Raw genomic sequence first — 57671 nt, 5'->3', positions numbered from 1 at the left:
TTAGTACGCCGGGAGTGTCCGGGGGCCGAGGTCGTCGCGGGCGGGCGGTGGTGCGAGTCGTACGGTGGCGCCCAGGACGCTCAGGCCCCGCGGGGCCACGACCACGGGCTCCAGGGTGACGGCGACGACCTCGGGGTGGTCGTCGACCAGCCGGGACACGCGCAGCAGCAGTTCCTCGAGGGCGGGCGTGTCGACGGGGGTGGACCCGCGCCAGCCGAACAGGAGCGGTGCCGTCCGGATGGACCGCACCAGCGAGGTCGCCTCCCGGTCGGTCACCGGGACCAGCCGGTGCGCCATGTCGTCGAGCAGCTGCGAGGCGGCCCCGGCCAGCCCGAAGGACACCACGGCTCCGACCGCCGGATCGATGACGGCCCGTACGAGGGTGTCCACGCCCCGTGGTGCCATCGCCTGAACCACCGGGCGCAGCTCTTCCGGCTTCCCGAACAGCTCGGTCAACTCGGCGTACGCCCGCAGCAGTTGCTCCTCGTCCGCCAGGTCGAGCCGTACGCCGCCCAGGTCCGCGCGGTGGCGCAGATGCGGGGCGGTGGCCTTGAGGGCGACCGGGTAGCCGAGGGTGCGGGCGGCTTCGGCGGCGGTGTCGGGGGTGAGCGCCGGGATCGCCGAGCGCACCTGGATGCCGTACCGCGCCAGCAGCTCACACGTCTCCTCGGCGCCGGGTGTCAGCCCCTGCCCGCGCGTGAGCAGCCCCTCGATCAGGGCGGCGGCCCCCTTCTCGTCGATGTCCTCGAACTCGGGCACCTTCCCGGGATCGATCACTTCCCGCCGCCACTGCGCATACTTCACGGCTTCGGCGAGGGCCCGGACGGCGCGCTCGGGGGCGGGGTAGGCGGGGATGAGAGCGGTGCCTTCCGGTACCGGCACCACGGTGGGCAGCACCGCACCCGCTCCCGCACCCGCGGTGGGCAGTCGTTGCGCAAGGCGATGGGGGTCCCGCCGCTCGAGCGAAGCCGGTGCCGTACTGACCGCAGCCGACAACGCCTCAGCAAGCCCCCCAAGCTCCACATGCACCACAAGCACCGTCTTCCCAGGCACACCCGCCGAAGCCGAGCGCAACGCCTCCGCCAACTCAGCGTCCCCCCGCACCCCCTCCCCGATCGCCGGAATCGCCGTCACGACCACCGCGTCGCACGACTCGTCCGCCAGCGCCTCGGACAGCGCCCGGTGGAAGTCTTCCGCCGTCGCCCCGGTCGTCAGATCCACCGGACGCGACGGCCGCAACCCCTCCGCCAGGCATTGGTCGTACGTCAGCAGCCCCAGCGACTCGGAGTTCCCGAGGATCGTCACCCGGGGCCCGGCGGGCAACGGCTGACGCGCGAGCAGCAGCCCCGCGTCCACCAGTTCCGTGATCGTGTCGACCCGGATCACCCCGGCCTGCCGCAGCAGCGCGGACACCGTCGCGCGCGGCAACCGCGTCGCCCGTACCGCGTGCCCCTGCGGCGCGGACCCCGCGCCCTGCACCACGACCATCGGCTTCGCCGCGGCCGTACGCCGGGCGAGGCGGGTGAACTTGCGCGGGTTACCGATGGACTCCAGGTACATGAGGACGACGTCGGTGTCGGGGTCGTCGTACCAGTACTGGATGACGTCGTTGCCGGACACGTCGGCCCGGTTGCCTGACGACACGAACGTGGACACACCCGTGACCCCAGTGACTCCTGCCCCGCGCCGGTGCAGCCGGGACAGCAGCGCGATGCCGATGGCGCCGGACTGGGCGAACAGCCCGATCCTCCCCGGGCGCGGCATCTCCGGTGCGAGCGAGGCGTTGAGCCGCACCTCAGAGGAGGTGTTGATGATCCCGAAGGCGTTCGGCCCGATGATTCGCATGCCGTACGTGCGCGCGTGCCGGACGAGTTCGCGCTGCCGCTCGCGCCCGTCGGGACCGCTCTCCGCGTAGCCGGCGGAGACCACCACGAGCCCTTGCACCCCGTGCTCGCCGCACTCGGTGACCACCTGGGGCACCTGCTCGGCGGGGACGGCGACCACCACGAGGTCGACATGGCCGCCGATTTCGCGCACCGAGCGGTACGCCGGCACTCCGTCTACGTCCTTCAGCTCCTCGGGGAAGGCCCTGTTGACCGCGTACAGGCTGCCGGTGAACCCGGCGTCCCTGATGTTGCCGAGGAGGCCGCGGCCGATCCCGCCGGGCGTGCGGCCGACGCCGACGACTGCGACGGAGCCGGGCGCGAGGAGCCGTCGTACGGACCGCGCCTCCGCGCGCTGCTCCCGCGCGCGCTGCACTGCAAGGGACCGGTCGGTGGGTTCGAGGTCGAATTCCAGGCGTACGACGCCGTCCTCGAAGCTGCGCTTCTGGGTGTACCCGGCGTCCGTGAACACCTTGATCATCTTGGTGTTGGCGGGCAGCACCTCGGCGGCGAACCGGCGGATGCCGCGCTCGCGGGCGACGGCCGCGATGTGTTCCAGGAGGGCGGAGGCGACCCCGCGGCCCTGCTGGGCGTCCTGCACGAGGAAGGCGACCTCGGCCTCGTCGGCGGGGGCGGAGGCGGGTGCTCCGCCGGCGCCGATGCGGTCGTAGCGTACGGTGGCGATGAACTCGCCGCCGATGGTGGCCGCGAGCCCCACCCGGTCCACGAAGTCGTGGTGCGTGAAGCGGTGGACGTCCTTGGCGGACAGACGTGGGTACGCCGCGAAGAAGCGGTAGTACTTCGACTCGTCCGAGACCTGCTCGTAGAAGCTGACCAGGCGGTCGGCGTCGTCGACGGTGATCGGCCGGATGCGTGCGGTGCCACCGTCGCGCAGCACCACGTCCGCCTCCCAGTGGGCGGGGTACTCGTGCCGGTCCTGCCGGTCCGCCGGGGTCTGCATGGGCCCCAGAGTACGGCTCGCCAATGACAACGGCGCGAGGCAGTCTGTGGGGAACGGAGTCGGACCGAGGCCGCGGTCCGACTCCACGCCTGGGCGGGACGCAGGACCGCTCCGGGCATGCTTCACCATATGGGAAACTGGTCTAGACAACCCTGAACACTGAAGGGCAGCATCACATGGCTGAGCGCCGCGTCAACGTCGGCTGGGCCGAGGGTCTCCACGCCCGCCCCGCTTCCATCTTCGTCCGAGCCGCCACGGCCGCAGGCGTCCCCGTGACGATCGCCAAGGCCGACGGCAACCCCGTCAACGCGGCCTCCATGCTGGCCGTCCTCGGCCTGGGCGCCCAGGGCGGCGAGGAGATCGTCCTCGCCTCCGACGCCGAAGGCGCGGACGTCGCCCTGGACCGGCTGGCCAAGCTGGTCGCCGAGGGCCTCGAGGAACTGCCCGAGACCGTCTGAACCGTACCGGATTCATACCGGACCGGTACCGGGAAGCCGCGTCGCCCAGCAGGGGTGGCGCGGCTTCCGCGTTTCCGCGGCACATCTGGTGAATTCACCGCGGGACAGACTCAGGACGCACGAATGAGGCGTGCGCCATGAATTCACGGCGCACGCGAGAAAGGTCAGCGGAAATTCACGCCACCCGAATATCCCCTCTTTGTATACGGCGCCCGTGTTAATGCCGCAGGCTCGACATGTTTACGGGGTGTTGCGAGTTCCTCACACGCTCCGCGCCGGGCGCGAATCGCAGCCGGTGCGCGGTCGTCGCGCGCTCGGTGTGCAGCGCCGTGATCGCCCGCGCGCGCTCGCCGTCGCCGCGCGCCACGGCGTCCACGATGGCACCGTGCTCCGCCCAGGACTCCGCGGGGTCGGCGGGCGCCTCGATCGCGTACATCCATGCGATCTTGTGCCGCAACTGGGTGAGCATCGAGGTCAGGGCATGGCTGCCGGAGGCCTGCGCGAGCGTCTCGTGGAACCAGCCGCCCAGCGAGCGCAGGTCCTCGCTGTTGCCCCGCCTGGCCCGCTCCTGGCCCAGCCTGACCAGGCCGCGCAGCACCTTGAGATGCGCCTCGGTACGCCGCTGAGCGGCCCGGGAGGCGCCGAGCGGCTCCAGGAGCATGCGCATCTCCAGCAGGTCGGCGGCCTCCTGCTCGGTCGGTTCGGCGACGCACGCGCCCGCGTGCCGCCGGGTCACCACGAAGCCCTCGGCCTCCAGGGTGCGCAGAGCCTCGCGGACGGGGACGCGCGAGACGCCGTAGCGGCGGGCCAGCAGTTCCTCGGTGAGCCGGCTGCCGCGCTCGTAGACACCTGCGACGATGTCGTCCCGGATCGCCGTGCATACCGAGTGCGCCGGAATACGCATGACCGACCTCCGCCTTAATCCCCGTGAAACGTCGACGATTGACGTGTGTTCTGTGACTCTATTGCAATGAGCCGGAATTTCCGATGGCGGGCCGGAATCCATGGATATTTTTTGGACAGCGGGGGGTCCGAAACGACGAAAGCCCCGGCTCGAGGGAGCCGGGGCCTCGCTGTCGCGCCTTGGGTCGTCAGACGTTCACGCCGTGCTTGCGGAGATAGGCGACGGGGTCGATGTCCGAGCCGTACTCCGGGGTCGTACGGGCCTCGAAGTGGAGGTGCGGCCCGGTCACGTTGCCGGTCGCGCCGGACAGGCCGATCTGCTGGCCGGGGACGACCGTCTGTCCCACCGAGACACCGATCGACGACAGGTGGCCGTACTGGGTGTACATCCCGTCGGCCATCCTGATCACGATCTGGTTGCCGTACGCCCCGCCCCAGCCGGTCGACACGACCGTGCCCGAGCCGACCGCGTGGACGGTGGTGCCGGAGGAGGCGTGGAAGTCGATGCCGGTGTGGGCGCCGGAGGACCACAGGGAGCCGCCGGTCTTGTAGCCGGTGGAGACGTACGAGTTCGCTATCGGCACGACGAAGGCGTTGAGGCGCTTGCGCTCGGCCTCGCGGGCGGCGCGCTCCTTGGCCGCGCGCTCCTTCTTGGCCTCCTGCGCGGCCGCCTTGCGCGCGGCCTGCTCGGCCGCCTTCTCCTCGGCGGCCTGCTTCTGGGCTGCGGCCTGGGCGTCGATCTGCTGGGCGACCGAGTCGCCGAGGGTGACGACGGGGATGAGGCCCGTCTGCTCGGCCGGGGTCTCGGCGGCGAGCGCCGGGGTGGCCGCGAGGGTGCCCATGACGCCGGTGGTGGCGAGGGCCGCGACGCCCGCCGCGCGAGCGGTGGTGCGACGTGTCCGGGTGGGACGGCGGTGCTTCCCGGTGGCGCGGGTGAACGCCATGGAGTGGCTGGTCCTTTCCTTCCTTCTCGCCTACCGGGTTAGCTGACGGGTTCGGAGCAGGAAGGTCTCCTACGGACCCCCTCGCTCGGCGCGGGCGTCCGATTCACCCCAGGGACGTGTGGGTCCCCGGCTCCCCTGGCTCGCGCCGTAGGGGGACTCGGCGATGACTGTCCGGTGCCGCGGGCGCGGCGCACTGCCTGACGAACAGCCCGGACGACGCTAAGCGGGACAAGTTTCAATCCCCAAACCGATCCGGGCTTTTGTAGCGCATCCCACAGGGCAGACAGGCAACCTCCGCCCCAATTCGGACATCTGGGGGAAATGAGAAAGGGCCCTGACAACCCGTCGGTCGTCAGAGCCCCACGCGCGCGTGCACCACACGGGCTCTACGCGTGCTCTACTCGGCGGAGACGACGCTCACTTCGCCGATGCCGAGAGCCTCCACGGGCTCCTTGATCTGCGCCGCGTCGCCGACCAGGACCGTGACCAGCCGTTCCACCGGGAAGGCGTTGACCACGGCGGCGGTGGCCTCCACGGTGCCGGTGGCTGCGAGCTGCTGGTACAGCGTCGCCTGGTAGTCGTCGGGCAGGTACTGCTCGACCTGGTCGGCGAGCGTGCTGGCCACGGCCGCCGCCGTCTCGTACTTGAGCGGCGCCACGCCGACCAGGTTCTGCACGGCGACGTCGCGCTCCGCGTCGGTGAGTCCTTCCGCGGCGAGCGTGCGCAGCACGGTCCACAGGTCCGCCAGCGCCGGGCCGGTGTTCGGGGTGTCCACGGAGCCGCTGATGGCGAGCATCGAGGCGCCTGTGCCGTCCGGGGCGGACCGCAGGACCTGGCCGAACGCGCGCACACCGTAGGTGTAGCCCTTCTCCTCGCGCAGGACGCGGTCCAGGCGGGAGGTGAGGGTGCCGCCGAGGCAGTACGTGCCGAGCACCTGCGCGGGCCACACGCGGTCGTGCCGGTCGGAGCCGACGCGGCCGATGAGCAGCTGGGTCTGGACAGCGCCGGGGCGGTCCACGATGACGACCCGGCCGGTGTCGTCGGCGCTCACCGGCGGCACGGGGCGCGGCTGAGCCTGGGAGCCGGTCCAGTCGCCCAGGGTCTCGCCGAGCAGCTCGTCCAGGTCGATGCCGGTGAGGTCGCCGACGACCACGGCGGTGGCCGTGGCGGGCCTGACGTGCCGGTCGTAGAAGGCGCTTACGGCCACCGCGTCGATCTTCTCGACCGTGTCCTCGGTGCCCTGGCGCGGGCGGGACATGCGCGCGGTCGCCGGGAACAGCTCCTTGGAGAGCTCCTTGGCAGCGCGGCGGGAGGGGTTGGCCAGCTCGTGCGGGATCTCGTCGAGGCGGTTGCGGACCAGCCGCTCGACCTCGCTGTCCGCGAACGCCGGCGCCCTGAGGGCGTCGGCGAGCAGCCCGAGCGCCTTGCCGAGGCGGGAGGCGGGTACCTCCAGGCTCAGCCTGACGCCGGGGTGGTCGGCATGCGCGTCGAGGGTGGCGCCGCAGCGCTCCAGCTCGGCGGCGAACTCCTCGGCGGAGTGCTTGTCGGTGCCCTCGGAGAAGGCCCGCGCCATGATCGTGGCGACGCCGTCGAAGCCGGCCGGCTCGGCGTCCAGGGGCGCGTCGAGGAGCACCTCGACGGCCACGACCTGCTGGCCGGGGCGGTGGCAGCGCAGCACGGTCAGGCCGTTGTCCAGCGTGCCTCGCTCGGGGGCCGGGAAGGCCCACGGCTTCGCCTCGCCCGCGCGGGGCTGGGGGTGGAACTCCATCGCGGCGAGCTCGGTCACTTGGCCGCCTCCTCGTTGTCGTCCTGGTCTGCGGTGGCGCCGGCTTCGACGGTGGCCTCGGACTCCGGGTCCTCGGGGATGCCCGGGTCCTCGGTGTGCTCCGCGGACTCGGCCGACAGCGGCTCGTACACGAGCACCGCGCGGTTGTCGGGGCGCAGCCGGGCCTGGGCGACCTCCTTGACCTCCTCCGGGGTCACCGCGAGGACGCGCTGCACGGCGGTGAGGGCGAGCTGCGGGTCGCCGAACAGGACGGCGTACCGGCACAGTTCGTCGGCGCGGCCCGCGACCGTGCCGAGCCGGTCCAGCCACTCGCGCTCCAACTGGGCCTGGGCGCGCTCCATTTCCTCGGACGTGGGGCCCTCCTCGGCGAAGCGGGCGAGCTCCTCGTCGATCGCGGTCTCGATGACCGGCACCTCGACATCGCCGGAGGTCTTCACGTCCAGCCAGCCCAGGGAGGGCGCCCCGGCCAGCCGCAGCAGGCCGAACCCGGCCGCGACCGCCGTACGGTCGCGCCGTACGAGCCGGTTGTAGAGCCGGGAGGACTCGCCGCCGCCCAGGACGGTGAGCGCCACGTCGACCGCGTCCGCCTCGCGCGTGCCGTCCTCGGGGAGCCGGTAGGCGGCCATCAGGGCGCGGGCCGGGACCTCCTCGACGACGACCTCGCGCAGCTGCTCGCCGATGACGTCCGGCAGCGAGCCGTCACGCGGCGTGGGCTTGCCGTCGTGGGCGGGGATCGAGCCGAAGTACTTCTCGACCCAGGCGAGGGTCTGCTGCGGGTCGATGTCACCGACCACGGAGAGCACGGCGTTGTTCGGCGCGTAGTACGTGCGGAAGAACGCGCGCGCGTCCTCCAGGGTGGCCGCGTCGAGGTCCGCCATCGAGCCGATCGGCGTGTGGTGGTACGGGTGGCCCTCCGGGTAGGCGAGGGCGGTCAGCTTCTCGAACGCGGTGCCGTAGGGCACGTTGTCGTAGCGTTGGCGGCGCTCGTTCTTGACGACGTCGCGCTGGTTCTCCATGGACTCGTCGTCGAGCGCGGCCAGCAGGGAGCCCATCCGGTCGGCCTCCAGCCACAGGGCGAGCTCCAACTGGTGGGCGGGCATGGTCTCGAAGTAGTTGGTGCGCTCGAAGCTGGTGGTGCCGTTCAGCGAGCCGCCGGCGCCCTGCACGAGCTCGAAGTGACCGTTGCCCGTCACCTGTCCGGAGCCCTGGAACATCAGGTGCTCGAAGAGGTGAGCCAGGCCGGTACGCCCCTTGACTTCGTGGCGGGAGCCGACGTCGTACCAGAGGCAGACCGCCGCGACCGGGGTCAGATGGTCCTCGGAGAGCACCACGCGCAGACCGTTGGCCAGGCGGTGCTCGGTCGCTGTCAGGCCCCCGGAGCCTGCCTCGGCTGTGGCCGTGTGACCCATGGGCATGTACGTCCCTTCGATCGCGGATGCGGTCGTGAAAACCGCGGTTTTCCTGCCAGTCCTGCCACTGTATGCAAGCGTGCGCACCATGCGCGAAGTTCCCGCGGGACATACGCCCACAGCGGATCGCGTAGCCTGCGGGATCGTGCCGCGGAGCGGCACCGGGCGGACCCGGACACCGGGGCCCGGCCCGGGTTGTCAGTGCCGCGGTCCACAATGGTCCACGTCAGATCGCGTTGAACGCCTCAACAAGAGCGCCCCTTAGGCGGGCGACCCGAAAACAGGAGGAGCCGGCAGCGATGGCCCGCCGCAGCACGAAGACCCCGCCGCCCGACGACTCGTTCGAGGAGAAGATCCTCGACATCGACGTCGTGGACGAGATGCAGGGTTCGTACCTCGAGTACGCGTATTCGGTCATCTACTCCCGTGCCCTGCCGGACGCCCGAGACGGCCTCAAGCCGGTGCACCGCCGCATCGTCTACCAGATGAACGAGATGGGCCTGCGCCCCGAGCGCGGCTATGTGAAGTGCGCCCGCGTCGTCGGCGACGTCATGGGCAAGCTCCACCCGCACGGCGACGCGTCGATCTACGACGCCCTGGTGCGCATGGCCCAGCCGTTCTCGATGCGCGTCCCGCTGGTCGACGGCCACGGCAACTTCGGTTCGCTGGGCAACGACGACCCGCCGGCCGCCATGCGGTACACCGAGTGCCGGATGGCCGAGGCGACGAGCCTGATGACCGAGTCGATCGACGAGGACACGGTCGACTTCGCGCCCAACTACGACGGCCAGGAGCAGGAGCCGGTCGCCCTGCCCGCCGCCTTCCCGAACCTGCTGGTCAACGGCACCTCGGGCATCGCGGTCGGCATGGCCACCAACATGCCGCCGCATAACCTGGGCGAGGTCGTCGCGGCCGCCCGCCATCTGATCCGCCATCCGAACGCGGACCTGGACACGCTGATGAAGTTCGTCCCGGGTCCGGACCTGCCCACCGGCGGCCGCATCGTCGGCCTGTCCGGGATCCGCGACGCCTACGCGACGGGCCGCGGCACGTTCAGGATCCGCGCGACGGTGGCCGTGGACACCGTGACCGCGCGCCGCAAGGGCCTCGTCGTCACCGAGCTGCCGTTCGCGGTCGGCCCGGAGAAGGTCATCACCAAGATCAAGGACCTGGTCGGCTCGAAGAAGCTCCAGGGCATCGCGGACGTCAAGGACCTCACGGACCGTGAGCACGGGCTGCGCCTGGTCATCGAGATCAAGAACGGCTTCGTGCCGGAGGCGGTCCTGGAGCAGCTCTACAAGCTGACGCCGATGGAGGAGTCCTTCGGCATCAACAACGTGGCCCTGGTCGACGGCCAGCCGCTCACGCTGGGCCTCAAGGAGCTCCTGGAGGTCTACCTCGACCACCGCTTCGAGGTCGTGCGCCGACGCTCGGAGTTCCGCCGCGCCAAGCGGCGCGACCGACTGCACCTGGTGGAGGGCCTGCTCACCGCCCTGGTCGACATCGACGAGGTCATCCGGCTCATCCGCTCCAGCGACAACTCCGCGGAGGCGAAGCAGCGCCTGATCGAGCGCTTCTCGCTGAGCGACATCCAGACGCAGTACATCCTGGACACCCCCCTGCGCCGTCTGACGAAGTTCGACCGCATCGAGCTGGAGGCGGAGAAGGACCGGCTCAACACCGAGATCGCGGAGCTGACCCGGATCCTGGAGTCCGACACCGAACTGCGCAAGCTGGTCTCCGCCGAACTGGCCGCGGTGGCCAAGAAGTTCGGCACCGAGCGGCGCACCGTCCTGCTGGAGGCGGGGGGCGCCCCGGCGGCGGCCGTGCCGCTCCAGGTGGCGGACGACCCGGTCCGGGTGCTGCTGTCGTCGACGGGTCTGCTGGCGCGTACGGCGAACGGCGAGCCCTTCCCGGAGGACGGCGACGCCAAGCGCGCCAAGCACGACGTGATCGTCTCGGCGGTCCCGGGGACGGTGCGCGGCGAGGTGGGCGTGGTGACGTCCGCCGGCCGGCTGCTGCGGGTGAACGTGGTCGACCTCCCGCAACTGCCGGAGACGGCGGCGGCGCCGAACCTCGCCGGCGGCGCTCCGCTGTCCGAGTTCGTCTCCCTGGACGACGACGAGAGCGTGGTGTGCCTGACCACGCTCGACGAGTCGTCCCCGGGCCTGGCGCTCGGCACGGAACAGGGCGTCGTCAAGCGCGTGGTGCCCGACTACCCGTCCAACAAGGAGGAGTTGGAGGTCATCACCCTCAAGGACGGTGACCGCATCGTCGGCGCGGTGGAGCTGCGCACCGGCGAGGAGGACCTGGTGTTCATCACGGACGACGCGCAACTGCTGCGCTACCAGGCCTCCCAGGTCCGTCCCCAGGGCCGCCCGGCCGGCGGTATGGCGGGCGTCAAGCTCACCGAGGGCGCCAAGGTGATCTCCTTCACCGCCGTCGATCCGGCCGTGGACGCGGTGGTCTTCACGGTGGCGGGCTCGCGCGGCACGCTGGACGACTCCGTTCAGACGACGGCCAAGCTGACCCCGTTCGACCAGTACCCGCGCAAGGGCCGTGCCACCGGCGGAGTGCGCTGCCAGCGGTTCCTGAAGGGCGAGGACTGCCTGGCCCTGGCCTGGACGGGCCCGACCCCGGCCCGGGCGGCACAGAAGAACGGCGCCCCGGCCGAACTCCCCGAGATCGACCCGCGCCGCGACGGTTCGGGCGTGTCCCTGCCGAAGACGGTGTCGGTGGTGGCGGGTCCGGTGTTCTAACCGAGGGCCACGTACGACTCCTCGTCCCCTGGATCCCGTACGTAGCGCAGGACGCCCCACATGCCGTGCTCGTCGGCGTGTGGGGCGTCGTTCTCACACGCATGGAGTTCCTTGCCGAGGGTGTCGGTGTCGATGCCGGAGCCGATGAGGACGAGTTGGGTGAGACGGGGGCCGGCAGGCAGCCAGGGCTGCGGGTAGAACCGCAGGAACGGTCCGACGGCGTGGACGGCGTACCGGTTCACGGTGTCGTGGGACCCGAAGTCGACGTACCCCTTGATCCGGTAGAGCCCCTCGGGCCGGCTGTCGAGAAACGCCATCAACCGGCGTGGATCGAGGGGGACTCCGGAGACGAACGAGAGGCTGTCGTAGGCGGCGTGCAGGTGCCCGTCGTGGCCGCCGCTCGCGCTGTGGTCGTGCAGATCGTCGAAGGACAGCTGCCCGACGCGCTCCTCGGCGGGCCGGCAGTCGAAGAGCAGCTCGGGGTCGATACGGCCGTAGGTGCTGGGCACGACGGCGGCACGGCCGGCGAGTGAACCGACGAACGCAAGAACGCGCTCGCCGTCGCCGGCCCGGTCGAGCTTGTTGACCACGACGAGGTCGGCGAGGGCGAGGTGGCGGTCGATCTCGGGGTGCCGGGCGCGGGTGGCGTGGAACTCGGCGGCGTCGACGACCTCGACGAGCCCGCCGTACACGATCCCGGGGTGCTCGCTGGCGAGCAGCATCCGGACGAGTTCCTGCGGTTCGGCGAGCCCGCTGGCCTCGATGACGATGACGTCGATGCCGGTGTCGGGCGAGGCGAGCCGCTCCAGATAGGAGTCCAGTTCACTCACGTCGACGGCACAGCACAGGCATCCGTTGCCGAGCGAGACGGTCGAGTCGCCGAGCGCCCCCGCCACGGCCATGGCGTCGATCTCGACGGCGCCGAAGTCGTTGACGATCGCGCCGATACGGCTGCCTCCGCTGCGGTGGAGGAGGTGATTGAGGAGGGTGGTCTTCCCGGAGCCCAGGAATCCGGCGAGTACGACGACCGGGATCTGCTGCGGACTGCCGTGGTGCCCCAACGTGCGACCTCTCTGACGCGGAAGCGTGCACCGGCTCACGACCCGGCGCACACGCGAGGATGTAATGCCACCCCAGGATACGAGCGGGAAGAAACCTCGCGAAGTGAACGATTGTTAGCAGCACTTGCTGGGCAGACGATGGGCAGAGCGCCGGAGCGTGCGACCCTCGCTTCCTTCCGTGCGCCGCCTCTCCGCCTCCCGCCGATCAGAGCCGCTCGGCACTCTGGGAGACGGCAAGGGCCGCCCACCGCTCGCCGGTACCTTTCAGTCGACCCGCACCCCGACGACCGGCGGACGGCCGCCCGATTCGGGGGTTGACATGGCCACACGGAAGAACGCTGCAGGGAGGCTTGGCTCCGTCACAGCCGGTCTCCTGCTCGCCACCGCCACGTTGACGCTGGCCGCACGTCAGCGCCGTCTGGAGGCGGAGCGCCTGCAGACCAGGCGACTGGAACTCGAGGAATTGGCCTCCCGGCGCAGTGCCCTGGCGCATCAGCAGCGCATGCACTGGGAATTGCTGGCCAGGGCGATCGACGACCCGTCCCTGGCAGCAGTGATCGACACCTACGACACGAGCATCCCGGCCGAGAAGCGGCGTCAGTTCTTCTACGCCAATGCCTGGTACGTCAACCTCTATCACCTCCACAAAGCGGGCCTTCTGGACGAGAAGGAGTTGTTCGGGCGGCTGCGCGAGATCTTCCAGAACCCTGTGATGCGGGAGTACTGGGAGGCCTCGAAGGGTCAGCGTGCAACCCTGAAGCAGTCGGCCGACGAGGCGAGGATCGGCCGTATGGTCGACGGTCTCATCCAGGACCTCGACGAAGCCGACACGGACGAGTGGTGGGTTGTCGGCAACCCACCGAGATGATCACTCCGCTTGAGTGACTTTTGGCCATCCAGCAACATCCGGCTCTTGAACCCCGCTATTTTTCTGGGTTGTAGTGTGCCCAAAACTAAGGACCGGTACCCCTTGAAGATCGTGCGCCGCATCGGTGTGCCTCCGAGCGTCCGTGGCAGTACCTCTGGAGCCAACTGCCCCGACGTGTTCGAACTGAGCGACGGCAACTTCGCCGTCATCGGCACCGAGGCCACCGAGGCGCTGGAGCGAGAGCTGCCCGCCGATGCCTCCCGCGCCGACTACGAACGCATCGTCATCGTGAGCCGGGAGACCTTGATCCGAGCCAAGGCGGACATCCCCGACGCCTGACCCTCCCCCGTCCCCCTCCACGCCCCGACCGCACACGACCGTCGAGCAGGTCGGGCCACCCGTTCGACGAGCAACCCGGCACCCCGTCACTGCTCGATCAGCCACCGATGAGGCCTGGTGTCAGAACGACGCCAGGCCACACGTATGTCTCACGCCCCTGCAGGCACCGCCACCGGCGCCTCCGGCCCCACATACCGTGCCACCGGTCGGATGATCTTCGAGTCCGAAGCCTGTTCCAGGATGTTCGCGCTCCAGCCCACCACGCGCGCCGCCGCGAACGTGGGGGTGAACATCTCGCGGGGCAGGCCGCAGAGTTCCATGACCACGCCCGCGTAGAACTCGACGTTGGTGTGGAGTTCGCGGCCGGGCTTCAGCTCCGCGAGAATCGCCTCGACGTGTCGCTCGACCTCGACGGCGAAGTCGACCCGCGGACCCCCGAAGCCCTGCGCGATCTCGCGGAGCATCCGCGAACGGGGATCCTCCGTCCGGTAGATCGCATGGCCGAAGCCCATGATGCGCTCACCGGAGAGGACCCGTTCCCGGATCCAGCCGTCGATCCGGTCCGGCGTCCCGATCGCGTCCAAGGTGTCCAGGGCACGGCTCGGCGCCCCGCCGTGCAGCGGCCCGGACAGCGCACCCACGGCCCCCACCAGACACGCCGCCACATCGGCGCCCGTCGACGCGATGACCCGAGCGGTGAAGGTTGATGCATTGAATCCATGGTCAATGGTTGAGATCAGGTATTGCTCGACCGCCCGCGCCCTCAATGGATCCGGTTCCGACCCCGTCAACATGTAGAGGTAGTTGGCCGCGTAGGAGAGATCCTCCCGCGGCTCCACCGGGTCGAGCCCCTGCCCCAGCCGGTACAGCGCGGTGAGCAGCGTCGGTACGGCGGCGCACGCGGCCAGGGTGTCCTCGCGACGCCGGTCCGCGTCGACGTCGTACACCGGCCGGAAGCCCTTGGCCGCGCCCAGCAGCGACAGTGCCGTGCGCATCCCGGCCAGTGGCCCCGAGGTGCGGCTCGCCGCGGCGAGGGCGGGCAGGGCGGCCCGGACCTCCTCGGGCAGCCGGCGCAGCGCCGCGGTGCGGGCGGTGAAGGCGGAACGCTGCCCCGCGTCCGGCAGTTCGCCGTGGACGAGAAGGTGCCAGACGTCCTCGAAGCCGCGGGTCCGCGCGAGTTCGACGGCGGAGTACTGGCGGTAGTGATAGAAGCCCTCGAGCCCTCGGACGTCACCGATCTCGGTGTCGGTGACGACGACGCCCGCGAGTCCGCGTGGTACGTCGACAAGGGTGGCCGCGGCCCTGTTGATGGACATGTTGTTCCTCCCTGGACTTGATTCGACTGTCCATGCTTGACTGATTTCCTGTCAATATTGATCCAGTCAATACATCAGTTCATGCTCCCGGGAGGCGGCTACGGTGACCCCCATGCGCGATCAAGAACCCGCTCCCGGCGGCCCCGAGCGGAGGCTGAGCACCAAGGAGACGGCGGAACTGCTGGGTGTGAAACCGGAGACCGTCTACGCGTATGTGAGCCGCGGCCAGCTCAGCAGCAGGCGCGAACCCGGCGGCCGCGGCAGTACGTTCGACGCCGCCGAGGTGGAGTCCCTGGCACGGCGCAACAGACGTGACAGCGCGGGGAGTTCGGCCTCCGGCGGTGAACTGTCCGTGCGCACCCACCTCACGCTGATCGAGAACGACCGGTACTTCTTCCGCGGCGTCGACGCCACCGAACTCGCCGCGCGCCACTCCTACGAAGAGGTCGCCGAGTGGCTGTGGACCGGACGGCTCACCCCCGGCGTCACCTTCACCGCACCCGAGACCACTGTCGCAGTGGCCCGCCGCGCGGTGAACGCCCTGCCGGAACACACCTCGCCCACCGACCGGCTGCGGGTCGCGGCGGTCGCCGCCGCCGCCGAGGATCCGCTGCGCTTCGACCTGTCAGAAGAAGCCGTGCTCGGCACCGCGCGCATCATCATCCCCACACTCGTCGACGCGCTGCCGACCCAGCCGTTCGGCCACCAGGACAACGGCACGCTGGCCCACCGTCTGTGGGGCCGGTTGACCGGCCGCGAAGCCGACGAGGCGTCACTGCGCGCCCTGGACACGGCACTCGCCCTGCTCGTCGACCACGACCTGGCCGCCTCGACACTGGCGGTCCGCGTCGCCGCCTCGGCCCGCGCCCACGCCTACGCCGCCGTTTCGGCCGGACTCGGTGTCATCGAGGGCCCGTTGCACGGCGCGGCCAGCGGACTCGCCCACCGCCTGCTGCTCGACGTGCTGGACGAGGGCAACGCGGTCCCGGTGATCGCGGCGGAACTCCGCGCGGGCCGCCGCATCCCCGGCCTCGGCCACCGGCTCTACCTGGGCGAGGACCCACGCGCGCGTGCGCTGTTCGCCCTCCTTGAGCAGATCCCACGCGCGGAGTCCGCCCTGCTCGCGGCCCGCGACGTCGTCGCCACCACCGCCCGCCACACCCCGCTGCACGCCAACGTCGACCTGGCCCTCGCCGTCCTCACCGTCTCCTGCGGAATGCCCTCGACGGCGGGCGAGACGATCTTCGCCGTCGCCAGGACGGCAGGCTGGATCGCGCACGCGCTGGAGGAGTACGGGGAGCGTCCCCTGCGCATGCGTCCCAGCGGTCACTATGTCGGCCCGCGCCCGCCTCAGCCCCTGCCGGAGTAGAACACGAGCGAGGCTGGAAGTCGCCCCGAGGGAAGTCAGGTTAGGCTCACCTCCGTGAGTAGGTGTGCGCCCGTCTCCCGGAGCCTCGACGAGCCCGTTTCCGGAACGGCGGCCACGGCGACGACGTGGCTGCTCCTGGAACAGCCCGGCCCTTGGGGCGCCCAGGCGCTCACTTCGAGCCACCTGGATCGCGCGCTGGGCCGCGCACTGGAGGCGGCCGCCGAAGGAACGGGCGTGCGCATCGCGTTGATCCGGCGCCCCGGACGGCACGCCGACCCCGGCACACCTCTGATGCGCCAGGTGTACGCCGCACACACCGTGCCCGGACGCGTATGGCTGCACTCCGCGACGACCCGCGACCCGCGTCAACTGCTCGACCTCGACTTCGCCGCCCTCGGCGAGGGCGGCCACCGGACGTTCGACACGGCCCTCGGCGGCGCCGCGCACACGGGCAGTCCCCTCGCGCTCGTCTGCACCAACGGCAAGCGCGACCGCTGCTGCGCCCTGCTGGGCCGCCCGCTCGCGGCCGAGCTCGCCGCGTCCGGTGTGCCCGGCGTCTGGGAGGTCACTCATCTGGGTGGTCATCGCTTCTCGCCCACGGTGCTCGTCCTGCCGTACGGCTATGCGTACGGCAGGGCCGAGGCGCACTCCGTCAAGGAGGTCCTGCACGGCGTCCAGGAGGGCCGGGTGGTCGTCGAGGGGTGTCGCGGGAGCTCGGCCTGGGAGAAGCCCGGTCAAGCGGCCGAGCTGGCGGTCCGGTCGGCGGCCGGCGAGTACGCGGCGGGCGTGCTGAGCGTCGTGAAGACCGACGGGGCGGCGCCGCGCTGGACGGTGACCGTCGCCCACACGGACGGCCGCCGCTGGCGCGTGATCGTGGCCCAGGGAGCCTCCCTGCCGCCGCGGGCGGAGAGCTGCGGGGCCCCGGTGCCGGGGACGCCGGCCCGCATGGACGTGGTGTCGGTGCGCGAGCTGACGGCGACGGCCCTGGCGAGCTGAGGGCCGTACCGGAGCGGGTATACCCCGCCCTCAAGTCTTGATCAAGAGATCCATGCCACACCCCCTACGACCGGGACCGCCCGCCCACGTACCGTCGTGGCCATGAGCCCCACTCCCCCCGCACGCCGTCTGCGCCTCGGTCTGCCACGTCGGGTGTTCTCGCAGGTCCTGCTGATGCAGGTGGCGATCGCCGCGGGAGTCGCGGTGCTCGCCACCGGGCTGTTCCTCGCGCCTCTGAGCAAGCAGCTGGACCAGGAGGCGATGCGCCGGGCACTGGCGATCGCCCAGACCACGGCCCAGGACCCGCAGCTCGCCGAGGGCGTCCAGAACACTCCGCCGACCGTCGGCGGCCCGGTGCAGCGGGAGGCCGAGCGGATCCGGCGCGCCACGCACGCCGAGTACATCGTGGTGATGGACCGGCGGGGGGTGCGCTGGTCGCACACCACACCGAGCGAGGTGGGCGCCCACGTCTCGACCGACCCCAGCGAGGCGCTGGCCGGCAAGCAGGTCATGGAGATCGACAAGGGCACACTGGGCCGCTCCGCGCGCGGGAAGGTGCCGCTGTACGACGCTGACCATCGGATCGTCGGGGCCGTCTCGGTCGGTATCGCCTACGACAGCGTGCGGGCCCGGCTGCTCAGCGCGATCCCGGGGCTGTTCGCGTACGCGGGAGGGGCCCTCGCCGTCGGCACGCTGGCCGCCTGGCTGATCTCCCGCAGGGTCCAGCGGCAGACCCGGGACCTGGCCTTCTCGGACATCTCGGCGCTGCTCGCGGAGCGGGAGGCGATGCTGCACGGCATCCGGGAGGGCGTCGTCGCCCTCGACAGGACCGGCCGTGTCCGCCTCCTCAACGACGAGGCGCGGCGTCTGCTCGGCATCGGCGACGAGGCCGTCGGCCGGTCCCCCGACGAGGCGCTCGGCGAGGGGCGGACCACCGACGTGCTGGCCGGGCGGGTGACCGGCACCGACCTGCTCACCGTCCGGGGCCAGCGTGTCCTGGTCGCCAACCGGATGCCGACCGACGACGGCGGCGCGGTGGCGACCCTGCGCGACCGGACCGAGCTGGAGCAGCTCGGCCGCGAACTCGACTCCACGCGCGGCCTCATCGACGCCCTGCGCGCCCAGGACCACGAGCACGCCAACCGCATGCACACACTGCTGGGCCTGCTCGAACTGGAGATGTACGACGACGCCGTGGAGTTCGTCGGGGAGGTGGTCGGCGACCACCGGGTCACCGCGGAGCAGGTCACCGAGAAGATCCAGGATCCGCTGCTGGCCGCCCTGCTGGTCGGCAAGGCAACCGTCGCGGCCGAACGCGGGGTCGCCCTGTGGGTGTCGGACCGCACCCGTCTGCCCGACCGCCTGATCGACCCCCGAGGGCTGGTCACGGTCGTGGGCAACCTCGTGGACAACGCGCTCGATGCCGTCGCGGGCACTCCCCACGCACGCGTGGAGGTCGAGTTGCGCACCGAGGGCCGCACGGCCGTTCTCAGGGTGCGCGACACGGGGCCCGGGATCCCGGCGGAACAACGGGAGTTGATCTTCGCGGAGGGGTGGTCCACCAAGGAGCCGCCCGCGCACGGCAAACGCGGCATAGGGCTCTCCCTGGTGCGCAGGCTCGCCGAACGGCAGGGCGGAACCGCGACGGTGGGCGAAGCGGACGGCGGGGGCGCGGAGTTCGTGGTGGTCCTGCCCGACGCGCTGACCGAGCCGGAGCTGGAACCGGCACTCTCCGCGCGCGTGGCGGCCGATGCCGAGGAGGAGGCGCGATGATCGAGGTCCTGGTCGTGGACGACGACACCCGGGTCGCCCGGGTCAACGCCGCCTACGTCGAGAAGGTGCCGGGCTTCCATGTGGCGGCCGAGGCGCACAACGCGGCCGAGGCGCTACGTCAGTTGGACACGCTGCCGCGTCTCGACCTGGTCCTCCTGGACCACTACCTGCCCGACGACACGGGCCTCGCGGTCGTCCGGGAGATGCGCCGGCGCGGCCACCAGACCGACGTGATCATGGTGACGGCGGCCCGGGACGTGTCGACCGTCCAGGCGGCGATGCGGCAGGGTGCCCTGCAGTACCTGGTGAAGCCGTTCGCCTTCGCGGGCCTGCGGACCAAACTGGAGGCGTACGCGCGGTTGCGCCGCACCCTGGACGGCGGCGGGGAGGCCGAACAGGCCGATGTGGACCGGATCTTCGGCGCGCTGTCCACTCCGTCGGAGCCTGACCTGCCCAAGGGGCACTCCCCCACCACGGCCGAGCTGGTACGGCAGTCCCTGATGAACGCCGATGTCCCGCTGTCGGCCCAGGAGATCGCCGAGCGGACCGGGGTGAGCCGACAGACCGCCCAGCGCTATCTGAAGCTCCTGGAGCGCACGGGACGGGCCAGGCTGACCCTCAGATACGGCGACGCGGGCCGACCCGAACACCGTTACGTGTGGGCGACCCGCGCCTGATGCGCCGCTCTGCGTCGATCAGCCCGCGGACTTGGCGGCCTGCTCGACGAACTCGGTCGTGAACGTCTTGCCGAGATCCACCTTGGCGTTCTTGATGTTGGGGTTGAAGGCCTTGAGGACCTTCTCAACAGTCTCTGGGCCGTTGGTGGGCATCACACCGTCGTCCGTGAACATCGGCAGCGTGCTCTTGATGGCCTCCGCGTAGAGGGCCTTGTCGCCCTGGGAGTAGTCGGCGGGCATCTTGGCCGCGATCTCGTCCGCGCTGTGGGTGGACATCCACTTGAGCGTCTTGACGAATGCATTGGCCAACTTCTGGACCGTGTCCTTGTGGCTGTTCACCCAGTCCGTCTGCATGTACAGGCTTGACGACGGATAGGGGCCACCGAGAGCCTCCTGCGAGCCCTCCGGGGTGCGCATGTCGAGGAGGATCTTGCCCGCCTTCTTGTCCAGGATCGTGGCGACGGTCGGATCGGTCGTCATGCCGCCGTCGATCGCGCCCTTCTGGAGCGCCGCGATGAACGTCGGGCCGGCGCCCACCGCGACCGGTGCGAACTCGTTGACCTGGACGCCGTTCTTGACCGCGAGGTACTTGGTGAGGAAGTCGGTCGAGGAGCCGAGGCCGGTCACGCCGAGCTTCTTGCCCTTGAAGTTCTTGGGCGAGGTGATGTCGCCCGCCGCCTTGGTGGAGACGATCTCGACCTCGCCCGGCGCGTGCGAGAACTGCACCACGGACTCCACCGACTTGCCCTTCACCTGAAGGTCCAGCGTGTGGTCGTAGAAGCCGACGGCGCCCTGCACCTGGCCGGAGACGAGCGCGGTCTCGGCCTGCACGCCGGCGGGTTCGCTGAGCAGTTCCACGTCGAGGCCCTCGGCGTCGAAGTAGCCGAGCCGCTGGGTGAGCATCGCGGGCATGTAGATGACCTTGTCCAGGCCACCCACCATGATCTTGACCTTCTCGCCCTTGCCGTCGCCCTTGCTCCCGGAACCGCTGGACGCGGTGCTTGCCGCGTCGTTGGCACAGGCGGTGAGCGAGGAGACGGCGAGCAGGCCGGCGGCGGCCAGCGACGCGTATCTGGCGGACTTGCGCATGAGGGTTCACGTCCTTGTGAGAGGGCGGTGCGGGGATGAGAACAGGCTTGTGGGGGGCGTCTGCGAGGCTCGGTCAGCTGTCCGAGTCGGCCGGCTTCCACCGGAAGATGCGGCGCTCGGCGAAGGTCAGCAGGCCCTCGGCGACGAGTGCGACGACCGCGAGGATGACCATCGCGGCGTACACGCCGGCCGCGTTGAAGGTGCCCTGGGACTGGGCGACGAGCAGGCCGATGCCCTTGGTGGCCCCGATGTACTCGCCGACGATGGCGCCGATCAGGGCGAAGCCGAAGCTGACGTGGAGACTGGTGAAGATCCACGAGGTGGCCGACGGGATGACCACCTGAAGCGTGACCCGCCGGTCGCTGGCACCCAGGATGCGGGCGTTGGCGACCAGGTTGCGGTCGACCTCACGGGCGCCCTGGAAGGCGTTGAAGAACACCGGGAAGAAGACGAGCACCACTGCCGACGCGACCTTGGACGCCGGTCCGAGTCCGAACCAGATCACGAAGATCGGAGCTAGGACGATCCTGGGGATCGAGTTGAGCACCTTGATGTACGGACCAAGGACATCGGCGAGGAAAGCGATCCGCCCGAGCGCGATACCGAAGACGACACCGGCGATCACACCGATGATCCAGCCGACGAGCGCCTCGTACAGCGTGTACCAGATCTGCTCGCCCAGGGAGCCGAGCGCGGTGCCGTGCGCCAGCCAGGTGTAGATCTGGTCCCAGATCTTCGAGGGCATCGAGAAGTTGAACGGATCGATGACCTCGGCGCGGGACAGCACCTCCCACAGGCCGAGCACGGCCACGAGGAGCAGTACCCGCGAGGCGGCGACGACCGCCTTTCGTCTGCGGGCGGCCTGGGCCCGGGACTGCGCGCGGTCCGGCGTCTTGGCCGTGTCGGCGACCGGCGTGCTGAGGACGTCAGGCGACATCGGCAGCACCCCTCTCGCGGGTGATGCGGACCTCTTCGCCGAGGGACTCCCAGATCTCGCGGTAGATGTCGATGAATCGCGGCTCCAGACGCACCGACTCAACCTTGCGCGGCCGCGGCAGGTCGATGTCGAAGACCTGCTTGACGGTCGCGGGCCCGGCGGTCATGACGACGACCTTGTCAGCCAGCGCGATGGACTCCTCCAGGTCATGAGTGACGAAGACGACGGAGGCGCCCGTGCCCTCCCACAGTTCAAGGAGTTCGTCCGACATCAGCGCCCGTGTCTGGACGTCCAATGCCGAGAACGGCTCGTCCATGAGCAGGATCTCGGGGTCGTTGACGAAGGTCGCGGCGAGGGCGACGCGCTTGCGCTGGCCGCCGGAGAGCTGGTGCGGGTAGCGGTCCTCGAAGGCGGTGAGACCGACGCGGGCCAGCCATTCACGGGCCTTCTCCTTGGCCTCGGCCTTCGGTACGCCACGGAAGCGCGGGCCCGCCATGACGTTGGACAGGACGGAGCGCCAGGGGAAGGTGGCGTCCTGCTGGAAGACGAAGCCGACTTTGTCGCCGACGCCGGAGACCGGCTCGCCGGCCACCAGCACCTCGCCGTCGCTGGGCTCCTCCAGGCCGCTGACCAGGGTCAGAGTGGTGGACTTGCCGCAGCCGGTGGGGCCGACGACGGCCACGAACTCACCACGCCCGACGGTGAGGTCCAGCCCCCTGACGGCCGTGTGCAGACCCCCCGACGGGGTCTTGAAGATCTTGCTCGCGCCCCGCAGCTCGATGGCGGGGCTGGTGTCTGCGCTCATGGCCCGGGACGGTAGGTGTGGCCCCGGCCACAGCAGCAGTCTTCTGAGCGCAAGCCGTTCTTTTGCTCGCAAGAGCCTGTTGTGCTCATTTTGCTCGCGCTACAACTGCGGAGCCGAAACACGGGCTTAACGCTCGCCTGGCCTTGAGGAAATGAGGCCCCATGATTGACGTCCTGGTGGTGGACGACGACTTCCGTGTCGCCGAGATCAACGCCAAGTACGTGGGAAAGGTTCCGGGATTCCGGGTGGCCGCCCGCGCGCACAGCGCTGCCCAGGCCCTGGCCGCCGTGGAACGCGGGGGCATCGACCTGGTGCTGCTCGACCACTACTTGCCGGACCAGACGGGTCTTGAACTGGTCCACCGGATGCGCGAACAGGGCTTCGGCACCGACGTCATCATGATCACTGCGGCCAGCGACGTGACGACCGTGCAGAAGGCGATGCGACTTGGCGCCCTGCACTATCTGGTCAAACCCTTCACCTTCGCCGCACTGCGCAGCCGCCTGGACTCGTACGCCGCCCTGCGCCGCACCGTCGATCGGGTCGGCGGCCGGGGTCTGACGGGCCAGGAGCAGGTCGACCGGATCTTCGGCGCGCTGCGCACCGCGCCTCCGCCGAGTTCACCCGGACTGCCGAGCGGTCACTCCGAGCCCACCACGGACCTCATCTGCGGCGTCCTGCACCGCGCCGACCACCCGCTGTCGGCGCACGAGGTGGCCGCCCGGACCGGCCTGAGCCGCTCCACCGCCCAGCGCTATCTGCGCCACCTCGAACAGGCGGGCCGGCTGCGCCTTTCACTGAAGTACGGCGACACGGGGCGGCCGGAGCACCGGTACGCGTGGGTGGCGCCGTAACCGTTCCCGGACACATCGCAGGCGCCGCAGCAGCAACTCACCGTCCCGGCACGCGCACCGCATCTACACCGCCCCCGCGCCGGTCAACGACCGCACCTCGGTCTCCGCGTGCTTGGCCTCGTCCGGCACCTCGGTCGAGGTGACTGTGCCGAGCCAACCGGCCAGGAAGCCCAGGGGGATGGAGACGATGCCGGGGTTCTGCAGCGGGAAGTACTGGAAGTCGACGCCCGGGAACAGCGAACCCGGGCCGCCCGACACCACCGGCGACAGCAGCACCAGGCACAACGCCGGGATCAGCCCGCCGTAGACCGCCCACACGGCGCCGCGTGTCGTGAAGCCGCGCCAGAACAGCGAGTAGAGCAGCACCGGCAGGTTCGCGGACGCGGCCACGGCGAAGGCCAGACCCACCAGGAAGGCGACGTTGAGGTCACGCGCGAGCAGGCCGAGCGCGATCGCCACCAAACCGATTCCGACCGCCGCCACGCGCGCCACGGCGACCTCGCTGCGCGGCGCACCACGCTTGCGCCGCAGCGAGGCGTAGAGGTCGTGGGCCACGGACGCAGAGGACGCGAGCGTGATCCCCGCGACCACGGCGAGGATCGTGGCGAAGGCCACGGCCGCGACGATCGCGAACAGAACCGTTCCCCCTGTCGAGTCGGCACCGCCGCCCAGATCGAGCGCGAGCAGCGGAACTGCCGTGTTCCCCGCCTCGTTCGAGTTGCGTACCGCCTCCGGTCCCACGATCGCGGCCGCACCGAAGCCGAGAATGATCACCATCAGATAGAACCCGCCGATCAGCCCGATCGACCACACGACCGAACGGCGGGCGGCCCGCGCGGTCGGCACGGTGTAGAAGCGGGACAGGATGTGCGGCAGCCCGGCCGTGCCCAGCACGAGCGCAAGTCCCAGGCTGATGAAGTCGAACCGTGCGGTCCAGTCCCTGCCGTACTTCAGCCCCGGCGCCAGGAACGCGTCCCCGTGACCGCTGCGCTCAGCCGCCGTGAGCAGCAGCCGGTCGAGGTCCCCGTGGAAGCGCACCAGAACGAGCACGGTGAGCGCGATGGTCCCGGCGAGCAGCAGCACGGCCTTCACGATCTGGATCCATGTGGTGGCCCGCATCCCTCCGAATGACACATAGATCACCATGAGCGCGCCGACGCCGATCACCGTCCACGCCTGCGCCGCCCCGCCCGTCCGCCCGAGCAGCAGCGCCACCAGGCTGCCCGCGCCGACCATTTGCGCCACCAAATAGAGAACGGACACGGTGACCGAGGAAGTTCCCGCGGCGATCCGCACGGGCCGCTCGCTCATCCGCGCCGCCACCACGTCGGCCAATGTGAACCGTCCGCAGTTGCGCACCAGTTCCGCCACCAGGAACAGCACCACCAGCCAGGCGACGAGGAACCCCACCCCGTACAGCAGCCCGTCGTAGCCGAACAGGGCGATGAGTCCGGCAACGCCCAGGAACGAGGCCGCCGACATGTAGTCACCCGCGATGGCAAGGCCATTCTCCATCGGCGAGAACAAACGGCCCCCCGCGTAGAACTCCTCGGCGGAACCGTGCCGTTTACGACTCACCCACGTCGTGATCCCCAGAGTCACGGCCACAAAGGCGCTGAACAGCACTAGCGCCAGCGTCTGATGACGGTCCGTCACAGGTCGCCACCCTGGACTCCACGCGTCAGTTCCTGGGTGTCCCAGCGCAGTTCGAGCGCGGCCCGGTCCCTACGCAGCCGCGCGTGCCGGGAATAGGCCCAGGTGAGCAGGAACGTGGTGAGGAACTGCCCGAGACCCGCGACCATCGCCACGTTCACCGCCCCCGCCACCGGCCTTGCCATGAAACCCGGCGCGGTCGTCGCCGTGATCACGTACCCCACGTACCAGGCGAAGAAGACGGCGACCCCGGGCATCACGAACCGGCGGTACCGGCTGCGCACCTCCTGGAACGCAGCACTGCGCTGCACCTCGAGGTACACGTCACGCGCGCGAACGGCCGCCCCCTCCCCCGGTTCTCGCGCGGCCGGCACGGCAGGGGTCGGCGCACCCGTGCCGTCCAGCTCGCCCCAGCCCGAGGCCAGCGCGTCGTACCAAGGGTCTTCGTATCTCACCTCGCGGTGAGCCGAGCCGTGGTCTTCGTTGTTCTCGGCCGTACCGTCGGGACCGCCCCCGACTCCGTGGGGGCGACCGTAGCTTGACTGCATGCCCAAGGATGGACAGAACGGGAAGATCCCTGACTCTTCTTCCCCCGGCACTTCACCCCATCAGGTGACTCAATCCCCTGGTGGCCGCACCAGGCCCTTCCCGTACGCGTAACGCACCGCCTGCGCACGGTCCTTGAGCCCCGTCTTGGCGAAGAGGTTGTTGATGTGGGTCTTCACCGTCGCGGTGGAGACGTGCAGTCTGCGGGCGATCTCGTGGTTGCTGAGACCCTCGGCGATCAGCACCAGGACCTCCGTCTCCCGAGCCGTGAGCCCGTCGGGCGCCTCGGCGCGCGGAGGCAGCGGCTCGGGCTCCGACAGCCGCTCCAGCAGCCGCCGTTGGACACTCGGCGAGAGCCCGGCGTCCCCGGACAGCACGCTGTGCACTGCCCGCACGATCTCGTCGCCGCCCGCGTCCTTCGTGAGATAGCCGCGCGCGCCCGCTCTCAGCGCGGGGAACAGCGAATCGTCGTCGGCGAACGTGGTGAGCACCACGACCTGCGTACCCGGGTGCTCCGCCCGGATCCGCCGGGTCGCCTCCACACCGTCGCAGCGGGGCATCCGCAGGTCCATCAGGACCACGTCCGGGGCGAGTTCGGCGACCAGCTTCACCGCCTCCTCCCCGTCGCCCGCGGCCCCGACCACCTCAATGCCCGGCAGCAGTCCGAGCAACATCACGATGCCTTCCCGGACCACGGTCTGATCGTCCGCGACCACCACCCGCGCGGGCTTCCTGCCTGCCTCCTCCGTCATACGGGCACCTTCAACGTCACCACGAACCCCTCTTCACCCGGCCCGGCCTCCAGCGAGCCGCCCAGCAACTCGGCACGCTCCCGCATACCCAGCAGACCGTACCCGCCGCCCGATCCCGTGAGCTCGCCCGGCGTACCGTCCGAGTCCCGTACGTCGAGCGTCACTTCGCACTCGCCGTAGTCCAGCAGCACCTGGATCTTGGCTCCGTGAGCGTGCTTGCGGACGTTGGTCAGCGCTTCCTGGGCGACCCGCCGTACGGCCTGCGACGCCTCGGCCGGCAGCGCTCTGCGCTCACCCGTGACGGTGACCTCTGCGCCGTCGGCCGCGCTGACGAGACCGCTCAGGAACTCCTCCAGCGGCGTCAGCTCGCCACGCAGCGCGGAGAGAGCCTGCCGGGTCTCGGCGAGACCGTCCCTGGCCATTCCCCTTGCCGCCACCACCCTTTCGAGGATCTGCTCGCGGTCCGCGCCCCGCTCGATCAGCAGCCGGGCCGCCTCCAGGTGCACGAGCTGGGCCGAGAGGCTGTGCGCGAGTACGTCGTGGATCTCCCGCGCGATCCTGGCCCGCTCCCCCAGCGCCGCGGACTCCGCCTCGGCCGCTCTCGCGGCCCGCTCCTGGGCGAGCAGCCGCTGTGCCCCGCCCCGTGCCTCGGCGTCCAGCCGTAGGACGTATCCGGCGAGCGCCATGCCCGTCACCGTGGCGGCGGTGGTGAGCCAGACATCGTTGTTGATCGCGGAGAACGCGGCCAGGGCGACGGAGGCGATGGGCAGTGCCGCGCCGAGCGGGAGCCGCTCCAGCGCCGAGATGGCACAGCCGCACCACACGACCAGCGCCGGCCCTCGGAAACCGGTTGTCTGGGCCACCGTCGCCATGCCCAGCAGCAACGTGACCAGTACCAGGGACCCCCACAGCCGGTGCTGGTAGGTGGTCCGGAAGAAGGCCCAGGACAGGAACCCGGTCAGCAGGACCCCGCCCACCGCAGCGGCCGTGCCCCAGCCATGGACGTGGCGCGACTCGAAGGCGCTCCACAGCAGCAGCCCGATGACCACGAGTCGCACGGCCCAGGCGAGCTGACGTCTCGGCTTCGTGGTCCCCTCGCGGCCGAGCGCCTCCCGCGAGGGCCAGCGCGTCCAGGCGTTCTCCGTCACACGCGCTCCTTCCGCGCCGACCCGGGCATGGCGTCACCGTACGCCGTGGCCGGGGCGACGCCGGGGGTGAGGGACTGCGCCCGCCACATCAGAATCCCGGAGCGCACCAGGAGGGTTGCCGCGAGGGCCAGGAGCAGGGCGGAGCTGTCCTGGTGGACGCCGATCGTCGCACCGAGGGCGAACAGCCCGACCCGCAGTGCGATGCCGATGATCCAGACGACAACGCTCGACGTGGTGCTCTTGGTCCACACGACGCCGTCCGGCTCCACCCACACACGGGTCGTCCAGGCCCAGCCCGCGCCCGTGGCCAGGCCTATGAGCAGCTCGGCGGCGAGCAGGAGAACGGACTCGGTGCGGTGGTGGGCGTCGAGTATGCCCGGCTCACGCAGGGCCACGACCGCCAGGATCACGGGCACGATCCACCAGCGCCGGTCGGTGCCGATCGGACGGGCGCGGAACTGCCGCACGATCACCAGCACGACAACGGCCACGATCACCAACGCGTTGACGAGCCCGGACATCAGAGCCTCCGTGAGCGGAAGGAGATGTCGGCAGCGGTCGCTGCCGACACCCACGACGCTACGGAAATTCGCAGGTCAGCAGATCGGAGCCCGGGTGGATCGAGGGTGGAACCTCACGACGGTCCGTTCTCCACCCACGGGTGGAGAACCCGCCGCTGGTCCGCCGGGCAGGACGGAGCGGGCCGTAGTCGGGGGGCGCGCTACCTACCCTCGCCCCCGCCACCTGCAAAACCAGGCCGGCCCACGCCATCCCGCCACACCCAGCCTGCACCGAGCCAATCGGCCAGGGCCGGCGCAGCGCCTACGCGTCGATCCGCGAACGGTCCAGCGTCGCCGCCGAGCTGGAGATGAACTCCTTGCGGGGCGCCACGTCGTTGCCCATCAGCAGGTCGAAGACCTGTTCGGCGGCGTCGAGATCGGAGAGGTTGATCCGGCGCAGGGTGCGGTGGCGCGGGTCCATCGTCGTCTCGGCCAGCTGGTCGGCGTCCATCTCACCGAGACCCTTGTAGCGCTGGATGGAGTCCTTGTACCGAACGCCCTTGCTCTGCAGCTCCATGAGCTTGTCGCGCAGTTCGCGGTCCGAGTACGTGTAGATGTACTTGTCCTGGCCCTTCTTGGGCTGGATCAACTCGATGCGGTGCAGGGGTGGCACCGCGGCGAACACCCGGCCGGCCTCGACCATGGGCCGCATGTAGCGCTGGAACAGCGTCAGCAGCAGGCAGCGGATGTGGGAGCCGTCGACGTCGGCGTCCGTCATCATGATGATCTTGCCGTAGCGCGCCGCGTCGAGGTCGAAGGTCCGGCCCGACCCGGCTCCTATGACCTGGATGATCGCGCCGCACTCGGCGTTCTTCAGCATGTCCGTGACGGACGACTTCTGGACGTTCAGGATCTTGCCCCGGATCGGCAGCAGCGCCTGGAACTCGGAGTTCCGGGCCAGCTTGGCCGTACCGAGCGCGGAGTCGCCCTCGACGATGAACAGCTCGCTGCGCTCGACGTCGTCACTGCGGCAGTCGGCGAGCTTGGCAGGCAGGGAGGAGGACTCGAGGGCCGTCTTCCGGCGCTGCGCGTCCTTGTGCTGGCGGGCGGCGATACGGGTGCGGGCGGCGGCGACCGCCTTCTCCATGACCACCCGTGCCTGGGCGGCGGCGTCGCGCTTCGTGGAGGTCAGGAACGCCTTGAGTTCCTTGGCGATCACGGTGTTCACGATGCGGCGGGCCGCGGACGTGCCGAGGACCTCCTTCGTCTGGCCCTCGAACTGCGGCTCGGCCAGGCGCACGGTGACGACGGCGGTGAGGCCCTCCAGGGCGTCGTCCTTGACGATGTCGTCCTCGGCGACGCGCAGCAGCTTCTTGGCGCGCAGCACCTCGTTCATGGTGCTGGTCACCGCCGTCTCGAAGCCGGCCACGTGGGTGCCGCCCTTGGGGGTGGCGATGATGTTCACGAACGACTTCAGGGTCGTGTCGTAGCCCGTGCCCCAGCGCATGGCCACGTCGACGGCGAGTTCGCGGGTGACCTGGGTCGGGGTCATCTGACCGTGCTCGTCGAGGACGGGCACCGTCTCCCTGAAGGTGCCCTGCCCGGAGAGGCGGAGGACGTCGCAGACCGGCTTGTCCGTGGCCAGGTACTCACAGAACTCGCTGATGCCGCCGTCGAAGCGGAAGGACTCCTCGCCCTTGCTGCCACCCTCACCGAGACCGAATTCGTCCCGGACGACGATGGTCAGGCCGGGCACCAGGAACGCGGTCTGGCGGGCGCGCTGGTGAAGGTTGTCCAGCGAGAGCTTGGCGTCCTTGAGGAAGATCTGGCGGTCGGCCCAGTAGCGCACGCGCGTGCCGGTGCGGGTCTTGGGGATCTTCTTGGTCTTGCGCAGGCCGCTCTTGGCCTCGAACTCGGCGTCCGGGCCGTCGGCCACGAAGGCGCCAGGGACACCGCGCCGGAAGCTGATGGCGTGGGTGTGGCCGCTGCGGTCCACCTCGACGTCGAGGCGGGCGGACAGGGCGTTGACGACAGAGGCGCCGACGCCGTGCAGGCCGCCGGAGGCCGCGTACGAGCCGCCGCCGAACTTGCCGCCGGCGTGCAGCTTGGTCATCACGACCTCGACGCCGGACAGACCGGTCTTCGGTTCGACGTCCACGGGGATGCCGCGGCCGTTGTCGCGCACCTCCACGGAGGCGTCGTCGTGGAGGATCACCTCGATGTGGTCGCAGTACCCGCCGAGGGCCTCGTCCACGGAGTTGTCGATGATCTCCCACAGGCAGTGCATCAAGCCACGGGTGTCGGTCGACCCGATGTACATACCCGGGCGCTTCCGCACGGCCTCGAGGCCCTCGAGGACGAGCAGGTGCCGCGCGGTGTAGTTGGAACCGTCCCGGTCTGCTCCTGCCAGCAGCGCTGTGGACGGCACGGACGTATCGGCGGTCACGCGGTTCGCTCCTCGCTGAATTTCAGTTGGGGCCCTTCTGGGTAAGGGCACGGCTTCGGTCGCCGCCAAGAGGGTACCGAGGCCTGGTAGAGCCGTTGTAACGCCTACCCTCGTCTGGTGTCACACTAGTCCAGGGTCGCATAGGTGTTCGATCCCTCGATGGAGTGAAGTACATATCACGTTCCCTTCGAGGCATGAACCATTTAGGCTCCGGGCACGTCCTCATGCACAACCGGCAAGCCAGCCGGGGGGACGACGACCGATTGACAGCGCGAAACCGTAAGGCACATAAGACACGCAATACGGCTCATTCGCCGCCAACCGGCAGCAGACAGCCACCCGGGAAAGATTTTTTCGCGGAAGGGCCACGAGCGGGAACGTTTTCGGGCTGGTTGGATGTTGACCCTGGTACGACAGCTCGTCGAGCTAGAGAAGAGGCGACGTGACTACTGTTCTGACCCCCGCGAGCCCGTTGACGGCCGCCGACCGCTGCGACCGCTGCGGCGCCCAGGCATACCTGCGCGTCGTCCTGCTCAGCGGCGGTGAACTGCTCTTCTGCGCCCACCACGGCCGCAAGTTCGAGCCGGAACTCAAGAAGATCGCCGCTGAGATACAGGACGAGACGGAGCGGCTGACAACCGTTCCGGAATCTGCCTCCGAAGAAGAGCGCTGACACCTCGCATCAACGACGAGCCAGTTCCGGCACAGGCCGGTGAACGGGCGGCCGCTCCTTCCAGGATCGGCCGCCCGTCGTCGTACCTCACCGGGTCCAGGGACCGCCTCAGGCGCCCTTGTGTGAGCCCTCCTGGCCGGCGCTGCCACCGCTCCCGCTCAGCGCGCGTACGACCTCGGACACCCGGGTGTAGACACCGGGGCTCCCCGCCCGTCCACAGCCGTTGCCCCAGGACACGAGCCCGATCAGGCGCCCTTTGGCGACCAGCGGGCCTCCGCTGTCGCCCTGGCAGGCGTCGCGCCCGCCCTTGACCTCGCCGGCGCACAGCATGGAATCGGACCGGTACGTGCCCTCGGGGCCGCCCGGATAGGCCTGCTCGCACAGTTTGTCGGCCAGCACGCTCACACGTGCGGCGCGCAGGTGCCGCGGGTAGTCGCCGGCGCCGGTCGTGTCGCCCCACCCGTAGACCGTGGCGCCCGTGCCGGGCGTGTACGCCGGGTCGCCCGCCGTGGCCATGCCGATGACGGCGCTCTGCGGCAGGGACTTGGCAAGGGTGATCACGGCGAAGTCACCGGCGTTGCTCGCCGCGTCGTAGCCGGGATTGACCTTGGCGTCGCGCACGGGGATCTCCTCCCCCTGCGCCGACAGCAGGTCCGTACGACCGGTGATGACCCTGAGGTCGCCGCCCTGGTCCGGCCAGCCTCCCAGAACCTCGTCGGCCAGGCAGTGGGCCGCCGTGAGGACAGTCGTACGGTCGACGGCCACACCGCCGCAGAATTGTCCCGCCCGCGTACCCCCGAACCGGTCACGGCTGGCCAGCGCGACCGTCCAGGGGCTCTGGGAGACGTCGACGGGGAAACCGCCGACGACAACGCTGTCGGCGGCCACGGGAACCGCTGTGACCAGCGGTATGACGGCGGTGGTGGTCGCCGCAACCAGCGGCCCGATCAGTGCCCGCTTGATAGGACGAAGCATGCACGTTCCTCACTCTGGGTGCCTTTGGGACACTCAGAGTCATCCAGAGCGCCGCAATCCGCAGCACGAAGGCCTGGCCTCCCCGCGGGGAGGCCAGGCCTTTGACGTCGGACGACCGCGGCCTAGTCGAGGTAGTCGCGCAGCACCTGCGAACGCGACGGGTGACGCAGCTTCGACATGGTCTTGGACTCGATCTGACGGATGCGCTCACGCGTCACGCCGTACACCTTGCCGATCTCGTCGAGGGTCTTCGGCTGACCGTCGGTGAGACCGAAGCGCATCGAGACAACGCCCGCCTCGCGCTCGGACAGGGTGTCCAGGACGGAGTGCAGCTGCTCCTGCAGGAGCGTGAAGCTGACCGCGTCAGCCGGGACGACGGCCTCGGAGTCCTCGATGAGGTCACCGAACTCACTGTCGCCGTCCTCGCCCAGCGGGGTGTGCAGGGAGATGGGCTCGCGGCCGTACTTCTGGACCTCGATGACCTTCTCCGGGGTCATGTCGAGTTCCTTGGCCAGCTCCTCCGGGGTGGGCTCGCGGCCCAGGTCCTGGAGCATCTGGCGCTGAACGCGCGCGAGCTTGTTGATGACCTCGACCATGTGCACCGGGATACGGATGGTGCGAGCCTGGTCGGCCATGGCGCGGGTGATCGCCTGACGGATCCACCAGGTGGCGTACGTGGAGAACTTGTAGCCCTTGGTGTAGTCGAACTTCTCGACCGCGCGGATCAGACCGAGGTTGCCCTCCTGGATGAGGTCCAGGAAGAGCATGCCGCGACCGGTGTAGCGCTTGGCCAGGGAGACCACCAGACGGAGGTTGGCCTCCAGGAGGTGGTTCTTGGCGCGGCGGCCGTCCTCGGCGATGATCTCCAGCTCGCGCTTGAGCTTCGGCGCGAGCTTGTCGGCGTTGGCCAGCTTGTCCTCGGCGAACAGACCCGCCTCGATGCGCTTGGCGAGCTCGACCTCCTGCTCGGCGTTGAGCAGGGGGACCTTGCCGATCTGCTTGAGGTAGTCCTTGACCGGGTCGGCGGTGGCGCCGGCCGCCGCGACCTGCTGGGCGGGCGCGTCGTCCTCGTCCTCGTCGGACAGGACGAAGCCCGCACTCTCGGTGCCCTCGGGCTCGTCGCCGCCGCCCTTGGCCTCCTCGAGCACCTCTTCCTCGACGACTTCGGCGTCGTCCTTCTTGGCGGTGGTCTTCTTGGCCGCCGTCTTCTTGGCGACCGTCTTCTTCGCGACCGCCTTCTTGGCCGTCGTCGCCTTCTTGGCTACGGCCTTCTTGGCCGGAGCGGCTTCCTCGGCGGGATCGACGACAGCGGGTTCGGCGGGGGCGGCCGGGGCAGCCGTCGTCGCGGTGGCCTTCCTGGTGGTCACCGTCTTCGCCGCGACCGTCTTGGTGGCGGTGCGCTTGGCCGGACTCTTCGCTGCGACGCTCTTACGGGTGCGCTTGGGCTCCGCGGCACTGACCATCAGCGTCACACCCTCTTCCTCGAGGATCTGGTTGAGGCTGCGCAGTACGTTCTTCCACTGAGTGGCCGGAATCTGGTCAGCTTCGAAGGCCCGACGCACATCGTCGCCGGCGATCTGCCCCTCAGCCTTTCCCCGCTCAATGAGCGCCATGACAGAGACGGACTCGGCGATCTCCGGCGGGAGCGTACGGGATGTGCTGGCCGACACGAACAACCTCTCGGAACGTTGGAAAACGGCTTCCGGCCCCGTCCACTACAGACAGGAGCCGACCACCGGCCTGGGGATGGGCCGACGGCGCGGGCGGGAACCGGGAAGATGCACAGCGCCATTCATGGCGTCCGTATTCCCTCCGCGGCTGTCACCTCTTAGGTCATCGCGCTGGTCCCAAGAGCGTTACGCCCAATCTTCGTGGCCCGAGTCACACCCCGTAAGCGCTCAAAAACGGTCAGATACGGGCAGACGGTGTCTCCCGCGACCTTGGCCAGGGCCGCTCCGCCGGCTGAGCCACCTCGACGCACCGCCGGACCCCCCGGACTCCAGAGGATCCGGCGGGGTCCGGCAGCGGATGGTTCCCGGGCCCGGCGCTGCCACGGGAACGCGGCACACCCCGACCGCACCGCCCGCGGCGCGACGTCAGTGCTCGCGCGGCGCGGGCACCACGCGCTCCACCTCGGGGTGGACGGTGAGCAGTTGACGCATGGCGGTCTCGGCCGCCGCACCGTCGCTGCTACCGAGCGCGTCGACGATCCGCGCGTGCTGCGCCAGGGACACGTCGTTCGGCCGGTCACAGCCCGTGACCGGGCCGCCGGAGACCTGGAGGGCGGCGGAAACGATGCCGGAGAGGTGTTCCAGCATGCGGTTGCCGGCGATCTGGATGAGCAGCGCGTGGAACTCGGTGTCGGCGCGGGAGAAGGTGAGCGCGTCACCCTGTCCCATGGCGTGGCTCATGATCTCGACCATGTCGGAGAGGCGCTGCTGGACGTCCTCGCGCCCGTGCCCGGCGGCGAGGCGCGCGGCGAGCGGCTCGATCGTCCAGCGCAGCTCGCTCAGCTCACGGCGTTGGTCGTCGCGCTGCGGTCCGAAGGCCCGCCATTCGATGATGTCCGGGTCGAGGAGGTTCCAGTCGCTGACGGGACGCACGCGCGTGCCGACGTTCGGGCGGGCGCTGACCAGGCCCTTGGCCTCGAGGACGCGGAGGGACTCGCGGACGACGGTGCGGGAGACCTCGAATCGCTGGCCGATCTCCTCGGGCACCAGCGGGCGGTCCGCGCCCAGGTCGCCCGAGACGATCATCTGCCCGAGCTGCTGGACGAGTTGGCCGTGCAGTCCGCGTCCGCGGCTGCCCGCGGCGCGCCGGCCCACACGGCCCAGCTCGGGGTCCGCGCCGTCCCAGGAGGGTGTTGCGACGCGGTCGGGCACGGAGGCCTCGGTGTAGGGGTAGCGGTCGAGATCGCCCGGGCCGGCGAGACCTGAGTCTGCGGAGCGGGCGGCGGTCATCATGGTGTGCGCAAGGGTACTCACGGATCCTTTGTCGGCGTCGTCTCCAACTCCCTTGAGGTCTTTGGTGAAAAGCACACGAAAGGGTGATCGCTCACCCCGTCGCAATTGACGCCTTATCGGAAAGAAATGGCCTGTCTCCGGGGAGTTGTGCTCAGAGCAGGTTCCGAAGCGCGCGGACGGTCGTCATCGGACCCTGCTTCGCAGGGTCGTGAGCAGATACGCGCACAGGAGAGCGGTCAGTGACAACGTCATTGCGCTGCCCACGGGTTGGGCGAGAACCCGGGCTGCCCCGGCGAGGTAGCGTTCCCCTCCGAAAGGCCACTGCAGCAGGAAGACCTCCCGCATCCGCGCCGGAAGTCCCGCGGCCATCGACGCGCCCCGTCCCTGCAGGACCTTGTGCACCAGGGGTACGACCACGACGGGTACGGCGACCACCGCGGCGAGTCCGCCCGAAGTGGACCGGAAGACACCCGCGGCCAGTACGCCGGCCCAGGCGCATCCAACCACAAGCCCAAACCAACTCGCGCTCAGCGAAAGCCAGTCCGCAGGAACCTGCGCAAGCTCCCGTCCGTATACGACATAGAGCGTTTCGGCGTCGCAGCCCAGGGTGAGGAAGGCCAGCACCAGGGCCGTGGCCCCGGAGACGAGGAGTTTCGCGGTGAGCAGCCCCAGCCGACGGGGCACGCTGCCGCGATCCACCGCGAGGGCAGGGTGGCGGAACTCGTCCCCGAAGGCCAGAGCACCGAGCAGTCCGGCTCCGAGCGCGGCGGGTGGCAGGGGCACCTCCCGCGGCCAGGCCGCGAACAGCCGCGCCTGCGGGGTGTGGCCGATCCGGGCGAGGAGTACGGCGACGAGCGCGGACACCACGAGCGTGGCCCCGCAGATGACGAAGCCCGTGCCGATTCCGGCGGCGCGGCGGAGTTCGTAGCGGAGGGGGCGCAGGGGGCTGGGGGCGGGACGGACGGAGATGGGGGGCGGGAGGGGGGACGGACTGCCTGGAGTGAGCGCTTCCTCGGGACGTGCCGGAACCGTCTGGGGCTGGGTTCCGGTCGTGGACCGTCGACGGATCACCCGTGCGCCGCGCGTCGGCGTTCCCGGGGAGTGGGCGCCGGGCGACGGAGTGGTGCCCTCCTGCGCGTCGGCGTCACATGCGGCGGTCGGCGACGGACCCGCCGAGGGCTTGGGGTCGGCGGGTTCCTGGCCGTCACCGGTTGTCGGGACACCGACAGTCCGAACGGCTGCGCGCGGTCGCGGTCCCTGCGAGGGAAACGTACCGGCGAGCGACGACCGCACCGGCGTGGGCGCGTTGTCGGACACCTGGTCGTCGGCGGCTCTTGACGACTCCGTCGGCTGCGACCTTCGAGCGGCCTGCGAACACTCGTGGGCCGACAGGTCGCCGGAGGCCTGTCGCTGATCGAATACGACCGACTCTTCGGCAGGGCGCCTCGCTTCCGGAGGAACGGCTCCGGCACCAGGCCCCATGTCGCCCAGCTCGTCCGCGAGTTGGTGGACGAGGATGCCGTGACGGAAAGCCGTGTCACCGATGTCGGCGGTCGTACTGCCATACACCAGGAGACGGTTGCCGTCTTCGGTCACGACTTCGAGGGAGCGCTGGGCCGTACGAGCCTCTTTGGTGAGAAGTGCCGCGAGGCGCGCGGCGTACGGGCTGCGGACGGCGACGCGGGGACGCAGCCGGGTGCGGGCGAACTCCTTGGCTTCCTGGTCGGCGACGAGCCTGCCCTGGTCCAGGGTGACGACCCGGTCGGCCGTGCGCGCGGCCTCCTTGGGGTCGGCCGTGGTGAACAGGACGGTGCCGCCCTGGGCGGCATGCGCCCGCAGCATGTCGTGCAGCCAACGGACTTCATTGGCGGAGAGTCCGCGCGCGGGGGCGTCCAGTACGAGCGTGTGCGGATCGGGCAACAGGGCGCAGGCCAGGCCCACCCGTCGGTCCATGCCACGCGCCAGGGTGCCCAGACGTTCCTCACGCAGACTGACGAGGCCGACCACTTCGAGAACCTCGTCGGCACGCCGTACGGGGACCCCGGCGGCGGCGGAGAGCATGCGCAGGTGACTGCGGACCGAACGGGCCGGATGCCCGGGCACATCACCCAGGAGGACGCCGACTTCGCGCGACGGGTGGGAGATACGGCGCAGCGGACGGCCTCTGAAGTAGGTGATGCCCCGACCCTGTTGGAGTTCGAGCATCAGTCTCAGCGCCGTCGTCTTGCCCGCGCCCGGTGCTCCCAGGAGCGCGGTGACGCGGCCGGTGTGCGCCTCGAAGGAAACGTTGTCGAGGGCGGGGCGGCGCGCCTTGCGGGGATTGCTGGTCAGTCCAAAGGCCTGGATCACCTTCAGCAAGATAGCGCGCTACATCCCTTTTTCCAGGTATCACCCGTTCTGCTCGGTGAGGGTTCCTGATCCGGTCGGACCCCTGTTCGGCGCTCGGCAGTTCAGGCCGGTCCGCGGACCGCCCCCCGTCCTTTCGGTCCCGGCGACGACTGCCGCGCTGTCACACCTCGGGGCGCAGCATCGGCGGGTTGAGCAGCGTGGCACCGCCGGCACGGAAGAGCTGCGCAGGGCGGCCGCCCTGGCGTGTGGTGGTGCCTCCGGTGGGCACGAGGAAGCCTGGCGTGCCGGTCACCTTGCGATGGAAGTTGCGCGGGTCGAGCGCCACTCCCCACACCGCCTCATAGACACGGCGCAGCTCGCCGACAGTGAACTCGGCCGGGCAGAACGCGGTGGCCAGCGACGAGTACTCGATCTTGGAGCGGGCCCGCTCCACCCCGTCGGCCAGGATCTGGGCGTGATCGAAGGCGAGTGGCGCAACCGGCTCGCCGTCGCGCCCGTAACCGCCCTGCTGAAGCAGTTCCTCGACCGGGGCCCAGCGCGCATTGCTCGCATCGCCGCCGGCCCGGGGTGCGGGCAGGTCCGGGGCGAGCGCGAGGTGTGCCACGCTGACCACGCGCATACGCGGATCACGCTTGGGATCGCCGTAGGTCGCGAGCTGTTCCAGGTGCGCGCCGTTGTCCTGGGCGGGTGCGGCGGGGTCGTGGACGCACAGCCCGGTCTCCTCGTCGAGTTCGCGTGCCGCGGCCTGCGACAGGTCCTCGTCCGCCCGTACGAAGCCACCGGGCAGTGCCCAGCGCCCCTGGAACGGAGGCTCGCCCCTGCGAACCGCCAACGCGCACAGGGCATGGCGGCGCACGGTCAGCACGACCAGGTCCACGGTGACGGCGAATGGCGGAAAGGCTGACGGGTCGTAGGGCATGCCGCGATCATAGTCGTCTCCCTGACGATAAACACTCCCTTCGTCGGCCGCATCGATGGCTGATCCACGCGTGCCCGGTATGCGTCCCGCGTGCACGGTCCGCTCGCTGCTCAGGTCACGTCGTGCGAGGTCATGCTGGCAATTGTGGGCCCTGAGCCGCTTCACCTGACAGCGCGGCAGCAGACGCCGACCCAACCGGTCGGGGGCGGCACGGTGTTTCCGGACCGGCGATCGATGACTGCCGGTGTTGCCCGGAACCACCCGGCGCGAACAACGCGGAGTTGCCGGGACCGGGCGGTTTACGTCGGCGGCGGAGGGCGGGGGCGGCTGATGCACGGTGCGGCTTCTACGTTCTGTGCGCCTCATGCATGTGCGACGCCGGCTGAAGGGCCGCAAGCGGTTCACGACAGCTCGCTGCCACCGGCCGCCTTGCCACCAGCGATGGCTCACGCATCCCCCTCAGTGACGTTGGTCCCCGATCGTGTGCCTCCCGAAGAGGTGGAGCCGCGCCGCGTGTGGTCCTTCCCCGCCGCGCGCTTGCGCGTAGCACCACCAGGCCGCGAGGTACCGGGACGTGTGCGGCCCTCGGCCGAAGCACCGGCACCTGAGACGTCCGGCCGCGACCGACTGCCCTCCGCTCGCGCCGGACGGGGACGGCCGCCGTCGCCGGACCGTACGCGGCGGCGTCGCCGCGAGCCGGGCTCCGAGGAACCGTCGGGCGTCTCGGCGTCCTTCTCTTCCGTCCCGTCCTGCTCATCGGATGGCGCTTGGGTGCCTCCCTTGCGTTCCGCTCGCAGACAACGGCGGATCGCCTCCGGGTCGAGACCCTCGTTGCAGGCCTGGTGCAGAAGGCGTGCGAACAGGTAGTCCGGGTCCGCCCCCAGGGCCATCGCAAGGGCCTCCCTGGCCTCCAGGTCGTCGCCGGTCGACCAGGCCACCCAGCCGGCGAGGGTCAGTGGCGCGGCGGCGTGTTCGCCGTACGGTCCGACACAACGGCGGGCCAGGGCGCGCCAGAGACGCAGGGCGGGTACGGCCTCGTCGCCCTCCATCCACGCGGCGGCACGGTCACGGGTCGTGCGGTCCTGCAGGCCGAGGATCAGCGTCGCCGCCTCATCGTGTGTGAGCAGTTCGTCGTCGCGGAGATCGGCCGGGAATGTGCCGGGCACGGGCGCCGCCGCGGTGAACCGGCCGAGGACGCGCTCGGCGAGGTCGAGGGTCTCCTGCGCCACCCACGCACGGCTCGCCTCGTCGAGAATCCGGGGCACCAGGTTCATGCCCGCGGTGTCCAGGGCGATCTCCTGTTCCAGCGCGGCAGCCGTCTCCCAAGGGAGCAGCCTGGCCCGCAACTCGCGCAGGGTGCCACGCACCTGGATTCCGGCATACGTCGCCGCGGCCGCCAGTACGGACGTGCCGGACAGGCCCATCGGCGCCCCGTCGTCGGGACAGCATCCTTCGCTGGGGCAGCAGTACGACCAGAAGCGGCCGTCCGCGATGCACAGAGCCTCGATGACCGGTACGTCGAGGCGGCCGCACTCCGTGCGCAGTAGCTGGGCGAGCGGCTGCATGCGCCGCATGACGTCGCGGCCGGATTCGCCCTTCGCCGGTTCCTGGCAGACGTAGGCGACCATCTGCTCGGGCCGGGCTCCTCTGCGTTCGCTGCCGGCCACCAGACCCTGCGCCAGCTGCCGGGCGGCAGGCTCCCAGTCGTCCCTGCTCGCGGGGATGCCCAGCCGGGCGCGCCCGCCGAACCGGCCGCGTCCGCCGCGGTCGTGGAGGGCCACCAGCACGATGCTGTCCTCCGGGCGGTATCCGAGCAGATACGGCAGGGCGTCCGCCAGTTCGGCGGGGGTGCGCAGGGTGACCTGGTTGTCGTGCGCGGTGCGCGCGTCGGACATGTCGCCTCCCGGGATGCCTTCGTTTTCGGAGGGTCCAGTCGTTTCGCTGTGATTCGTCATGCCCAGACGATCTCGCGGATCATGAGATTCCGCTCGAGCCTGTGGATAAGTCCAAGCAGGGACACGACAATTGCGTGGCGCTCCCGGTTGTCCACAGGCGCCGCGCCCGATTGTCGGCGCCTTCCTGTTGTATGGGACGCATGGAGCACACGAGCAACGCGGACCTTCGAGCACAGGCCGACGCCGTCCTCGCCCGACTCGTCGGGGACGCCTCGGGCACGGCACGGCTGCGCGAGGACCAGTGGCGGGCGATCGAGGCGCTCGTCGCCGACCGGCGCAGAGCGCTGGTCGTCCAGCGCACGGGCTGGGGCAAGTCGGCGGTGTATTTCGTGGCGACTTCGCTCCTGCGGGCCCGGGGCAGCGGTCCGACCGTGATCGTCTCGCCGCTCCTCGCCCTGATGCGCAACCAGGTGGACGCCGCGGGGCGAGCCGGAATCCACGCCCGGACCATCAACTCCTCCAACACCGAGGAGTGGGACACCGTCCAGGGGGAGATCGCGTCGGGCGACGTCGACGTCCTGCTCGTCAGCCCCGAGCGCCTCAATAACCCCGACTTCCGCGACCAGGTGCTGCCCAAGCTGGCGGCCGCGACGGGACTCCTGGTGGTGGATGAGGCCCACTGCATTTCCGACTGGGGTCACGACTTCCGCCCTGATTACCGCCGCCTGCGCACCATGCTCACCGACCTGCCGCCGGGCGTGCCCGTCCTGGCCACCACCGCGACGGCCAACGCGCGCGTGACCGCCGATGTCGCGGAACAGCTCGGTACCGGTGGCGCGTCCGACGCGCTGGTGCTGCGTGGCCCGCTCGACCGGGAGAGCCTGACGCTGAGCGTGCTGCGGTTGCCGGACGCCGCGCACCGCATGGCCTGGCTGGCCGACCACCTCGACGACCTGCCGGGCTCCGGCATCATCTACACGCTCACTGTGGCCACCGCCGAGGAAGTCACCGCCTTCCTGCGGCAGCGCGGCCACACCGTCGCGTCGTACACGGGGAAGACGGAGAACGCCGACCGGCAGCAGGCCGAGGACGACCTGCTCGCCAACCGGGTCAAGGCCCTGGTCGCCACCTCGGCGCTCGGCATGGGCTTCGACAAGCCCGACCTCGGCTTCGTGGTGCACCTCGGTTCGCCCGCCTCCCCCATCGCCTACTACCAGCAGGTCGGCCGCGCGGGCCGCGGCGTCGAACACGCCGAGGTACTCCTGCTGCCGGGCAAGGAGGACGAGGCGATCTGGGACTACTTCGCCTCCCTGGCCTTCCCGTCCGAAGACCTGGTGCGCCGCACCCTGGACGTCCTCGCCCGCGCGGACCGCCCCCTGTCGCTGCCCGTCCTGGAGCCTCTGGTGGAGCTGCGCCGCTCCCGTCTGGAGACGATGCTGAAGGTCCTCGACGTGGACGGGGCGGTCAAGCGGGTCAAGGGCGGGTGGATCGCGACCGGCCGGCCGTGGACCTACGAGGCCGAGCGGTACGACTGGGTGGCGCGGCAGCGGAAGGCCGAGCAGCAGGCCATGCGCGAGTACGCGTCCACCACGGGCTGCCGGATGGAGTTCCTGCAGCGGCAGTTGGACGACGAGGGAGCGAAGCCCTGTGGCCGGTGCGACAACTGCGCCGGCGCGCGCTTCACCCCGGACACGTCCGTGGCCGCGCTGGACGCCGCCCGCGTCGATCTGGGCCGTGCGGGTGTCGAGGTGGAGCCGCGGCGCATGTGGCCGACGGGCCTGCCTGCGATCGGCATCGAACTCAAGGGGCGCATTCCGGCCAGAGAACAGGCGTCCGCGGGGCGCGCGTTGGGTCGTCTGTCGGACATCGGCTGGGGCAACCGGCTTCGGCCTATGCTCGCGCCGCAAGTGCCGGACGCACCCGTGCCGGACGATGTGGCGAAGGCCGTGGTGGGTGTACTGGCCGACTGGGCGAAGGGACCCGGCGGCTGGGCCCCCGGAGTGCCCGAGGCACAGCCCCGCCCGGTGGGCGTCGTGACCCTCGCCTCGCGCTCCCGGCCACGCCTGATCGACTCCCTGGGCGCGCGCATCGCGGAGATCGGCAGACTGCCACTTCTGGGTTCTCTGGAATACGCAGGGGAGGAGGTGCGGACCCCCCGCAGCAACAGCGCCCAGCGGCTGAAGGCCCTCGACGGCGCGCTGTCCGTACCTCCCGGCCTGGCTTCCGCGCTCGACGAGGCCCAGGGGCCCGTCCTGCTGGTGGACGACTACACCGAGACCGGCTGGACCCTGGCGGTCGCGGCCCGGCTGCTCAGGAAGTCGGGGGCGCCGGGGGTGTTGCCGCTGGTGCTGGCCGTTCAGGGCTGAGTGCCGGCTCCTGGCGAGCCGTGCCACACACGTGACGTATGCGCGTGTCGTGCTCGAACGGCCCAGGGGCCACCGGGGGACACTCAGGGTAGGGATATAAGCCACGCACCACCAGATAACATTCGGTGGCGCCAATTGCTCGTTGCCGCATCCAAGTTCGACAGCGAGAATTGAGGTCCGCTCCCCGCACGGCTCACCCATGATCCGGATGGCCTTCGCTGCGGTGGGCGCTCCCCCGAATCCGACCCTGCCCGCAGTGTGGGCGCGTAGCCGAAGGGAGGAACGTGACCTTCGGATTCGCTCCGTCCTCGGCGGCATCCTTGTCCACGTCCGCGGCCACCGCTTCCGCCAGCCGCCTGCTCGAACCGGCGGAGTGGGCCGCCGCCGGAATCCCACTGCTGCGCAACCCGCGTGAGGTCGTCAGCGGGCTGCACACGCGGCACCGGCCCAGTCTGGCGACCGCGGTCGTCGCCGTCCTCGATCCGGAGGAACGGCTGCTGGCGAGCGCCTCGTTCGTCCGCCGCCCGGCACCGGCCGACGGCTGGATGTTCCGAAATTCACTGCTGGCACAGTTGCGCCGGGTCATTCCTCACGACCTGCGGCGCCGCACTCCCGTACGCACTGCCGTGCTGCTCTACTGCCGCGAGGGGGACGCGCGTTGGACGGAGGAGGATGGCGCGTGGATGTGGGGCCTGCGTGACGCCTGCACCCTGCACGGGCTGCGCTGCGGGGCGTACATCACGCTGACCCGCGACGGCTGGCACGTGCTCGGCGAGGGCCGCGGCGGACGCCGTCCGAACGCGACCTCGGCACCGGAACCTTTCGCCACCTCGGACGCCCCACCACCGTTGCCCCGGACAGGCGGCGCCGTCTCGGAGGTCCTGCGCCGGGCGGCAGCCCGCTGACGACGGCCGGCTTCGTGCTCACGCTCCCTCGGGGCAGTGTCCCGAAGGGCGGCGCGGCATGCGTGTGCGACGTCGGTACGACGGCCACCACGGTCATGCCGCACGACTGAGGAGACCGACACCACAGGCGGGGTCGGGCCACCGACCCGCCTCGCCGGAGTCCCACGCAACTCCCGCGCCCAGCCGCCGGCTGGGCGGCCGTCCTCAGGAGGGAACGGCGACCACCACGCATCCGGGTACGCCAAGTGCACCACTGTGCCAGGTGCCGCAACAACGGCGCCTACGTCGTCCCCGGACGTGCCGGACGCGGCTCAGACGCCGGCGCCCAGCACCGAGTTGATCTGCTGCGGGTCGCCGCAGACGATCAGCAGGGCACCAGCCCTGGCATGGGCCAGCGGGAGGGCGGTGGCGGCAGCGGCGGCCGGACCACCATTGACGGCGACCACGACCACGGCACGGGACGCGGCACGGGAGGCCACGGAGGCGTCCGTGTAGAAGACGTCGTCACCGGCGTCGTGCTGCGCCCAGTAGGAGGCTTCACCGAAGGACATCTCGTGCTCGGCCCACGGGTGCGGTTGGCCGGTGGTGATCACCAGCACGTCACCGGGAGCTCTGCCCGAGTCCAGGAGCAGGTCCACTGCCTCCTCGGCGGCGTCGAGGGCACCCTCGACCGAGGCCGGGATCAGCTGGATCTGCGGGGCCCCCGCAGCAGCGGCGGGAGCGGCCGGGCCCGACGGGCCCGGCTTGGCAGCGGCCGTGTCGCGCGGTGACCGTTGCACCGGCGGCGCGGGCCGGAGAGGCCCGGGACGGCCGGGACGCGACGGAGCCGCGGGGCGGGGGCCGGGTACGGGGCGGGGGGTCGGCGCGGTACGGCCGCTGGCCGGCGTGGCGCGGGGACCCTGGGCACTCTCGTGAATCTGAGGCTCCTCGGGAATGAGAGGCATGAGCTGATATTTATCAAACGTTGGTGCAGCCGGCGCGGCCGGGTGGCACAACAGTGCGAGCAGAACCGTCAGAAGTCGAAGCCGAGCTGGCCCTCGATCTCCGGAACGCTTCCGTCCGCCCAGCTGCGGACCTTCTTGAGGTGCCGCCACTGGGGCAGCGCATCAAGATACGCCCACGACAATCGGTGGTACGGGGTGGGGCCCCGCGCTTCGAGTGCGGCCTTGTGCACGGGCGACGGATACCCGACGTTGTCCGCGAAACCGAAGTCTGCATGGTCGATACCCAGTTCGGCCATCATTTTGTCGCGCTGAACCTTGGCGATCACGGAGGCCGCCGCCACGGCCACACAGGACCGGTCACCCTTGATCACCGTGCGGACCTTCCAGGGGACTCCCAGGTAGTCGTGCTTCCCGTCGAGGATCACGGCGTCGGGGCGAACGGGCAGCGCCTCCAGAGCACGCATCGCCGCGAGCCGCAGCGCCGCCGTCATCCCCAGTTGGTCGATCTCCTCGGGGGAAGAGTGCCCCAGGGCGTAGGCGGTCACCCATGTCCGCAGTGTCTCCGCCAGTTCCGTGCGCCGCTTGACGGTCAGCAGCTTGGAGTCGGTGAGACCTTCGGGCGGTCGGCGAAGACCTGTGACCGCCGCACAGACGGTGACGGGTCCGGCCCAGGCACCGCGCCCCACCTCGTCGACACCGGCAATGACCTTCGCTCCGGTCGTGGCGCGAAGGGAGCGCTCGACGGTGTGAGTAGGTGGTTCGTACGGCATGGCGCCCTTAGCGTACGCCGCCGGGATCCTCGAGCGACACCCCGCCTGCCGGGGTGGGCCGATAGGCCACCGCGCCCCGGCGTCAGTCCCCGCTCGGCCGCAGTAGCGGAACCATCAACTGGTCGATCATCCCTTCGAGATCCTGATCACTCCATTCGCTGGCGCACATTTTGGAGCGGTACATCATCATCGCCGGAATCGCGTCGAAGACATACCCGTTGGCCGCGTCTCGGCGCACCTCGCCCCGTTCTATTCCACGGGTGATGACGTCACGGAGCAGCTTGATCATCGGCTCCACGACGCCACCGAAGATCACACCATGAAAGCGCTCGACCTGCGCAGGATCGCATTCGTGAATGACCGAACGCAGGGCGAAGCCTGGCCGCGAGAACATCGCCTGCCGCGCCTGGCGGCACAGGGCCAGCAGATCGTCGCGCACACTCCCGAGATCGGGTGCCTCTTCCATGCGCGGCAGTCCGGCCTGCAGCGCGTCAGCGACAAGGTCCTCCTTGGACGGCCAACGGCGGTAGACCGCGGCCTTGCCGGTCTGCGCGCCGGCGGCGACGCCCTCCATCGTCAGACCGTTCCAGCCGACCGTACTGAGCTGCTCCAGCGCGGAGTCCAGGATCGCGCGTTCGAGCACAGCGCCGCGCCGGCGGAGGGAGGCCGTCTGAGCGGGGGCGGCCGTCCAGCCCGAGGTAACCATCTGAGTCTCTCCAGCGAACAATGGAAGCGGGGATTCCGGTACAGGGGGGACGTGTCGCGCGGCATGAACGAGGAATCCGACGCGCGACATTGAGTTAAGTGAACGCTTGCGTTCTCTGTCGGGGAGTTACTACCGTTGGCGGGACAGTGAACGCGAGCGTTCACTAACGCCTTCGTGGGGGACCCATAGTGACAACCTCTCAACTGATCAAAGACGACATACCGGGAGCGGCCCGCCGGGAGGGGCACCCCGGCATCGCACTCACCGTCATCGCGGCCTGCCAACTCATGGTGGTACTCGACGCGACGATTGTGAACATCGCTCTCCCGCACATTCAAGAAGCGCTCAAGTTCAGTACCACAGACCTCACATGGGTGGTCAGCGCCTACACGCTGACCTTCGGAGGCCTGCTCCTGCTCGGAGCGCGTGCCGGCGACATCCTCGGCCGACGCCGGGTGTTCATGACCGGCATTCTGCTGTTCACGTTCGCCTCGCTGCTCGGCGGTCTCGCCCAGGAACCCTGGCAACTGCTCGCCGCGCGCGCCCTGCAGGGCATGGGTGGCGCGATCGCGTCGCCCACGTCGCTGGCGCTCATCACCACCACGTTCCCCGAAGGCCCGGAACGGAACCGGGCGTTCGGCGTCTTCGCGGCCGTGTCCGCGGGCGGTGGTGCCATCGGTCTGCTCGCGGGCGGCATGCTGACAGACTGGCTCGACTGGCGCTGGGTGCTCTTCGTGAACGTCCCGATCGGCCTGCTGATCGTCGCGCTCACACCGCTGTACATCAGCGAGTCCCAACGGCATCCTGGGCGCTTCGACATCGCGGGAGCGCTGACCTCGACGCTGGGCATGGCGTCCCTCGTCTACGGCTTCATCCGCGCAGCGGAGAAGGGCTGGCGCGACAGCCTGAGCCTCGGCTCCTTCGGCGCCGCCGTGGTCCTGCTGCTGGCCTTCGTCTTCACCGAGATGCGGGCCAAGGAACCGATCACGCCGCTGAGAATGTTCGCCGACCGCAACCGCTCCGGCACTTACGTGATCATGCTCAGCCTGGCCGCAGCCATGTTCGGCATGTTCTTCTACATCGTGCTGTTCGTGCAGAACGTGCTCGGCTACAGCGCGATCAAGGCCGGTCTCGCATTCCTGCCCGTGACTTTCGCGATCGCCGTCGGAGCGGGTCTCTCGCAGCGGTTCCTGCCCACACTCGGCCCCAAGCCCTTCATGTTGGTCGGCTCGACGCTCGTGGTGATCGGGCTCACGTGGCAGACCTTCATCAGTCCCGACAGCTCCTATCTCGGCGGCATCCTCGGGCCGATGCTCGTGTTCGGCTTCGGCATGGGCCTCAACTTCGTAACGGTGACCGTGACGGCGGTCTCCGGTGTGGCCCAGCACGAGGCGGGCGCGGCGTCCGGCCTGCTCAACGCCACGCAGCAGGTAGGCGGTTCGCTCGGGCTGTCCATCCTGACCACGGTCTTCGGCACGGCCAGCACGGACGAGGCGAAGAAGCAACTGTCGAAGTTCCTCGCCGACGGCTCGCCGGAGCAGAAGGCGGAGTTCGCCAAGACCCATCAACTTCCGGCGCCCTGGGGACATGAAGTGCTCGCACACGGCATCTCGACCGCGTTCATCCCCGCTGCCGCGATGGCCGTGCTCGCCCTGGCCACGGCCTGGCTGGTGATCAGGGTCCGCAAGAGCGATCTCGAAGCCCTCGCCGGCACAACGGGGCCGGGAATCGGCTGACCCGAACAAGTCCGTGCAAAACCGCGGATGGCCGGACCAAGCCCCAGGGACAGATGGCGAGGGCGACGGTCCGGCCATTCGCACTTCGGTCGCCAAGACCGAGAGGCCGACCAGCACCAGTACCAACACCACCAACGCCATCACCACACCCCCTGCCACCCGCGGGACCTCTTCTCCCTGCGCACCCATGCGTCGCACAGCTGATGCCACGACAACGCGCCACGGTCACGCAGAGTTCCCGACGGCCACAGAGAGTTCTCGAGCGGCATGGCGCACGGCCGTCAGACCGGCGTACGCACCCACTCCGGCAGTGTCTCCGTCTGCTCCACCCACTCGGCGGGCGGCGTCCCCGCCTTCCCGGCCGCGAGCACGCCGCCCACGATCGCGCAGGTGGTGTCCACATCGCCGCCGACCTGGGCGGTCGTCCAGAACGCCGCCTCATAGTCACCGAGAGCCCGTGCCGCCGACCAGAGGGCGAAGGGGACGGTGTCATGGGCGCTCGTGCGCCGTCCGCAGCCGAGCACGGCAGCGACGGTGCCGGCGTCGCCGTAGTCAAGCATGTCCCGGGCGCGCCGGAGACCGGCACCCACGGCGCTCTTGGGTACGAGCGAGATGACGCCGTCGAGGAGCGCCTCGGGGCTGGGCGGGCCGCCGGGTGAGGCCGCGAGCGCGGCGGCCGCGGCGACGGCCATGGCTCCGACGACGGCTTCGCGGTGCTGGTGTGTCGGGTACGCGGAGATCTCCGCCTGGTGCGTCGCCTGTTCCGGGTCGTCCGCGTACCAGGCGCCCAGCGGAGCGATCCGCATCGCCGCACCGTTGCCCCAGGACCCTTGCCCGTTGAAGAGCGCGGAGGCCAGCTCTCGCCAGTCGTCGCCCTCCCGCACGAGACGCAGGAGCCGGTTGACCGCAGGGCCGTAGCCGCGGTCGAAGTCATGGTGCTCGGCGAAGGAGAGGGCCAGGGCGTCCTGGTCAATGCGGCGGTGTGCGGCGAGGACGGCGACCACGGAGCAGGCCATCTCTGTGTCGTCCGTCCACTGCCAGGAGCCAGGCGGCAGCTCGCGGTGCTGCAGCAGCGGATAGTTCGCCGGGACGAAGAACTGGGAGCCCAGCGCGTCCCCCACCGCCAAGCCGCGCAGGCTGGTCAGGGCGCGCTCCAGGCGCCCGGGAGAAGAGGAGTCAGCGGTCATCGCCCTGCCACTCTATCCGGTGATCCAGTACGGCAGCGGGTCCCGCCAGCGCTCGAAGGGCCGGTCGAGGGTGTACTTGCCGTCGTCGCCGAGAACGAGCATGCGCGTCTCGCCGTTCCCGGGATTCGAGAGCGATTCGAATTCCGCGACCGTCCAGTGGAACCACCGCATGCAGAACAGCCGCATGGCCAGACCGTGGGTCACGAGGAGCACGTTGGGCGGATGGTCGGGGGCCTCGAAGCTGCGGAACAGGCTCTCCAGAAAGCCGCCGACCCGGTCGTACACGTCGGCGCCGGACTCGCCCTGCGGGAAGCGGAAGAAGAAGTGTCCGTAGGCGTCGCGGTAGGCCTTCTGGAGACGCACGTCGTCGCGGTCCTGCCAGTTTCCCCAGTCCTGCTCGCGTAGCCGGGGCTCCTCACGCACGCGTATGAGCTCGGGGTCGAGGTGGAAGGCGCGGAAGGTCTCGTGCGTACGGCGGTACGGGGAGACGTACACGCTCACGCGCTCGCGGCCGAACACCTCCCGGATCTTCTTTCCGGTCTCCTCCGCCTGCTGCCATCCACGCTCGGTCAGGGCCAGAGCGTGGTCGGGTTCCCGCTCGTACACGGAGTCATCAACATTGCCCGTTGACTCGCCGTGCCGGACAAGGACGATGCGCCGTGGTCGTGCCATGCCAAAACCCTAGATCGGGTGACGGCCGATCGCGGACCCGTACGCGCTCCATACGGCGTAGGTCACATGAGTCCTGCATCACGGACAACGCCGGGGCGCACGATTCACGCGTCCAGATCTCAAACCGTCCAGGTCGGCTCCAGGTCCACGATGTCACCCGTGAGCCCTGCCACGTCCGCCTCGGTCTGGGCCCGCAGGGCGAGGCGTTCCACGCGCTCGGTGCGGTACTTGCCGTGCTCTGCCGCCGACCGCCACATCGACAGAACGAGGAACTCGTGCTCGGGCGCCTCGGCGAATATGCCACGGATCATGCCGGGCGAGCCGGCCATCGCGGGGTTCCAGACCTTCTCCTGCATCAGCGTGAAGTGCTCGACACGCTCCTCGTGGATGCGGCAGTGGGCGACACGGATCAGGTCGGCGTCCGTGAACCGCGGTTCGAATCCGGTCTTCACGTCGAAGCGGTAATCGAACAGTTTGACCTGGCTGTCCTTGAAAGTGCCCGCCTGGGCGGCCGCGAGCCGGTCGTGCGAGCGGGCCATGAAGGAGTCGTAGAAGGCACGGCTCTCCCAGAAGGCGAAGATGTGCGCCACACCGGCGCGCTGTCGGCTCCAGCCTCCGCCCTGTCCACGAAACCCCGGCTCCCCCAGAAGCCCCGCCCACTTTCGCTGCCCCCGCTCGAAGCCGCGGCGGTCCACCACGGTGCAGCGAATCCACTTGACCAGCACCGCGCCATCGTAAGGCCATGGGGCGTGGCGTCGGTCACGCTCCGCGGAGATCACCCGCGCATACGCCCCCGCGCGCGTGGCACGATGGACAATGTGCCCTGGCTACCGGGGAGTTGGGGCAGCACGGAAAAGGGGAGGCCTGGTGAACGGCTTCAGCAAGGGAATCCGCAGGGTCGAGGTCGCACTCAAGTGGGATCCGAGTCCGGCGGGGCAGCCGCCCACCGATCTGGACATAGTCGCCGCGACCTATCTGGCGAACGAACCGTACGGGGCACCGGCGTACCTGGTGCACTTCGACAGCCGTTCGCCCGACGGCACGATTTTCCTCAACCGGGACAGCAAGGACGGCAAGGGTTTCGGCTGGGACGAGGTCATGATGCTGGAGCTCGACCGGCTCGATGTCCGGTACGCGCGCGTGGTGGTGGGTGTCGTCATCCAGCAGCGGGACACGGACCGGACCTTCGTCAACGTGCTCAACCCGGCCGTGCGGGTGCAGGAGGGCTACACCGTTCTCGCCGAGGACGACTTCGGTTCCGTTCTCGGGGCGACGGCCGCGACAGTCGCGGAGTTCGAGCGCGCGGAGCCCGGAGGGTGGAACTTCAAGCCCTCCGTCCACGGCTTCGAGGACGACCCCGCGACCTTCTCCCGGACCATGGGCCGGCTGGGCAGGCCCTGACGTTCAGCCCATGTAGGGGGCGACGATCGCGAGAGTGTCGGCCAAGGCCTTCAGAACCGCTTCGCGGTGGGTGAGCGCGTGCGGCGGCTCGTCGGTGTTGCGTGTGCTCAGGCCTCGGTCCGCCAGGACGTAGAGCATGCGCAGCGTTCGCATGGTGTTCGAGGCCCAGACGGGCACCGACCCGGGTTCGCCGGTCCGGAAGGCCTTGGCGACGGGTTCCAGCCACTGTGCGGACTGGGCCTCGGTCAGGCCGGGGTGGCTGAGGATTTGAGCGAGGGCGTACGCGAGGCGGTCGTCCTCCTGCGCGTCGAAGATGTGGCCGGTGGGGGCCAGGAGCCGGGCGACGGCGGATTCGGCGAGCGCGAGCGGCTCCTGTCCGGGGCGCCGGGCCAGGGCGGCCAGCAGGTCGGCGCCGTGCGCTGCGGCGTGCACCCAGCCGAGCACCGGGTCGTATCCGCGCAGATCCGTTTCTGCTGGGTACCAGCCGGCGAAGGCGCGCCACCACTCCTGCCGCCAGGCGCCCGACTCCACGATCCGGGCCAGGACCAGCGGCGCGAAGGCGCGGGCCTGAACGCCGGGATCCGTGAAGTGCGCGGCCACACGGTCGCCGAGCAGGTACCGCTCCGTCGCGTCCAGAGCCGGTATCCAGCACACGGCCGTGCGATACGCCCCCTCGTCGCGCACCGCGGGGTCCGGGGCACACAGGTCCACGACGAGCGCCTCGAGGGCCACGGCGCGGGCCGGCCCGGAGAGTTCGCGGATGTCACCGTCGTACCGCTGCGATGTGGTCATGCGCGGAGGGTACGGGGCGAACCACCGTCGCGGTTACCAAAAGTTCCGGCCGCTGTCACGACCACGGAAAGAGGGCACGGGAGCGCATGCCCGACGCTCCTCATTCCGTCGAAGCGCTTCTCGGGATGGGCGTGTACAGCTGACAGATCGTCAGTCAGCGGTCCAGCCCGGGACCGTCGGCAGCACCGTTTCGGCAACTCGCAGCAGCGCCGTGTCATCTGGCATCACGTCGTCCTGACGCCAGATGACGATCTCGAAGGAGCCGCCGCCGTCCTTCGGCGTCCTGGCGACCAGCAGGCTGCGCGCGATGCCGCCGGGGCCGGTGCCGACCTTGCTGCCGTTGAAAGTGAATTCGATGGTCCGGCTCGAGTAGAGAGCCGCCGGGTGCCCCAGAATGGTCGTCTTCTGCGTGGTCGCACCCAGGAAGTCGGCCAGTTCGGCGACCGGGAGACGGTCCTCGGAGGCAGAAAGCTTCACAGAGTAGGTATCGAGCGTGACGGTCGCCTCCGGTGCGGCGATCTTGGTGCCGCTCGCCATCGTGACCGAGCCTTCGTTGCCGTCGGCGGTCCGTGCGTACTCCGTCGGCGTGCCGAGGAGTTCGGGCAGGTCCTGGCGGTTCAGCGCGGTGCACAACCGCGCGCCGGAAACGTGCTTCGCCGACACGAAGCCATGCGACTTGGAGCAGGCAGCCGGCCCACGGTCACCGCTCACGGTCGCCCGATCGAAGACTTCCCCCAGCCCCCACATACCCCCCAGGACGCCGCCGACCAGCACCACAGCGGCGACTGCCTGAGCCCCCGCGTTCATGCCCTTTTTCGACTCATTGAGATCGTCCGTCATGTCCCCCACCTGCCCTGCGCGCCCGATGCGCGCCGGGGGAGCCTAACCCGGTGATCGTTTCGTCGGAAAGCGGAATTCGTCCGTAGGACCGAAACGCCGAGGGTGGTGCAGCCGGAACACCAACTGCACCACCCTGACCAGCTAGTTCACGCCCGGCAGGCGGCCGTGGTCAGCTGCAGCCGCTCGTGGAGCCGCAGCCCTCGCAGATGTAGCAGGAACCGGCCCGCTGCATCTTCGTACCGCACGAGAAGCAGAGCGGGGCGTCAGCCTGGATGCCCAGCTGCATCTCCACCAGCTCGGCGCTGGTGTGGGCCTGCCTCGGGGCGGGATTGGCCGCCTCGACCTCGGCCTTCGGCGTGGCGACCGCCTTCAGCTCCTGGGCGCGCGGCGCCGACTGGGCCAGGCCCTCGACGTCGACCTCGTCATCGGCGGACTCGTACGAACCCGTCTCCAGGTGACGCTGACGCTCCTCGGCGGAGTGAATGCCGAGCGCGGAACGCGTCTCGAAGGGCAGGAAGTCCAGCGCCAGACGGCGGAAGATGTAGTCGACGATCGACTGCGCCATCCGCACGTCCGGGTCGTCGGTCATACCGGCCGGCTCGAAGCGCATATTCGTGAACTTCGAGACGTACGTCTCCAGCGGCACGCCGTACTGGAGGCCGACCGAGACGGCGATGGAGAAGGCGTCCATCATGCCCGCGAGCGTCGAGCCCTGCTTCGACATCTTCAGGAAGACCTCGCCGAGACCGTCGTCCGGGTAGGAGTTGGCGGTCATGTACCCCTCGGCACCACCGACCGTGAAGGACGTGGTGATCCCCGGACGGCCCTTGGGCAGGCGCTTGCGGACCGGGCGGTACTCGACGACCTTCCCGACCGTCTCACGGATGGTGGCCTCGGCCTTCTCCGTGATCTCGGCCTTCTCCTTCTCCTTGGTCTTGGCGGAGAGGGGCTGGCCCACCTTGCAGTTGTCGCGGTAGATCGCGAGCGCCTTGACGCCCATCTTCCAGGCCTCGAAGTAGATCTCCTCGACCTCCTCGACGGTCGCCGACTCCGGCATGTTGACCGTCTTGGACAGGGCGCCGGAGATCCACGGCTGGATCGCGGCCATCATGCGGACGTGACCCATCGGGGAGATGGCGCGCTCGCCCATGGCGCAGTCGAACACCTCGTAATGCTCGGTCTTGAGGCCAGGAGCGTCGATCACGTTGCCGTGCTCGGCGATGTGGGCCACGATCGCCTCGATCTGCTCCTCCTGGTAGCCCAGGCGGCGCAGGGCCTGCGGGACGGTGCCGTTGACGATCTGCATCGAGCCGCCGCCGACCAGCTTCTTGAACTTGACCAGGGCGAGGTCGGGCTCGAGACCGGTGGTGTCGCAGGACATCGCGAGACCGATGGTGCCGGTCGGGGCGATGACGGACGCCTGGGCGTTACGGAAACCGTTCTTCTCGCCAAGGCGCAGCACGTCCTGCCAGGCCTCCGTGGCGGCGGCCCAGATCGTCGTGTCCAGGTCGTCCATGCGGACGGCCGTGGTGTTGGCGTCCGCGTGCTGCTTCATGACGCGCAGGTGCGGCTGCGCATTGCGGGCGTAGCCGTCGTACGCGCCGACGACCGCGGCGAGTTCGGCGGAGCGCTTGTACGACGTGCCGGTCATCAGGGAGGTGATGGCGCCGGCGAGAGCGCGGCCGCCGTCGGAGTCGTACGCGTGGCCGGTCGCCATCAGCAGGGCGCCGAGGTTGGCGTATCCGATGCCGAGCTGTCGGAACGCGCGCGTGTTCTCACCGATCTTCTGGGTCGGGAAGTCCGCGAAGCAGATCGAGATGTCCATCGCGGTGATGACGAGCTCGACGACCTTGGCGAAGCGCTCGACGTCGAAGGACTGGTGGCCCTTGCCGTCGTCCTTCAGGAATTTCATCAGGTTCAGCGAGGCGAGGTTGCAGGACGTGTTGTCCAGGTGCATGTACTCGCTGCACGGGTTCGAGCCGTTGATACGGCCGGACTCCGGGCACGTGTGCCAGTGGTTGATCGTGTCGTCGTACTGGATGCCCGGGTCCGCGCAGGCCCAGGCGGCCTCGGCCATCTTGCGGAACAGGGCCTTGGCGTCGACCTCCTCGATGACCTCCCCGGTCATCCGCGCGCGGAGGCCGAACTTGTCGCCCTGCTCGACGGCCTTCATGAACTCGTCGTTCACACGGACCGAGTTGTTGGCGTTCTGGTACTGGACGGAGGTGATGTCCTCGCCGCCGAGGTCCATGTCGAAGCCCGCGTCACGCAGGGCGCGGATCTTCTCCTCCTCCTTCACCTTGGTCTCGATGAAGTCCTCGATGTCGGGGTGGTCGACGTCGAGGATGACCATCTTCGCGGCGCGGCGGGTGGCCCCACCGGACTTGATGGTTCCTGCGGAGGCGTCGGCACCGCGCATGAAGGAGACCGGACCGGAGGCGTTGCCGCCCGAGGACAGCAGTTCCTTGGAGGAGCGGATGCGGGAGAGGTTCAGGCCGGCGCCGGAGCCGCCCTTGAAGATCATGCCCTCTTCCTTGTACCAGTCGAGGATCGACTCCATGGAGTCGTCGACGGACAGGATGAAGCAGGCGGAGACCTGCTGGGGCTGCGGGGTGCCCACGTTGAACCACACGGGGCTGTTGAAGCTGAAGACCTGGTGCAGGAGGGCGTACGCCAGCTCGTGCTCGAAGATCTCGGCGTCGGCGGGCGAGGCGAAGTACTTGTAGTCCTCACCGGCCTTCCGGTACGTCTTCACGATCCGGTCGATCAGCTGTCGAAGACTGGTCTCGCGCTGCGGGGTGCCGACGGCACCGCGGAAGTACTTGCTGGTGACGATGTTGACCGCGTTCACCGACCAGAAGTCGGGGAACTCGACGCCACGCTGCTCAAAGTTGACCGAGCCGTCGCGCCAGTTGGTCATGACGACGTCACGGCGCTCCCAGGCCACCTCATCGTACGGGTGTACGCCGGGGGTGGTGTGGATGCGCTCGATACGCAGCCCCTTGATGGCCTTGGCGCCCTTGGCTCGGGAACCTCGTGCCGGACCGCTCGCCGTCTCTGTCATGCCGCCTCCCTCTACGGGCAAAAACGCCCTGAAGTGCCCCGATGTTCCCGTGGCACGGTGTTCTGTCGTGTGTTGCGGGCACCCTCACGCTGCCGCCCGCAACAGTCCTCGATCGCCGCCGTCCGGCCGGATCCGGGGTCGCCGCCCGGCTCCCGCCAACCGGTCAGTCGGCGGCGTGGGCGGGCACGGGGACCTGGTCGGTCCCGCCGCGCCCGCGTTCGTCTTCCTGACTCCCCGCTCCCGTGTCTTCGTCGTCCACGGCGGGGCCTCGCGTCGCTTCCCTCAGTTCCGCGATGGCGGCCTCGAAGTCCTCGAGCGAGTCGAACGCCCGGTAGACGGAGGCGAATCGCAGATACGCGACAAGGTCGAGCTCCTGCAACGGGCCGAGTATGGCCAGTCCCACGTCATGGGTGGTCAGCTCGGCGCTTCCCGTGGCCCGCACCGCCTCCTCGACCCGTTGGCCGAGCTGGGCGAGTGCGTCCTCGGTGACAGGCCGTCCCTGGCAGGCCTTGCGGACGCCGTTGATGACCTTGGTACGGCTGAACGGCTCCGTGACTCCGGATCGCTTGACCACCATGAGCGAGCACGTCTCCACGGTCGTGAAACGACGGGAGCAGTCAGGGCACTGGCGGCGCCTGCGGATCGCCGTGCCGTCGTCGGTCGTACGGCTGTCGACGACGCGGCTGTCGGGGTGCCTGCAGAAGGGGCAGTACATGATCTCCAACCCTCCTCACAGCAGACTCAACGGCACCGACGGACCTCTTGGGCCCCTCGGAGCAGCCCCAAGCATAGGCGATCTCGGAGCCGTCGAAGACCCGGGGACCACAACTTGTGGGCTGCTGCCGCAATCCAACCACTAGATGTGGGGATTGGTTCATACATTGAGGCTATGCGCGTGTCGCGCGCGCGTGAATCGGCACCGCAGAACCGCGCCACTCCCGGGAACACATACACGCACGGCCGTATCGCGTCGGGAGTTACGGAGATACCGTGGGCGCCGCACAGAGGACGCGTGGGACTCCGGCACAGAATGGGGACCGGCTCCCGGTCGACGGGATCCCGGATGGCAGACTGGGGAAACAACCCACGAGGTCATCACCCCGGCGGTGAAGAGTACAACAATGAGCGCTTTTGTCCGCCAGGTACCGCGTTAGCCATACACCCAGACACATGATCGCGTCAGGTGAACCACGATTTTTCACTCGAACGTGTGTTTGGCGCAACCTTTCGAAAGCAACTACCGTTGTGCAGCAGGGAGACCATCGAGAGGGGCCGACGTGACCACGACCGCAGACAGTGCCATCATCACTGCCCAGGACCGCTCCCAGGGCCGACTCGAGCCGGTGCATGCCATGAACGAAGCCGCGAATCCCGAGGCGCACAAGCGCTCTCTGCCCGGCCGACCTCCAGGTATCAGGGCGGACAGCTCGGGACTCACCGACCGGCAGCGCCGAGTGATCGAGGTCATCCGGGACTCCGTGCAGCGTCGAGGCTATCCGCCGTCGATGCGGGAGATCGGTCAGGCCGTCGGCCTCTCCAGCACTTCCTCGGTCGCGCATCAGCTCATGGCACTGGAGCGCAAGGGATTCCTGCGCCGCGACCCGCACCGCCCGCGCGCGTACGAGGTGCGCGGCTCCGACCAGGCGGTGACGGTGCAGCCCACGGACACCGCGGGCAAGCCCGCCGCGTCGTACGTGCCCCTGGTAGGCCGCATCGCCGCAGGTGGCCCGATCCTCGCCGAGGAATCGGTCGAGGACGTGTTCCCGCTCCCCCGCCAGCTGGTCGGCGACGGTGAGCTGTTCGTCCTGAAGGTCGTCGGCGACTCCATGATCGAGGCCGCGATCTGCGACGGCGACTGGGTCACCGTCCGCCGCCAGCCGGTCGCCGAGAACGGCGACATTGTGGCCGCCATGCTCGACGGCGAGGCCACCGTCAAGCGCTTCAAGCGCGAAGACGGCCACGTCTGGCTCCTCCCGCACAACTCGGCCTACGAGCCGATCCCCGGCGACGACGCAACCATCCTGGGCAAGGTCGTCGCGGTGCTGCGGCGCATCTGACGGCTGCGTCGGACGGGCTGGTGCCCCGTCCCCTGACCGGGCCCCGGAACCCCTGCGCCGGTTCCGGGGCCCTGTGCTGTACGAGACCCGGTCATCACCGGATTTCCCTCGAGGGTTGGCCTGTCCCGGGGACGGGACAGGCCACCCCCCCCACCCACGCATAACCCGTGCGCGCCCCCCCGGCGCGCGCGGCCCCCCCCCCGCCGCCCCCGGTGACGGCCGGGG

General features: G+C 69.8%; 47 protein-coding genes and 1 riboswitch. Of the genes, 15 read left to right on the top strand and 32 right to left on the bottom strand.

What is annotated here, in order from left to right; translation table 11 throughout:
- Positions 1-2844, bottom strand: coding sequence for a GNAT family N-acetyltransferase (locus ACFYXB_RS26985; RefSeq protein WP_389586701.1), 2844 nt, complete (start codon positions 2842-2844; stop codon positions 1-3).
- A gap of 176 nt (positions 2845-3020) precedes the next feature.
- Between ACFYXB_RS26985 and ACFYXB_RS26980 the strand changes: the two genes are divergently transcribed.
- Positions 3021-3302, top strand: a complete 282-nt coding sequence (locus ACFYXB_RS26980; protein ID WP_053655224.1) for an HPr family phosphocarrier protein — start codon at positions 3021-3023, stop codon at positions 3300-3302.
- A gap of 217 nt (positions 3303-3519) precedes the next feature.
- Here ACFYXB_RS26980 and ACFYXB_RS26975 read toward each other — a convergent pair whose 3' ends face one another.
- The 4 genes from ACFYXB_RS26975 to ACFYXB_RS26960 all read right to left on the bottom strand — a co-directional run bounded on the left by ACFYXB_RS26975 (position 3520) and on the right by ACFYXB_RS26960 (position 8350).
- A complete protein-coding gene (locus ACFYXB_RS26975; protein WP_389586700.1) occupies positions 3520-4206 on the bottom strand; it encodes a GntR family transcriptional regulator in 687 nt (228 codons plus the stop codon).
- Between the two features lie 187 nt (positions 4207-4393).
- Entirely contained in the window at positions 4394-5149 is a 756-nt protein-coding gene (locus ACFYXB_RS26970) for a M23 family metallopeptidase (RefSeq protein ID WP_389586698.1), read from the bottom strand.
- A gap of 13 nt (positions 5150-5162) precedes the next feature.
- Positions 5163-5322: riboswitch (cyclic di-AMP (ydaO/yuaA leader) on the bottom strand.
- 224 nt (positions 5323-5546) lie between these two features.
- The gene (locus tag ACFYXB_RS26965; RefSeq protein WP_388497832.1) at positions 5547-6935 is read right to left on the bottom strand and encodes a M16 family metallopeptidase; all 1389 of its coding nucleotides are present in this window, start codon (positions 6933-6935) and stop codon (positions 5547-5549) included.
- Positions 6932-8350, bottom strand: a complete 1419-nt coding sequence (locus tag ACFYXB_RS26960) for a M16 family metallopeptidase (RefSeq protein ID WP_389586696.1) — start codon at positions 8348-8350, stop codon at positions 6932-6934. Before ACFYXB_RS26960 ends, ACFYXB_RS26965 begins: the two co-directional genes overlap by 4 nt.
- 293 nt (positions 8351-8643) lie before the next feature.
- Between ACFYXB_RS26960 and ACFYXB_RS26955 the strand changes: the two genes are divergently transcribed.
- Positions 8644-11103: a DNA topoisomerase (ATP-hydrolyzing) subunit A gene (locus tag ACFYXB_RS26955; RefSeq protein ID WP_389586695.1), complete on the top strand. Its 2460-nt coding sequence runs from the start codon at positions 8644-8646 to the stop codon at positions 11101-11103.
- On the opposite strand, the gene ACFYXB_RS26950 is transcribed toward ACFYXB_RS26955, so the two are convergent.
- Entirely contained in the window at positions 11100-12164 is a 1065-nt protein-coding gene (locus tag ACFYXB_RS26950; protein ID WP_389586693.1) for a CobW family GTP-binding protein, read from the bottom strand. The genes ACFYXB_RS26955 and ACFYXB_RS26950 overlap by 4 nt on opposite strands.
- 319 nt (positions 12165-12483) lie before the next feature.
- Here ACFYXB_RS26950 and ACFYXB_RS26945 point away from each other — a divergent pair, with 319 nt between their 5' ends.
- Both ACFYXB_RS26945 and ACFYXB_RS26940 read left to right on the top strand, forming a co-directional pair.
- Positions 12484-13032 carry a DUF6082 family protein gene (locus ACFYXB_RS26945; protein WP_389586691.1) on the top strand — a complete coding sequence of 183 codons (549 nt, stop codon included), beginning with the start codon at positions 12484-12486 and terminating at the stop codon, positions 13030-13032.
- Between the two features lie 102 nt (positions 13033-13134).
- Positions 13135-13371 carry a hypothetical protein gene (locus ACFYXB_RS26940; RefSeq protein WP_389586689.1) on the top strand — a complete coding sequence of 79 codons (237 nt, stop codon included), beginning with the start codon at positions 13135-13137 and terminating at the stop codon, positions 13369-13371.
- A gap of 149 nt (positions 13372-13520) precedes the next feature.
- Here the strand turns inward: ACFYXB_RS26940 and ACFYXB_RS26935 are convergent, their stop codons facing one another.
- Positions 13521-14687, bottom strand: a complete 1167-nt coding sequence (locus ACFYXB_RS26935; RefSeq protein ID WP_389586687.1) for a citrate synthase — start codon at positions 14685-14687, stop codon at positions 13521-13523.
- 112 nt (positions 14688-14799) lie between these two features.
- Between ACFYXB_RS26935 and ACFYXB_RS26930 the strand changes: the two genes are divergently transcribed.
- The 4 genes from ACFYXB_RS26930 (at position 14800) to ACFYXB_RS26915 (ending at position 19502) form a co-directional block, all read left to right on the top strand.
- Entirely contained in the window at positions 14800-16056 is a 1257-nt protein-coding gene (locus ACFYXB_RS26930; RefSeq protein ID WP_389586685.1) for a citrate/2-methylcitrate synthase, read from the top strand.
- A gap of 54 nt (positions 16057-16110) precedes the next feature.
- On the top strand, positions 16111-17052 hold the full coding sequence (locus ACFYXB_RS26925) for a sucrase ferredoxin (protein ID WP_389586683.1): 942 nt from the start codon (positions 16111-16113) through the stop codon (positions 17050-17052).
- A gap of 102 nt (positions 17053-17154) precedes the next feature.
- Complete coding sequence (locus tag ACFYXB_RS26920) at positions 17155-18825, top strand: ATP-binding protein (RefSeq protein WP_389586681.1); 1671 nt, start codon at positions 17155-17157, stop codon at positions 18823-18825.
- Positions 18822-19502, top strand: coding sequence for a response regulator (locus ACFYXB_RS26915; RefSeq protein ID WP_389586679.1), 681 nt, complete (start codon positions 18822-18824; stop codon positions 19500-19502). The genes ACFYXB_RS26920 and ACFYXB_RS26915 overlap by 4 nt, the downstream gene beginning before the upstream one ends.
- Positions 19503-19520: 18 nt before the next feature.
- On the opposite strand, the gene ACFYXB_RS26910 is transcribed toward ACFYXB_RS26915, so the two are convergent.
- The 3 genes from ACFYXB_RS26910 to ACFYXB_RS26900 all read right to left on the bottom strand — a co-directional run bounded on the left by ACFYXB_RS26910 (position 19521) and on the right by ACFYXB_RS26900 (position 22333).
- Positions 19521-20591 (bottom strand): ABC transporter substrate-binding protein, encoded by a 1071-nt coding sequence (locus ACFYXB_RS26910; RefSeq protein WP_389586677.1) that lies wholly within the window; start codon positions 20589-20591, stop codon positions 19521-19523.
- A 73-nt stretch (positions 20592-20664) separates the two neighbouring features.
- Complete coding sequence (locus tag ACFYXB_RS26905; RefSeq protein WP_389586675.1) at positions 20665-21528, bottom strand: ABC transporter permease; 864 nt, start codon at positions 21526-21528, stop codon at positions 20665-20667.
- Complete coding sequence (locus tag ACFYXB_RS26900; RefSeq protein ID WP_351348329.1) at positions 21518-22333, bottom strand: ABC transporter ATP-binding protein; 816 nt, start codon at positions 22331-22333, stop codon at positions 21518-21520. Before ACFYXB_RS26900 ends, ACFYXB_RS26905 begins: the two co-directional genes overlap by 11 nt.
- A 161-nt stretch (positions 22334-22494) precedes the next feature.
- Between ACFYXB_RS26900 and ACFYXB_RS26895 the strand changes: the two genes are divergently transcribed.
- The gene (locus tag ACFYXB_RS26895) at positions 22495-23187 is read left to right on the top strand and encodes a response regulator (protein WP_351348331.1); all 693 of its coding nucleotides are present in this window, start codon (positions 22495-22497) and stop codon (positions 23185-23187) included.
- Positions 23188-23250: 63 nt separating this feature from the next.
- Here ACFYXB_RS26895 and ACFYXB_RS26890 read toward each other — a convergent pair whose 3' ends face one another.
- From ACFYXB_RS26890 to ACFYXB_RS26865, 6 genes are all read right to left on the bottom strand, one after another.
- Entirely contained in the window at positions 23251-24843 is a 1593-nt protein-coding gene (locus ACFYXB_RS26890; protein WP_389586672.1) for a cation acetate symporter, read from the bottom strand.
- Positions 24840-25388: a DUF485 domain-containing protein gene (locus ACFYXB_RS26885; RefSeq protein ID WP_389586670.1), complete on the bottom strand. Its 549-nt coding sequence runs from the start codon at positions 25386-25388 to the stop codon at positions 24840-24842. The genes ACFYXB_RS26890 and ACFYXB_RS26885 overlap by 4 nt, the downstream gene beginning before the upstream one ends.
- 69 nt (positions 25389-25457) lie before the next feature.
- On the bottom strand, positions 25458-26138 hold the full coding sequence (locus ACFYXB_RS26880) for a response regulator transcription factor (protein WP_351348337.1): 681 nt from the start codon (positions 26136-26138) through the stop codon (positions 25458-25460).
- Positions 26135-27286: a sensor histidine kinase gene (locus tag ACFYXB_RS26875; protein WP_389586668.1), complete on the bottom strand. Its 1152-nt coding sequence runs from the start codon at positions 27284-27286 to the stop codon at positions 26135-26137. Before ACFYXB_RS26875 ends, ACFYXB_RS26880 begins: the two co-directional genes overlap by 4 nt.
- On the bottom strand, positions 27283-27807 hold the full coding sequence (locus tag ACFYXB_RS26870) for a DUF1453 domain-containing protein (protein WP_389586666.1): 525 nt from the start codon (positions 27805-27807) through the stop codon (positions 27283-27285). The genes ACFYXB_RS26875 and ACFYXB_RS26870 overlap by 4 nt, the downstream gene beginning before the upstream one ends.
- 301 nt (positions 27808-28108) lie before the next feature.
- Positions 28109-30232, bottom strand: coding sequence for a type IIA DNA topoisomerase subunit B (locus tag ACFYXB_RS26865; RefSeq protein ID WP_389586664.1), 2124 nt, complete (start codon positions 30230-30232; stop codon positions 28109-28111).
- A gap of 442 nt (positions 30233-30674) precedes the next feature.
- On the opposite strand from ACFYXB_RS26865, the gene ACFYXB_RS26860 reads away from it, so the two are divergent.
- The gene (locus tag ACFYXB_RS26860) at positions 30675-30905 is read left to right on the top strand and encodes a hypothetical protein (protein WP_351348343.1); all 231 of its coding nucleotides are present in this window, start codon (positions 30675-30677) and stop codon (positions 30903-30905) included.
- A 108-nt stretch (positions 30906-31013) separates the two neighbouring features.
- On the opposite strand, the gene ACFYXB_RS26855 is transcribed toward ACFYXB_RS26860, so the two are convergent.
- The 6 genes from ACFYXB_RS26855 to ACFYXB_RS26830 form a co-directional block, all read right to left on the bottom strand.
- Complete coding sequence (locus ACFYXB_RS26855) at positions 31014-31880, bottom strand: S1 family peptidase (RefSeq protein ID WP_389586662.1); 867 nt, start codon at positions 31878-31880, stop codon at positions 31014-31016.
- A gap of 122 nt (positions 31881-32002) precedes the next feature.
- A complete protein-coding gene (locus ACFYXB_RS26850; RefSeq protein ID WP_389586660.1) occupies positions 32003-33550 on the bottom strand; it encodes an RNA polymerase sigma factor in 1548 nt (515 codons plus the stop codon).
- A 426-nt stretch (positions 33551-33976) separates the two neighbouring features.
- Positions 33977-34864, bottom strand: a complete 888-nt coding sequence (locus tag ACFYXB_RS26845; RefSeq protein ID WP_389586658.1) for a FadR/GntR family transcriptional regulator — start codon at positions 34862-34864, stop codon at positions 33977-33979.
- A 162-nt stretch (positions 34865-35026) separates the two neighbouring features.
- Complete coding sequence (locus ACFYXB_RS26840) at positions 35027-37192, bottom strand: ATP-binding cassette domain-containing protein (RefSeq protein ID WP_389586656.1); 2166 nt, start codon at positions 37190-37192, stop codon at positions 35027-35029.
- 160 nt (positions 37193-37352) lie between these two features.
- On the bottom strand, positions 37353-38111 hold the full coding sequence (locus ACFYXB_RS26835) for an NUDIX domain-containing protein (RefSeq protein WP_389586654.1): 759 nt from the start codon (positions 38109-38111) through the stop codon (positions 37353-37355).
- Between the two features lie 446 nt (positions 38112-38557).
- Positions 38558-40066 carry a DUF4192 domain-containing protein gene (locus tag ACFYXB_RS26830; RefSeq protein ID WP_389586652.1) on the bottom strand — a complete coding sequence of 503 codons (1509 nt, stop codon included), beginning with the start codon at positions 40064-40066 and terminating at the stop codon, positions 38558-38560.
- Between the two features lie 140 nt (positions 40067-40206).
- On the opposite strand from ACFYXB_RS26830, the gene ACFYXB_RS26825 reads away from it, so the two are divergent.
- The gene (locus ACFYXB_RS26825) at positions 40207-42372 is read left to right on the top strand and encodes a RecQ family ATP-dependent DNA helicase (RefSeq protein WP_389586650.1); all 2166 of its coding nucleotides are present in this window, start codon (positions 40207-40209) and stop codon (positions 42370-42372) included.
- Positions 42373-42656: 284 nt separating this feature from the next.
- Complete coding sequence (locus ACFYXB_RS26820) at positions 42657-43277, top strand: hypothetical protein (RefSeq protein WP_351361410.1); 621 nt, start codon at positions 42657-42659, stop codon at positions 43275-43277.
- A 311-nt stretch (positions 43278-43588) separates the two neighbouring features.
- Here ACFYXB_RS26820 and ACFYXB_RS26815 read toward each other — a convergent pair whose 3' ends face one another.
- The 3 genes from ACFYXB_RS26815 to ACFYXB_RS26805 form a co-directional block, all read right to left on the bottom strand.
- Complete coding sequence (locus ACFYXB_RS26815) at positions 43589-44221, bottom strand: hypothetical protein (protein WP_351361407.1); 633 nt, start codon at positions 44219-44221, stop codon at positions 43589-43591.
- Between the two features lie 68 nt (positions 44222-44289).
- Positions 44290-44991: a ribonuclease HII gene (locus ACFYXB_RS26810; protein ID WP_389586647.1), complete on the bottom strand. Its 702-nt coding sequence runs from the start codon at positions 44989-44991 to the stop codon at positions 44290-44292.
- Between the two features lie 82 nt (positions 44992-45073).
- The gene (locus ACFYXB_RS26805) at positions 45074-45697 is read right to left on the bottom strand and encodes a TetR/AcrR family transcriptional regulator (protein ID WP_389586645.1); all 624 of its coding nucleotides are present in this window, start codon (positions 45695-45697) and stop codon (positions 45074-45076) included.
- A gap of 188 nt (positions 45698-45885) precedes the next feature.
- Here ACFYXB_RS26805 and ACFYXB_RS26800 point away from each other — a divergent pair, with 188 nt between their 5' ends.
- Entirely contained in the window at positions 45886-47433 is a 1548-nt protein-coding gene (locus ACFYXB_RS26800; RefSeq protein WP_351361401.1) for an MFS transporter, read from the top strand.
- Positions 47434-47714: 281 nt separating this feature from the next.
- Here ACFYXB_RS26800 and ACFYXB_RS26795 read toward each other — a convergent pair whose 3' ends face one another.
- From ACFYXB_RS26795 to ACFYXB_RS26785, 3 genes are all read right to left on the bottom strand, one after another.
- On the bottom strand, positions 47715-48620 hold the full coding sequence (locus ACFYXB_RS26795) for an ADP-ribosylglycohydrolase family protein (RefSeq protein ID WP_389586643.1): 906 nt from the start codon (positions 48618-48620) through the stop codon (positions 47715-47717).
- Positions 48621-48632: 12 nt separating this feature from the next.
- The gene (locus ACFYXB_RS26790; RefSeq protein ID WP_389586641.1) at positions 48633-49292 is read right to left on the bottom strand and encodes a histidine phosphatase family protein; all 660 of its coding nucleotides are present in this window, start codon (positions 49290-49292) and stop codon (positions 48633-48635) included.
- A gap of 119 nt (positions 49293-49411) precedes the next feature.
- Positions 49412-50017, bottom strand: a complete 606-nt coding sequence (locus tag ACFYXB_RS26785; RefSeq protein WP_389586639.1) for a YdbC family protein — start codon at positions 50015-50017, stop codon at positions 49412-49414.
- A gap of 142 nt (positions 50018-50159) precedes the next feature.
- On the opposite strand from ACFYXB_RS26785, the gene ACFYXB_RS26780 reads away from it, so the two are divergent.
- Positions 50160-50693, top strand: coding sequence for a TerD family protein (locus tag ACFYXB_RS26780; protein ID WP_389586637.1), 534 nt, complete (start codon positions 50160-50162; stop codon positions 50691-50693).
- A gap of 3 nt (positions 50694-50696) precedes the next feature.
- Here the strand turns inward: ACFYXB_RS26780 and ACFYXB_RS26775 are convergent, their stop codons facing one another.
- The 4 genes from ACFYXB_RS26775 to nrdR all read right to left on the bottom strand — a co-directional run bounded on the left by ACFYXB_RS26775 (position 50697) and on the right by nrdR (position 56104).
- Positions 50697-51485: a DUF2785 domain-containing protein gene (locus ACFYXB_RS26775; RefSeq protein ID WP_389586635.1), complete on the bottom strand. Its 789-nt coding sequence runs from the start codon at positions 51483-51485 to the stop codon at positions 50697-50699.
- Between the two features lie 150 nt (positions 51486-51635).
- Positions 51636-52325: a DUF6215 domain-containing protein gene (locus tag ACFYXB_RS26770; RefSeq protein WP_389586633.1), complete on the bottom strand. Its 690-nt coding sequence runs from the start codon at positions 52323-52325 to the stop codon at positions 51636-51638.
- A gap of 169 nt (positions 52326-52494) precedes the next feature.
- Positions 52495-55389: a vitamin B12-dependent ribonucleotide reductase gene (locus ACFYXB_RS26765; protein WP_389586631.1), complete on the bottom strand. Its 2895-nt coding sequence runs from the start codon at positions 55387-55389 to the stop codon at positions 52495-52497.
- Between the two features lie 163 nt (positions 55390-55552).
- A complete protein-coding gene (gene nrdR / locus ACFYXB_RS26760) occupies positions 55553-56104 on the bottom strand; it encodes a transcriptional regulator NrdR (RefSeq protein WP_389586629.1) in 552 nt (183 codons plus the stop codon).
- A 562-nt stretch (positions 56105-56666) separates the two neighbouring features.
- Between nrdR and lexA the strand changes: the two genes are divergently transcribed.
- A complete protein-coding gene (gene lexA, locus ACFYXB_RS26755) occupies positions 56667-57446 on the top strand; it encodes a transcriptional repressor LexA (RefSeq protein ID WP_351361355.1) in 780 nt (259 codons plus the stop codon).
- Positions 57447-57671: the final 225 nt, after the last annotated feature.

It is taken from the genome of Streptomyces sp. NPDC002619 (genome assembly GCF_042889305.1).
Taxonomy (GTDB): Bacteria; Actinomycetota; Actinomycetes; order Streptomycetales; family Streptomycetaceae; genus Streptomyces.
Note: the sequence above shows the minus strand (reverse complement) of the source record. Positions and strands in the feature narration are given on the sequence as shown.

Bases quoted from the DNA above. Each gene is read 5' to 3' on its own strand.
- ACFYXB_RS26905 (WP_389586675.1), bottom strand. From the start codon at position 21,528: ATGTCGCCTGACGTCCTCAGCACGCCGGTCGCCGACACGGCCAAGACG.
- ACFYXB_RS26930 (WP_389586685.1), top strand. From the start codon at position 14,800: ATGCGCGATCAAGAACCCGCTCCCGGCGGCCCCGAGCGGAGGCTGAGC.
- ACFYXB_RS26975 (WP_389586700.1), bottom strand. From the start codon at position 4,206: ATGCGTATTCCGGCGCACTCGGTATGCACGGCGATCCGGGACGACATC.
- ACFYXB_RS26815 (WP_351361407.1), bottom strand. From the start codon at position 44,221: ATGCCTCTCATTCCCGAGGAGCCTCAGATTCACGAGAGTGCCCAGGGT.
- ACFYXB_RS26880 (WP_351348337.1), bottom strand. From the start codon at position 26,138: ATGACGGAGGAGGCAGGCAGGAAGCCCGCGCGGGTGGTGGTCGCGGAC.
- ACFYXB_RS26775 (WP_389586635.1), bottom strand. From the start codon at position 51,485: ATGACCACATCGCAGCGGTACGACGGTGACATCCGCGAACTCTCCGGG.
- ACFYXB_RS26900 (WP_351348329.1), bottom strand. From the start codon at position 22,333: ATGAGCGCAGACACCAGCCCCGCCATCGAGCTGCGGGGCGCGAGCAAG.
- ACFYXB_RS26920 (WP_389586681.1), top strand. From the start codon at position 17,155: ATGAGCCCCACTCCCCCCGCACGCCGTCTGCGCCTCGGTCTGCCACGT.
- ACFYXB_RS26765 (WP_389586631.1), bottom strand. From the start codon at position 55,389: ATGACAGAGACGGCGAGCGGTCCGGCACGAGGTTCCCGAGCCAAGGGC.
- ACFYXB_RS26805 (WP_389586645.1), bottom strand. From the start codon at position 45,697: ATGGTTACCTCGGGCTGGACGGCCGCCCCCGCTCAGACGGCCTCCCTC.
- ACFYXB_RS26910 (WP_389586677.1), bottom strand. From the start codon at position 20,591: ATGCGCAAGTCCGCCAGATACGCGTCGCTGGCCGCCGCCGGCCTGCTC.
- ACFYXB_RS26790 (WP_389586641.1), bottom strand. From the start codon at position 49,292: ATGGCACGACCACGGCGCATCGTCCTTGTCCGGCACGGCGAGTCAACG.
- ACFYXB_RS26935 (WP_389586687.1), bottom strand. From the start codon at position 14,687: ATGTCCATCAACAGGGCCGCGGCCACCCTTGTCGACGTACCACGCGGA.
- ACFYXB_RS26830 (WP_389586652.1), bottom strand. From the start codon at position 40,066: ATGACGAATCACAGCGAAACGACTGGACCCTCCGAAAACGAAGGCATC.
- ACFYXB_RS26835 (WP_389586654.1), bottom strand. From the start codon at position 38,111: ATGCCCTACGACCCGTCAGCCTTTCCGCCATTCGCCGTCACCGTGGAC.
- ACFYXB_RS26980 (WP_053655224.1), top strand. From the start codon at position 3,021: ATGGCTGAGCGCCGCGTCAACGTCGGCTGGGCCGAGGGTCTCCACGCC.
- ACFYXB_RS26895 (WP_351348331.1), top strand. From the start codon at position 22,495: ATGATTGACGTCCTGGTGGTGGACGACGACTTCCGTGTCGCCGAGATC.
- ACFYXB_RS26810 (WP_389586647.1), bottom strand. From the start codon at position 44,991: ATGCCGTACGAACCACCTACTCACACCGTCGAGCGCTCCCTTCGCGCC.
- ACFYXB_RS26855 (WP_389586662.1), bottom strand. From the start codon at position 31,880: ATGCTTCGTCCTATCAAGCGGGCACTGATCGGGCCGCTGGTTGCGGCG.
- ACFYXB_RS26960 (WP_389586696.1), bottom strand. From the start codon at position 8,350: ATGCCCATGGGTCACACGGCCACAGCCGAGGCAGGCTCCGGGGGCCTG.
- ACFYXB_RS26870 (WP_389586666.1), bottom strand. From the start codon at position 27,807: ATGTCCGGGCTCGTCAACGCGTTGGTGATCGTGGCCGTTGTCGTGCTG.
- ACFYXB_RS26885 (WP_389586670.1), bottom strand. From the start codon at position 25,388: ATGCAGTCAAGCTACGGTCGCCCCCACGGAGTCGGGGGCGGTCCCGAC.
- ACFYXB_RS26795 (WP_389586643.1), bottom strand. From the start codon at position 48,620: ATGACCGCTGACTCCTCTTCTCCCGGGCGCCTGGAGCGCGCCCTGACC.
- ACFYXB_RS26825 (WP_389586650.1), top strand. From the start codon at position 40,207: ATGGAGCACACGAGCAACGCGGACCTTCGAGCACAGGCCGACGCCGTC.
- nrdR (WP_389586629.1), bottom strand. From the start codon at position 56,104: ATGTACTGCCCCTTCTGCAGGCACCCCGACAGCCGCGTCGTCGACAGC.
- ACFYXB_RS26945 (WP_389586691.1), top strand. From the start codon at position 12,484: ATGGCCACACGGAAGAACGCTGCAGGGAGGCTTGGCTCCGTCACAGCC.
- ACFYXB_RS26915 (WP_389586679.1), top strand. From the start codon at position 18,822: ATGATCGAGGTCCTGGTCGTGGACGACGACACCCGGGTCGCCCGGGTC.
- ACFYXB_RS26970 (WP_389586698.1), bottom strand. From the start codon at position 5,149: ATGGCGTTCACCCGCGCCACCGGGAAGCACCGCCGTCCCACCCGGACA.
- ACFYXB_RS26955 (WP_389586695.1), top strand. From the start codon at position 8,644: ATGGCCCGCCGCAGCACGAAGACCCCGCCGCCCGACGACTCGTTCGAG.
- ACFYXB_RS26985 (WP_389586701.1), bottom strand. From the start codon at position 2,844: ATGCAGACCCCGGCGGACCGGCAGGACCGGCACGAGTACCCCGCCCAC.
- ACFYXB_RS26770 (WP_389586633.1), bottom strand. From the start codon at position 52,325: ATGACGGACGATCTCAATGAGTCGAAAAAGGGCATGAACGCGGGGGCT.